41 protein-coding genes and 4 tRNA genes (1 of these 45 only partly in view) are annotated in these 47,661 nt (G+C 60.5%); 28 read left to right on the top strand and 17 right to left on the bottom strand.

All coding sequences use genetic code 11. From position 1 onward, the window contains the following. Positions 1-339: the 5' portion of an Lrp/AsnC family transcriptional regulator gene (locus tag BZL41_RS18470; RefSeq protein WP_095600657.1), read on the bottom strand. 99 nt of this gene lie to the left of the window's left edge; the window shows 339 of its 438 coding nt (coding positions 1-339); it begins with the start codon at positions 337-339; its stop codon lies off the left edge, out of view. Positions 340-471: 132 nt separating this feature from the next. Between BZL41_RS18470 and BZL41_RS18475 the strand changes: the two genes are divergently transcribed. After that, positions 472-1,377 (top strand): DMT family transporter, encoded by a 906-nt coding sequence (locus tag BZL41_RS18475; RefSeq protein WP_095600658.1) that lies wholly within the window; start codon positions 472-474, stop codon positions 1,375-1,377. Positions 1,378-1,384: 7 nt separating this feature from the next. On the opposite strand, the gene BZL41_RS18480 is transcribed toward BZL41_RS18475, so the two are convergent. After that, positions 1,385-3,229, bottom strand: coding sequence for a sigma-54-dependent Fis family transcriptional regulator (locus BZL41_RS18480; RefSeq protein WP_095600659.1), 1,845 nt, complete (start codon positions 3,227-3,229; stop codon positions 1,385-1,387). A 297-nt stretch (positions 3,230-3,526) separates the two neighbouring features. On the opposite strand from BZL41_RS18480, the gene BZL41_RS18485 reads away from it, so the two are divergent. The 6 genes from BZL41_RS18485 to BZL41_RS18510 are packed head-to-tail and all read left to right on the top strand — an operon-like array spanning position 3,527 to position 9,459. Further along, the gene (locus BZL41_RS18485) at positions 3,527-4,621 is read left to right on the top strand and encodes an ABC transporter ATP-binding protein (RefSeq protein WP_095600660.1); all 1,095 of its coding nucleotides are present in this window, start codon (positions 3,527-3,529) and stop codon (positions 4,619-4,621) included. After that, positions 4,622-5,719, top strand: a complete 1,098-nt coding sequence (locus BZL41_RS18490) for an ABC transporter ATP-binding protein (protein WP_095600661.1) — start codon at positions 4,622-4,624, stop codon at positions 5,717-5,719. Next, positions 5,716-6,582, top strand: coding sequence for a carbohydrate ABC transporter permease (locus BZL41_RS18495; protein ID WP_084333678.1), 867 nt, complete (start codon positions 5,716-5,718; stop codon positions 6,580-6,582). Before BZL41_RS18490 ends, BZL41_RS18495 begins: the two co-directional genes overlap by 4 nt. A 9-nt stretch (positions 6,583-6,591) precedes the next feature. Then, positions 6,592-7,392 (top strand): carbohydrate ABC transporter permease, encoded by an 801-nt coding sequence (locus BZL41_RS18500; protein WP_084333677.1) that lies wholly within the window; start codon positions 6,592-6,594, stop codon positions 7,390-7,392. A gap of 10 nt (positions 7,393-7,402) precedes the next feature. Beyond that, a complete protein-coding gene (locus BZL41_RS18505; RefSeq protein ID WP_095600662.1) occupies positions 7,403-7,675 on the top strand; it encodes a DUF2160 domain-containing protein in 273 nt (90 codons plus the stop codon). A gap of 41 nt (positions 7,676-7,716) precedes the next feature. Next, positions 7,717-9,459, top strand: coding sequence for an ABC transporter substrate-binding protein (locus tag BZL41_RS18510; protein WP_095600663.1), 1,743 nt, complete (start codon positions 7,717-7,719; stop codon positions 9,457-9,459). Between the two features lie 60 nt (positions 9,460-9,519). On the opposite strand, the gene folD is transcribed toward BZL41_RS18510, so the two are convergent. Next, positions 9,520-10,374, bottom strand: a complete 855-nt coding sequence (gene folD / locus BZL41_RS18515; protein WP_095600664.1) for a bifunctional methylenetetrahydrofolate dehydrogenase/methenyltetrahydrofolate cyclohydrolase FolD — start codon at positions 10,372-10,374, stop codon at positions 9,520-9,522. A 275-nt stretch (positions 10,375-10,649) separates the two neighbouring features. Here folD and BZL41_RS18520 point away from each other — a divergent pair. From BZL41_RS18520 to BZL41_RS18530, 3 genes are all read left to right on the top strand, one after another. Beyond that, positions 10,650-10,726, top strand: a tRNA-Arg gene (locus BZL41_RS18520). 31 nt (positions 10,727-10,757) lie between these two features. Then, positions 10,758-10,833, top strand: a tRNA-His gene (locus BZL41_RS18525). Positions 10,834-10,885: 52 nt separating this feature from the next. After that, positions 10,886-10,970: transfer RNA gene (locus BZL41_RS18530), tRNA-Leu, on the top strand. A gap of 179 nt (positions 10,971-11,149) precedes the next feature. Here BZL41_RS18530 and BZL41_RS28625 read toward each other — a convergent pair. Next, entirely contained in the window at positions 11,150-11,326 is a 177-nt protein-coding gene (locus BZL41_RS28625; RefSeq protein WP_168191035.1) for a hypothetical protein, read from the bottom strand. Between the two features lie 292 nt (positions 11,327-11,618). Between BZL41_RS28625 and tig the strand changes: the two genes are divergently transcribed. The 7 genes from tig to BZL41_RS18565 all read left to right on the top strand — a co-directional run bounded on the left by tig (position 11,619) and on the right by BZL41_RS18565 (position 20,087). Then, positions 11,619-12,929: a trigger factor gene (tig, locus tag BZL41_RS18535; RefSeq protein ID WP_095600665.1), complete on the top strand. Its 1,311-nt coding sequence runs from the start codon at positions 11,619-11,621 to the stop codon at positions 12,927-12,929. 90 nt (positions 12,930-13,019) lie between these two features. Next, positions 13,020-13,658 (top strand): ATP-dependent Clp endopeptidase proteolytic subunit ClpP, encoded by a 639-nt coding sequence (gene clpP, locus BZL41_RS18540; protein ID WP_084333671.1) that lies wholly within the window; start codon positions 13,020-13,022, stop codon positions 13,656-13,658. Between the two features lie 108 nt (positions 13,659-13,766). After that, complete coding sequence (gene clpX / locus BZL41_RS18545) at positions 13,767-15,047, top strand: ATP-dependent Clp protease ATP-binding subunit ClpX (protein ID WP_084333670.1); 1,281 nt, start codon at positions 13,767-13,769, stop codon at positions 15,045-15,047. Between the two features lie 143 nt (positions 15,048-15,190). Next, positions 15,191-17,587, top strand: a complete 2,397-nt coding sequence (lon, locus tag BZL41_RS18550) for an endopeptidase La (RefSeq protein ID WP_095600666.1) — start codon at positions 15,191-15,193, stop codon at positions 17,585-17,587. 135 nt (positions 17,588-17,722) lie between these two features. Beyond that, entirely contained in the window at positions 17,723-17,995 is a 273-nt protein-coding gene (gene hupB, locus BZL41_RS18555; RefSeq protein ID WP_084333668.1) for a nucleoid-associated protein HU-beta, read from the top strand. 50 nt (positions 17,996-18,045) lie between these two features. Next, positions 18,046-18,122, top strand: a tRNA-Asp gene (locus BZL41_RS18560). Positions 18,123-18,218: 96 nt separating this feature from the next. Next, on the top strand, positions 18,219-20,087 hold the full coding sequence (locus BZL41_RS18565) for a SurA N-terminal domain-containing protein (protein WP_095600667.1): 1,869 nt from the start codon (positions 18,219-18,221) through the stop codon (positions 20,085-20,087). Positions 20,088-20,300: 213 nt separating this feature from the next. Here BZL41_RS18565 and fabI read toward each other — a convergent pair whose 3' ends face one another. The 6 genes from fabI to BZL41_RS18595 are packed head-to-tail and all read right to left on the bottom strand — an operon-like array spanning position 20,301 to position 28,505. Then, positions 20,301-21,098: an enoyl-ACP reductase FabI gene (fabI, locus tag BZL41_RS18570; protein WP_095600668.1), complete on the bottom strand. Its 798-nt coding sequence runs from the start codon at positions 21,096-21,098 to the stop codon at positions 20,301-20,303. 19 nt (positions 21,099-21,117) lie between these two features. Beyond that, positions 21,118-22,725, bottom strand: a complete 1,608-nt coding sequence (locus tag BZL41_RS18575; RefSeq protein WP_095600669.1) for an ABC transporter ATP-binding protein — start codon at positions 22,723-22,725, stop codon at positions 21,118-21,120. 1 nt (position 22,726) lies between these two features. Further along, positions 22,727-23,746: an ABC transporter permease gene (locus BZL41_RS18580; protein WP_095600670.1), complete on the bottom strand. Its 1,020-nt coding sequence runs from the start codon at positions 23,744-23,746 to the stop codon at positions 22,727-22,729. 1 nt (position 23,747) lies between these two features. Further along, complete coding sequence (locus BZL41_RS18585; RefSeq protein WP_095600671.1) at positions 23,748-24,821, bottom strand: microcin C ABC transporter permease YejB; 1,074 nt, start codon at positions 24,819-24,821, stop codon at positions 23,748-23,750. A gap of 1 nt (position 24,822) precedes the next feature. Further along, a complete protein-coding gene (locus BZL41_RS18590; RefSeq protein WP_095600672.1) occupies positions 24,823-26,679 on the bottom strand; it encodes an extracellular solute-binding protein in 1,857 nt (618 codons plus the stop codon). After that, positions 26,676-28,505 carry an extracellular solute-binding protein gene (locus tag BZL41_RS18595; protein ID WP_084333964.1) on the bottom strand — a complete coding sequence of 610 codons (1,830 nt, stop codon included), beginning with the start codon at positions 28,503-28,505 and terminating at the stop codon, positions 26,676-26,678. Before BZL41_RS18595 ends, BZL41_RS18590 begins: the two co-directional genes overlap by 4 nt. Positions 28,506-28,668: 163 nt before the next feature. Here BZL41_RS18595 and BZL41_RS18600 point away from each other — a divergent pair, with 163 nt between their 5' ends. After that, a complete protein-coding gene (locus BZL41_RS18600; RefSeq protein WP_371916552.1) occupies positions 28,669-30,090 on the top strand; it encodes an HDOD domain-containing protein in 1,422 nt (473 codons plus the stop codon). Here BZL41_RS18600 and BZL41_RS18605 read toward each other — a convergent pair whose 3' ends face one another. Together BZL41_RS18605 and gloB are read right to left on the bottom strand one after the other, a co-directional pair. Further along, positions 30,091-31,665 (bottom strand): LysM peptidoglycan-binding domain-containing protein, encoded by a 1,575-nt coding sequence (locus BZL41_RS18605; RefSeq protein WP_095600674.1) that lies wholly within the window; start codon positions 31,663-31,665, stop codon positions 30,091-30,093. It lies immediately after the preceding gene. A gap of 99 nt (positions 31,666-31,764) precedes the next feature. Further along, positions 31,765-32,544 carry a hydroxyacylglutathione hydrolase gene (gene gloB / locus BZL41_RS18610; RefSeq protein WP_095600675.1) on the bottom strand — a complete coding sequence of 260 codons (780 nt, stop codon included), beginning with the start codon at positions 32,542-32,544 and terminating at the stop codon, positions 31,765-31,767. 79 nt (positions 32,545-32,623) lie between these two features. On the opposite strand from gloB, the gene BZL41_RS18615 reads away from it, so the two are divergent. The 7 genes from BZL41_RS18615 (at position 32,624) to nudC (ending at position 40,567) form a co-directional block, all read left to right on the top strand. Continuing rightward, entirely contained in the window at positions 32,624-33,379 is a 756-nt protein-coding gene (locus BZL41_RS18615; RefSeq protein ID WP_095600676.1) for a class I SAM-dependent methyltransferase, read from the top strand. A 15-nt stretch (positions 33,380-33,394) separates the two neighbouring features. Beyond that, the gene (gene rnhA / locus BZL41_RS18620; RefSeq protein ID WP_084333657.1) at positions 33,395-33,847 is read left to right on the top strand and encodes a ribonuclease HI; all 453 of its coding nucleotides are present in this window, start codon (positions 33,395-33,397) and stop codon (positions 33,845-33,847) included. Positions 33,848-33,861: 14 nt separating this feature from the next. Further along, positions 33,862-34,605, top strand: coding sequence for a DNA polymerase III subunit epsilon (dnaQ, locus tag BZL41_RS18625; RefSeq protein WP_095600677.1), 744 nt, complete (start codon positions 33,862-33,864; stop codon positions 34,603-34,605). A gap of 84 nt (positions 34,606-34,689) precedes the next feature. Next, the gene (locus BZL41_RS18630; RefSeq protein WP_095600678.1) at positions 34,690-36,945 is read left to right on the top strand and encodes an arginine/lysine/ornithine decarboxylase; all 2,256 of its coding nucleotides are present in this window, start codon (positions 34,690-34,692) and stop codon (positions 36,943-36,945) included. 263 nt (positions 36,946-37,208) lie between these two features. Next, positions 37,209-38,021, top strand: coding sequence for a crotonase/enoyl-CoA hydratase family protein (locus BZL41_RS18635; protein ID WP_095600679.1), 813 nt, complete (start codon positions 37,209-37,211; stop codon positions 38,019-38,021). A 39-nt stretch (positions 38,022-38,060) separates the two neighbouring features. Then, positions 38,061-39,737, top strand: coding sequence for a ferrous iron transporter B (locus BZL41_RS18640; RefSeq protein ID WP_095600680.1), 1,677 nt, complete (start codon positions 38,061-38,063; stop codon positions 39,735-39,737). Then, positions 39,734-40,567 carry an NAD(+) diphosphatase gene (nudC, locus tag BZL41_RS18645; RefSeq protein ID WP_095600681.1) on the top strand — a complete coding sequence of 278 codons (834 nt, stop codon included), beginning with the start codon at positions 39,734-39,736 and terminating at the stop codon, positions 40,565-40,567. Before BZL41_RS18640 ends, nudC begins: the two co-directional genes overlap by 4 nt. Here the strand turns inward: nudC and BZL41_RS18650 are convergent. After that, a complete protein-coding gene (locus BZL41_RS18650) occupies positions 40,535-41,320 on the bottom strand; it encodes a TSUP family transporter (protein WP_095600682.1) in 786 nt (261 codons plus the stop codon). The genes nudC and BZL41_RS18650 overlap by 33 nt on opposite strands. A gap of 98 nt (positions 41,321-41,418) precedes the next feature. On the opposite strand from BZL41_RS18650, the gene BZL41_RS18655 reads away from it, so the two are divergent. Beyond that, on the top strand, positions 41,419-42,069 hold the full coding sequence (locus BZL41_RS18655) for a hypothetical protein (protein ID WP_095600683.1): 651 nt from the start codon (positions 41,419-41,421) through the stop codon (positions 42,067-42,069). Between the two features lie 61 nt (positions 42,070-42,130). On the opposite strand, the gene BZL41_RS18660 is transcribed toward BZL41_RS18655, so the two are convergent. The 4 genes from BZL41_RS18660 to BZL41_RS18675 form a co-directional block, all read right to left on the bottom strand. Beyond that, on the bottom strand, positions 42,131-42,898 hold the full coding sequence (locus BZL41_RS18660) for an SDR family oxidoreductase (protein WP_095600684.1): 768 nt from the start codon (positions 42,896-42,898) through the stop codon (positions 42,131-42,133). Positions 42,899-42,934: 36 nt separating this feature from the next. Beyond that, the gene (locus BZL41_RS18665; protein WP_095600685.1) at positions 42,935-44,002 is read right to left on the bottom strand and encodes a phosphotransferase family protein; all 1,068 of its coding nucleotides are present in this window, start codon (positions 44,000-44,002) and stop codon (positions 42,935-42,937) included. A 202-nt stretch (positions 44,003-44,204) separates the two neighbouring features. Then, the gene (locus BZL41_RS18670) at positions 44,205-44,519 is read right to left on the bottom strand and encodes an SCP2 sterol-binding domain-containing protein (RefSeq protein WP_095600686.1); all 315 of its coding nucleotides are present in this window, start codon (positions 44,517-44,519) and stop codon (positions 44,205-44,207) included. 61 nt (positions 44,520-44,580) lie between these two features. After that, positions 44,581-45,291, bottom strand: a complete 711-nt coding sequence (locus BZL41_RS18675; protein ID WP_095600687.1) for a histidine phosphatase family protein — start codon at positions 45,289-45,291, stop codon at positions 44,581-44,583. A gap of 213 nt (positions 45,292-45,504) precedes the next feature. Between BZL41_RS18675 and sohB the strand changes: the two genes are divergently transcribed. Next, positions 45,505-46,530 (top strand): protease SohB, encoded by a 1,026-nt coding sequence (gene sohB / locus BZL41_RS18680; RefSeq protein ID WP_095600688.1) that lies wholly within the window; start codon positions 45,505-45,507, stop codon positions 46,528-46,530. Positions 46,531-46,539: 9 nt separating this feature from the next. Beyond that, a complete protein-coding gene (locus BZL41_RS18685; RefSeq protein ID WP_095600689.1) occupies positions 46,540-47,532 on the top strand; it encodes a YhdH/YhfP family quinone oxidoreductase in 993 nt (330 codons plus the stop codon). Positions 47,533-47,661 lie beyond the last annotated feature (129 nt).

Genomic DNA, 47,661 nt, shown 5'->3' on the forward strand with positions numbered 1-47,661 from the left:
TTGTTCCATGGAGCGCACGTGCAGGCGGGCGATAAAGCAGTCTTCGCCGGTGACCTTGTCGCATTCGGTGAATTCGGGGGTGGCCTGGATCAGCCGTTCCACCTCGTGCAGCTTGCCCGGTAGCGGGCGTACCCGGACGATAGCTTGCAACTGGTAGCCGAAGTGGCGCGGGTCGATTTCCACGGTGTAGCCCTTGAGCACGCCGCGCTCTTCCAGGCGGCGCAGGCGTTCGGCGACGCTGGGGGAGGAGAGGCCGCTGATCTGCGCCAGCGCCTTGAGGGAGCGGCGGGAGTCTTCCATCAGGGCGGCGATCAGGGTTTGGTCGATTTCGTCGGTCATATGGAGCCTGTTAGGTAATCGATTGAAAATGCCTCTGTAATAAAGGCGTTTTCCTGTTTCGCCTCAGATTAGCGCTGGAAGCGGAGATGCGCACATCTGAATAATGAAGGCTCCTGTATCGGAGCTGAAATCATGGATAAAGCACTCAAACGCGGATCGCTGGAGATGGTTGCAGCGATGCTGATCTCCGGAACTATCGGCTGGTTCGTGCTGGTCTCGGGGCAGGCGGTGGTGGACGTAGTGTTCTGGCGCTGCTTGATCGGCGGCGCCATGCTGCTGCTGGTGTGCCAAGCGCTCGGTATGCTGCGTGCCGATCTGCTGGGGCGTCGGGTGCTGGCTCTTGCAGTGCTCAGCGGGGTGGCCATCGTCGGCAACTGGCTGCTGCTCTTCGCTTCCTATTCCGGCGCATCGATTGCCATCAGTACGGCGGTATACAACGTCCAGCCATTCATGCTGGTCGGGTTGGCAGCGCTGTTCCTGGGTGAGCGCATTACATCCGTGAAGCTGGCCTGGCTGGGGCTGGCCTTTCTCGGCATGTTGGCAATCGTCAGTGCCCATGGTGGTTCGGCAGAGGGAGGCGGCAATTATCTGGTGGGCATTGCCTTGGCGCTCGGCGCTGCATTTCTGTACGCCGTTGCGGCGTTGATCGTGAAACAACTGAGCGGCACGCCACCCCACCTGATCGCACTGATCCAGCTCATTACCGGCAGCCTGATGCTGGCGCCACTGGCCAGCTTCGAGCTGCCGCAGCAGTCTGCCGCCTGGGCCAGCCTGCTCACGCTGGGTATTCTGCATACCGGCGTGATGTACCTGCTGCTCTACGACGCGATCCAGAAACTGCCGACTGCACTGACGGGCGCACTGTCGTTCGTCTATCCGATCGCGGCGATCTTCGTCGACTGGCTGGCCTTCGGTCACCGATTGAGCCTGCTGCAGTGGCTGGGCGTGGCGGCCATCCTGCTGGCGGTAGCCGGCATGCAACAAGGCTGGAAAATCACCGGCTGGTTTTCGCCGAAGCCCGGTCAGGCTGGGTTATAAGATGTGATCAGACCTTCAGTCCCTGCTCCCGGAGCCGCTTGTACAGCGTGTTGCGGCTCACACCAAGGCTGCGGGCCAGATAGGAAACATTGCCGCCGCAGGCATGGTATTGACTGATCAGATCGGTGCCGGCTGAGCTGGGACATTCGTTCGTCGGCAATGCCGTGACCTGGTTTACTTCCAAGTCGGCGAAAAAGTCGTCTGGCAAGTGCTCGGGGCGGATCGGTTGGTCATCGGCCATGGCCAGCGCCACCTGGATCACGCTGCTCAACTGGCGGAGGTTGCCAGGCCAGGGGTGGCGCTGGAACAGCTCGAGCACTTCGCGGCTCAGGCCCGCCCATTGCTGGGGTTCGCGATAGTAGTCCCAGACCCGCTGGAACAGCGCCGCCTTGTCGCTGCGTTCGCGTAGGGGGGGCAATTCGAGGTTGAGGCCGCTGACGCGGTAGTAGAGGTCCTGGCGGAACAGTCCCGCCTCCACGTCCTGGCGGAGAAGACGGTTGGTGGCGGACATCAGGCGGATATTCACCGGATAGGGCTCGCCGCCACCCAGCGGCTGCACGCTGCGTTCCTGCAGGACCCGCAGTAGCCGGGCCTGTACGTTCAGTGGCATGTCGCCAATCTCGTCGAGGAACAGGGTGCCTTTGTCGGCCTTGCGGATCAGCCCGGTGCTGCCTTTTTGATTGGCCCCCGTGAATGCTCCCTTTTCGTAGCCGAACAGCTCCGACTCCACCAGCTCCGCTGGAATGGCTGCGCAGTTCACTGCGATGAAGGGCTGTTCCGCTCGCGAGCTGGCCTGGTGTAGTGCCTTGACAAAGACCTCCTTTCCGACTCCCGTTTCGCCATGGACGAGGATGGGAATGTCCTTTTCCAGGATTCGTTGGGCTTGCCGGACGGCCTTGTCCACCCGTGGATCGCCGAGGTTGATCGAGTCGAGGGTAAAGCCTTCCTGCTTCTTCGTGCCAATAGGCTGGAGACGGAAGTCGCGTGCCTGGATGCGTGGTTTCTGCGGGCGCTTGAGCAGGCCTTGGAATCGGTAGCGGCCGGCGGCGCGCAGAGGGAAGGGCTGACCTTCCGGTTGGTCGAGGAGCTGTTGCAGCGGTATGTCGAACAGGCTTTCCAACCTTACGCGTGCCAGCCCTACGCCAAGCAGGCTGTCCGCCCGGCGGTTGGCGGAAACCACGAGGCCATCCTCATCGAACATCAGCAGGCCGGACCACTGGCTGTCCAGGTTGTCGTGGCTGGTGTTGAAGGTGAGCTGGAAATACTGGTCCCGGAACAGGTTGAGGATCAGCCGGTTCTCCACCGACTGGCTCATCATCTTGACCATTCCCAGGGTATGGGTGGGCGGCAGATAGCTGTCGCTGGAGACATCGAGCACGCCGATCATCTGGCGCTGCGCATCGAAGATCGGCGAGGCGGAGCCGGTCATGAACCGATTGGCCTTGAGGAAGTGCTCGTCACGCTGGATATGCACGGCCTGTCCGCACGCCAGGGCGGTGCCGATGGCATTGGTGCCGGTCTGGCGCTCGAGCCAGCCGGCGCCGGCCTCGAAGCCGGGCGCGTAGGCAGGCTCGACGAAGCGCCGGTCGCCCCAGGATTGCAGCAGCTGCCCCTGGTTGTCGGCCAGGAGGATGAGGCAGTTGGAGTTGGCGAGGATGTTTTCGTAGTAGGGCAGGACTTCCTGGTGAGTGGTCTGCACCAGGGCGCGATGGCTTTCCTGCAGCGCCGATACCTCCCCTTGGGGAGGGCGCCCGAAGCTCGGGGGCGTCTGGTGGGTCAGGCCGTAGTCGCGACAGCGATTCCAGGAGTCGCGAATGATGGTGTCATGCAGCAGCTGGGCAGGTTCGGCCATGTGGGTCAGTCCCGTCGGCGTTTCTTGTTTTTATGGGCGCTCGAGCACCTCGGCTGGGTTAGACAGTGTTGTTCATGACTGTTCAATGTCAATGATCAAAGTGTTCAGTTGTTCACGCGAAAATGTTCATTCCCGCTATATCGCCTCGGCATCGAACCCCTTTATCTGCTTGTTAACCCTTTTAAATTCAATCATTTAGTTTCTATTTTCGAAAGCGAACAAGCCTTGGCACGAAAGTCGCCTTATCGACTGAACAGCCCAAGCGCTGTGCAGGCTAAACAATGATAAGGACAGGCCATGTCGTTAACGCTGGAGCATGTCAGCCGCATCGTCGATAACCAGATCTATATCGAGGATGCCTGCCTGAGCTTCGAGCCGGGCTCTTTCAATGTGCTGGTCGGGCGCACCCTGGCCGGCAAGACTTCCCTGATGCGCCTCATGGCCGGACTGGACAAGCCCACCAGCGGACGCATCCTGATGAACGGTGCGGACGTTACCGGTGTGCCGGTGCGGCACCGCAACGTCTCCATGGTCTACCAGCAGTTCATCAACTATCCGACCATGACGGTGTTCGAGAACATCGCCTCGCCGCTGCGTCAGGCTGGGATGGATAAGGCGACGATCGAGCGCAAGGTGCGTGAAACCGCCGAGATGCTGCATATCGAGTCCTTCCTGGGTCGCTACCCGCTGGAACTGTCCGGGGGCCAGCAGCAACGCACGGCGATGGCGCGTGCATTGGTCAAGGATGCCGATCTGATTCTTTTCGACGAGCCGCTGGTCAATCTGGATTACAAGCTGCGCGAAGAGCTTCGCCAGGAGATGCGTGAGCTGTTCAAGGCGCGTCGGACCATTGCGGTGTATGCCACCACCGAGCCCAACGAGGCGCTGGCCCTGGGCGGGACCACGACCATTCTTCACGAGGGACGGGTGATCCAGAGTGGCAAGACCGCCGATGTCTACCACCGGCCCCAGCAGATACTGGCGGCGGAGCTGTTCTCCGAGCCCCCGATCAACCTGATGCACGGGCGCATCGCCGACAACGAAGTCAGTTTCGAGGACTGCCTGCACTTTCCGCTGAACCCGGATCTGCGAGGCATCGGCGAAGGGGAATACCGCTTCGGCCTGAGGCCCAGCCACATTGGCCTGGTGCCGTCCAACGATGACGATCTGGAGCTGGCGGTTACGGTGGAGCTGGCCGAAATCAGCGGATCGGAGACTTTTCTTCACGTGCGCAACGAGCACTTCACGCTGGTCCTGCACCTGCAGGGAGTTCATGAATACGACGTGGATGCGCCGATCCGCATCTACATCCCGACTCACAAGTTATTCGTTTTCGAGCCGGCCGGCCGGCTGGTGCAGGCGCCGAGTCGACGCGTCCTGGGGGGGATCTGAATGGCCGAGATTCGATTGCAGAACCTGGCGCACAGCTACAGCGCCCGGCCTTCCGGCCCGGAAGACTATGCGATCCGCGCGATGACGCATATCTGGGAGCAGGGTGGCGCCTATGCGCTGCTGGGGCCCTCGGGCTGCGGAAAATCGACGTTGCTGAACATCATTTCGGGGCTGCTCAGCCCGTCCGAAGGGCAGGTGCTGTTCGATGGGAAGGAGGTCAATCACCTCACTCCGGAGAAGCGCAACATCGCCCAGGTTTTCCAGTTCCCGGTGATCTACGACACCATGACGGTATACGACAACCTGGCCTTCCCGCTGCGTAACCAAGGGCTTCCCGAGGGGCGGATACAGAGCAAGGTGCATGAGATCGCCGAGGTACTCGACCTTCATCCTTTGCTGAAGAGAAAAGCGCGCAACCTCACCGCGGACGAAAAGCAGAAGGTCTCCATGGGGCGCGGGCTGGTTCGTGACGACGTATCGGCGATTCTGTTCGACGAGCCGCTGACGGTGATCGACCCGCACCTGAAGTGGAAGCTGCGGCGCAAGCTCAAGCAAATCCACGAGCAGTTCAACATCACCATGGTCTATGTCACCCACGATCAGTTGGAGGCCTCTACCTTCGCCGACAAGATCGCGGTGATGTACGGCGGCCAGATCGTCCAGTTCGGTACACCGCGGGAGCTGTTCGAACGACCCACCCATACCTTCGTCGGCTTCTTCATCGGCAGTCCGGGGATGAACCTGTTCGAGGTGCGTCGAGAGGCGGACGGCGTGCGTTTCGGCGCCATTCATCTGCCTTTGCCGGAGGCGCTTCAGCGCCGCCTGGACGGTATGCAGTACGAAAATCTCAAGGTGGGTATCCGGCCGGAGTTCGTACATGTCTGGGACGCGCCCTATGCCGAGGCGATGCAGGCTGAGGTCATGCACGTCGAGGATCTCGGTACCTACAAGATTCTGACCCTGCGCCTGGAAGGCCAGACGCTCAAGGCGCGCCTGCAGGAGGACCGCCCCGTTCCGCAGGGGCAGGCCTACATCAGTTTCCCGTCGCAGTGGCTGATGCTCTATGCCGATGAATTCCTGGTGGAGGCGGGCGCATGAACAAGATCGTCAACAACAAGGCTTGGTGGCTGGTCCTGCCGGTATTCCTGCTCGTGGCGTTCAGCGCCATCCTGCCAATGATGACCGTGGTGAACTACTCGGTGCAGGACATCTTCGATCAGTCGACGCGCTTTTTCGTCGGCACCGACTGGTACAAGCAGGTGCTGCGCGATCCCCGGTTGCACGATTCCCTGGGTCGCCAATTCATTTTTTCGGCCTGCGTGCTGCTGATCGAGATTCCGCTGGGTATCGCCATCGCCCTGACCATGCCGACCAAGGGTCGCTGGGCGTCGTTCTGCCTGATCGTCATGGCGATTCCGCTGCTGATTCCGTGGAACGTGGTCGGCACCATCTGGCAGATCTTCGGGCGCGCCGACATCGGCCTGCTGGGCTGGACGCTGAACAAACTGGGGCTGAGCTACAACTATGCCTCGAACACCATGGACGCCTGGGTCACGGTGCTGGTGATGGACGTCTGGCATTGGACCTCGCTGGTGGCGCTGCTCTGCTATTCCGGGCTGCGGGCGATTCCCGACGTGTATTACCAGGCGGCGCGCATCGACCGGGCATCCTCTTGGGCGGTGTTCCGCTACATCCAACTGCCCAAGATGAAGAGCGTGCTGCTGATCGCCGTGATGCTGCGCTTCATGGACAGCTTCATGATCTATACCGAGCCGTTCGTGCTCACCGGTGGAGGGCCGGGCAACGCGACGACCTTCCTCAGCCAGACGCTGACCAAGATGGCGGTGGGCCAGTTCGACCTGGGGCCGGCCGCGGCGTTCTCGCTGGTGTATTTCCTCATCATCCTGTTGGTGTCTTGGGTGTTCTACACCGCCATGACCCACTCCGATAAGAACCGCTGAGGACCGACCATGAATCTGCGCAAGCTTGTCGTGCTGGTGCTCTATGTGGTGTTTCTGCTCGTGCCGATCTACTGGCTGCTGAACATGTCGTTCAAGAGCAACACCGAAATCCTCGGTGGGCTGAGCCTCTGGCCGCACGAATTCACCCTGCGCAACTACCGGGTGATCTTCACGGACCCGAGCTGGTACGAGGGGTATCTCAACTCGCTCTATTACGTCTGCCTGAATACGTTGATCTCGCTGACGGTGGCGCTGCCGGCGGCGTATGCGTTCTCGCGCTATCGTTTCCTCGGCGACAAGCACCTGTTCTTCTGGTTGCTGACCAATCGCATGGCGCCGCCGGCGGTATTCCTGCTGCCGTTCTTCCAGTTGTATTCGTCGATCGGCCTGTTCGATACCCATATCGCGGTCGCCCTGGCGCACTGCCTGTTCAACGTGCCGTTGGCGGTATGGATTCTCGAAGGGTTCATGTCCGGCGTGCCGAAGGAGATCGACGAGACGGCATACATCGACGGGTACAGCTTTCCGAAGTTCTTCGTGAAGATTTTCATTCCTCTGATTGGTTCGGGGATCGGCGTCACCGCGTTCTTCTGCTTCATGTTCAGTTGGGTTGAGCTATTGCTGGCGCGCACCCTGACCTCGGTGAACGCAAAGCCGATCGTCGCGGTGATGACCCGTACCGTTTCCGCATCCGGCATCGACTGGGGCGTGCTGGCGGCCGCGGGGGTGTTGACCATCCTGCCGGGCATGCTGGTGATCTGGTTCGTACGCAACCATGTGGCCAAGGGCTTCGCCCTGGGTCGCGTCTGAGGAGGTACAGATGGATTGGATGGCCTGGACTCTGCCCACCGCCGCGTTCTTTGGAAGCATCGCGCTGGTGCTGGCGAGCATGACGGTTTGGGAGCTGCGCTTGCCCTGTGTGGAGCGCAAGGGATTTTTGCCGATCAGCACGACTCGTGGCGATCGGTTGTTCATCGGCCTTCTCGGTAGCGCCTATCTCCACCTGCTGGTGGTGGGCGTGACCGACTGGAGCACCTGGATCGCCTCCGTGCTGTCTCTGGTGTGGTTGTTCGCAGTGATGCGCTGGGGTTAGCCGATTGGCCTGCCCATCCCCTAAAAACGAAGGAGGTGTCTATGTTCGACAATAACAACAAGACCCGACATGGCATGGCACTGGCGGCCCTGCTCGCGATGTCCGGTCTGAGTGGCGCGGCCTGGGCCGACGCTTATGAAGACGCGGCGAAAAAATGGATCGAGTCCGAGTTCAACCCCTCGACCCTGTCCAAGGAAGAACAGCTCAAGGAGTTGCAATGGTTCATCAAGGCGGCCGAACCCTTCCGTGGCATGGAGATCAACGTCGCATCGGAAACTATCGCTACTCACGAATACGAATCCAAGGTGCTGGCCAAGGCGTTCAGCGAGATCACTGGAATCAAGCTCAAGCATGACCTGATCCAGGAAGGCGACGTCGTGGAAAAGCTGCAGACTCAGATGCAGTCCGACAAGAACATTTATGACGGTTACGTCAACGACTCCGACCTGATTGGTACCCACTTCCGTTACGGGAAGGTGGTGCCCATCAGCGACATGATGGCGGGCGACGGCAAGGACTACACGCTGCCGACTCTGGATATCAAGGATTTCATCGGCATCTCCTTCACCACTGGCCCGGACGGCAAGATTTATCAGTTGCCCGACCAGCAGTTTGCCAACCTCTATTGGTTCCGTGCCGACTGGTTCGAGCGCCCGGAGCTGAAGGCGAAGTTCAAGGAAATCTATGGCTACGAGCTGGGCGTGCCGGTGAACTGGTCCGCCTATGAGGACATCGCCGAGTTCTTTTCCAAGCATGTCAAGGAGATCGATGGCCAGCGTGTGTACGGCCACATGGATTACGGCAAGAAGGACCCGTCGCTGGGGTGGCGCTTCACCGACGCTTGGTTCTCCATGGCGGGCGCGGGCGACAAGGGCCTGCCCAATGGCCTGCCGGTGGACGAGTGGGGAATTCGCGTGGAAGGCTGCCGTCCGGTGGGTTCCAGTGTGGAGCGCGGTGGCGATACCAATGGCCCGGCGGCAGTCTTCGCCACTACCAAGTATGTCGATTGGCTGCGTCAGTACGCGCCGCCGGAAGCGCAGGGCATGACGTTCTCCGAAGCCGGGCCGGTACCGGCGCAAGGCAACATCGCCCAGCAGATCTTCTGGTACACCGCGTTCACGGCGGACATGACCAAACCCGGCCTGCCCGTAGTGAATGCCGATGGCACACCCAAGTGGCGCATGGCGCCCTCGCCGAAGGGGCCATATTGGGAAGAGGGCATGAAGTTGGGCTATCAGGACACCGGTTCCTGGACCTTCCTCAAGTCCACGCCCGAGAAACGTCGCCTGGCCGCTTGGCTGTATGCGCAATTCACCGTGTCGAAAACCGTTTCGCTGAAGAAAACCCTGGTGGGGCTGACGCCGATCCGCGAGTCGGACATCAACTCCCAGGCGATGACCGAAGCGGCGCCGAAGTTGGGTGGCCTTGTGGAGTTCTATCGTAGCCCGGCCCGTGTGCAGTGGACGCCGACCGGCACCAACGTCCCGGACTATCCGCGCCTGGCGCAGCTCTGGTGGCAGTTCATCGCCGAAGCGGCCAGTGGCGACAAGACTCCCCAGGAAGCGCTGGATGGGCTGGCGGCGGCTCAGGACACCATGCTGGCCCGTCTGGAGCGCTCCGGTGTACAAGGTGAGTGCGGACCCAAGCTGAACGAGCCACGCGATCCGGAGTACTGGCTGAATCAGCCGGGGGCGCCGAAGCCGAAGCTGGAGAACGAAAAGCCCAAGGGCGAGACTGTGAGCTACGACGAACTGGTCAAGTCCTGGGAGAAGGCCAACAAATAAGCGATATCCCCACGATGAAAAACGGCACCCTTTGGGTGCCGTTTTCGTTTCCGTCTTGCCTTAAACGTGCAGATGCTCGGCAGCGTACAGCGTGTTTTCCAGCAAGCAGGCCCGCGTCATCGGGCCAACGCCACCCGGAACGGGAGTGATCCAGCCGGCGCGGGGCAGGGCGGTTTCATAAACCACATCGCCGACCAGTTTGCCATCATCCTGGCGATTAATGCCGACATCGATAACGATGGCGCCTTCCTTGATCCACTCGCCCTTGACCAAACCGGGTTTGCCGGCGGCGACCACGACCAGATCGGCGAGGCCGACATGGGTGGCGAGATCCTTGGTGAAACGGTGCGTGACGGTGACAGTGCAGCCGGCGAGCAGCAATTCCAGGGCCATCGGGCGACCGACGATATTGGAGGCGCCCACGACCACTGCATGCAATCCATAGAGGTCGACACCGGTGCTCTGCAGCAGGGTCATGATCCCTTTGGGAGTGCAGGGGCGCAGCAACGGCATACGCTGGGCCAGGCGGCCGATGTTGTAGGGGTGGAAACCATCCACGTCCTTGTCGGGGCGGATGCGTTCGAGCAATTGGGAGGCGTCGAGGTGCTCGGGAAGAGGCAGCTGAACCAGAATGCCATCGATGGTCGCATCGTCATTGAGACTGTCGATCAGGGAAAGCAGCTCGGCTTGGGTGGTGCTGGCTGGAAGATCGTAGGCGCGGGAAACGAAACCGACTTCCTCGCAATCCTTGCGTTTATGCGAGACATAGACCTGGGAGGCAGGATCGGTCCCTACCAGGATCACTGCCAGACCGGGCGCGCGGAGGTCTTGCTGGCGACGCTCGGCGACACGTTGGGCGATCTGCTGGCGGAGATTGGCGGCGATCGCTTTGCCGTCGATCAGTTTTGCGGTCATGACGCTTGGCTAACCATTGGAAATGATTGAAAAAGGACGCGCATTCTCGCATGGCGGGGCTGGCGGGCAAAGGCGGCTGGTCAGTAAATTCGTCTAACTCCTTTATCTCGCTGATTTTTTTAACTTTTACTGTTGACGAGGTGATGTCGCCTCTATAAGATTCGCCCCGCTTGTCGAGCACAGCCGGTTGCTGGGTAAGAGGCGCGGCGGAAGCGAAGTTTAATCCGCTCAGCCAAAGCTTTAATCTTCGCATCCATGCTGGATGCGAAAAATAAGCGCCCGTAGCTCAGCTGGATAGAGCATCCGCCTTCTAAGCGGATGGTCGCAGGTTCGAGTCCTGCCGGGTGCGCCATTTGGCAGCTTGGCACAAGCATAGCGATATGGTGGGCGTAGCTCAGTTGGTAGAGCACAGGATTGTGGCTCCTGGTGTCGTGGGTTCGATTCCCATCGTCCACCCCATATTCGAGAAGGCGCCAGGCTAATTGCCTGGCGTTTTCGTTTAGGCGTCATCGCGGACGTGGTGGAATTGGTAGACACACTGGATTTAGGTTCCAGCGCCGCAAGGCGTGAGAGTTCGAGTCTCTCCGTCCGCACCATCTCTTCTCGGTATTCCGATTCTCTTTTCTAAAAAGGCTTTCGGCTCGGCTGAATAATATTGGCTGGTTCGGCCTTTATTTTTCTTGTTTGTATGTAAAGTCCAGCTTCCACCCGAATATGGTCTGAAGTTCAGGCCATATTCGGAAGAAGCGGTAGTGGCTGGATTTTTTGCGAGCGCTCACCCCAATAAATAAACGGCGGTCGGTTGTGGGTTGTTGGCGATATAGCTGGCTGCTTTCGCGCGGATATGGTTGATCAGTTCGCTGTCGTCGAGATCCAAGTGGAGCTTTTGGGCTCTTTCCATGCTGCGTTGGGCCAGCGCATGGCGCCGGCGGTCAGATATTTTCTTAGCCATTTTCTGCCTCGCTTTTCGATTGATGGGCTCGCTGTGGGTTGCCTTGTGGGGAAACCCATAAAAGAACGCCGATGGGCGACCTTTGCGTTCTGAGTGGAGAGATGAGCTCTTTCGTTCCCGTTCGCAGGTTGAGCGGGTAAGGGCTGCGGTTGTCGGCATTTCATGGGCTGTCGGCTATCCCTTGCTGGTCTGCACCCAATAGGGTGACTTCTTCATTTCGAGCCACTAGAATGCATGCCCTTGATTCTGGGGCCGGAACGGCCGGCTTATGTCTGTGCAACGAGGAATATCCATGCAAGTTTCTGTTGAAAGCACCTCCGCTCTTGAGCGCCGCATGACTATCGGTGTCCCGGCCGAGCGCATCGAGACCGAAGTCAACAAGCGTCTGCAGCAGACTGCCCGTCGTGCCAAGATCCCTGGCTTCCGTCCTGGCAAGGTGCCGATGAGTGTCATTCGTCAGCGCTATGAGGATGCCGCTCGTCAGGAAGCGCTGGGCGATGTGATCCAGGCAACCTTCTATGAGGCTGTCGTGGAGCAGAAGCTGAACCCGGCGGGCGCTCCTGCCGTTGAGCCCAAAGTGTTCGAAAAAGGCAAGGACCTCGAGTACGTAGCCATTTTTGAGGTTTTCCCGGAGTTTCAGGTTTCCGGTCTGGAAGGCATCGAGGTTGAGCGCCTGCAAGCCGACGTTGCGGACTCCGACATCGACAACATGCTGGAAATCCTGCGTAAGCAGAACACTCGCTTCGAGAAGGTCGAGCGCGAAGCGCAGAACGGCGACCAACTGAATATCGATTTCGTCGGTAAGATCGACGGCGAAGCCTTCGCTGGCGGCTCTGCCAAGGGTACCTCCTTGGTGCTGGGTTCCGGTCGCATGATTCCTGGCTTCGAAGAGGCTCTGGTGGGTGTGAAGGCGGGTGAGGAGCGGGTGATCACCCCGACTTTTCCTGAGGACTACCAGAACCTTGATCTGGCCGGCAAAACTGCCGAATTCGCTGTCACTGTTAACAGTGTTTCCGAGCCCAAGCTGCCCGAAATGAACGACGAGTTCTTCTCGCTGTTCGGTATCAAGGAAGGCGGTCTTGAAGGTTTCCGTGCCGAAGTACGCAAGAACATGGAGCGTGAACTGCGCCAGGCTATCAAAGCCAAGGTCAAGAGCCAGGTTATGGATGGTCTACTGGCTGCTAATCCGATCGAAGTTCCGAAGGCGTTGCTATCCAACGAAGTGGATCGTCTGCGTGTGCAGGCTGTTCAGCAGTTCGGCGGCAACATCAAGCCGGATCAGCTGCCGGCCGAGCTGTTCGAAGAGCAGGCCAAGCGTCGTGTCGTGCTGGGCCTGATCGTGGCGGAAATGGTCAAACAGTTCGAAATCAAGCCTGACGAGGCGCGTGTTCGTGAGCTGATCCAGGAAATGGCTTCCGCTTACCAAGAGCCCGAGCAGGTTGTGGCTTGGTACTACAAGAACGAGCAGCAGATGAACGAAGTGCGTTCGGTTGTGCTGGAAGAGCAAGTTGTAGATACTGTTCTGCAGAAGGCTAAAGTGACCGATAAAGCGGTCTCCTACGAAGAAGCTGTCAAGCCGGCGGAAGCTCCGCAAGCCGCCTGATTCTTCCCCTCGTTCGAGCACACCATAAGCCAGCCTTCGTGCTGGCTTATGCGTCTTTGAAGACCACCATCTAGGGAGTGATCGCAGGACATGTCCCGCAATTCTTTTATGCAAATGCCTGACATCCAAGCCGCTGGCGGCCTGGTGCCGATGGTTATCGAGCAGTCCGCCCGTGGCGAACGTGCCTATGACATCTATTCGCGCCTGTTGAAGGAGCGGGTGATCTTCATGGTTGGCCAAGTCGAGGACTACATGGCCAACCTGATCGTGGCGCAGCTTTTGTTCCTCGAGGCGGAGAATCCGGACAAGGATATTCACCTCTACATCAACTCTCCGGGCGGCTCGGTGACGGCTGGCATGTCGATCTACGACACCATGCAGTTCATCAAGCCGGATGTTTCCACCATCTGCATCGGTCAGGCCTGTAGCATGGGGGCCCTGCTGCTGGCGGGTGGGGCTGCCGGCAAGCGTTATTGCCTGCCGCATTCGCGGATGATGATTCACCAGCCGCTGGGTGGGTTCCAGGGGCAGGCCTCGGACATCGAGATTCATGCTCGCGAAATTCTCACCATTCGCGAGCGCCTGAATAAAATCCTGGCCGACCATACAGGTCAGCCGATCGATGTTATTGCCCGCGACACTGATCGTGACAATTTCATGAGCGGCGACGATGCCGTCAAATATGGCCTTATCGATCAGGTGCTTAGTCAGCGCCAGATGGCCAGCTAAACACCTCCGCTCCACAGCGGCTGGTCAAAGCCGGCCGCTGTGCGGACTTGAAAATGCCCGCATTTGCCTTCATCTTGTGTTGCAAGCCTACCGGATTGGATTGATCGAATGACTGACACCCGTAACGGTGAGGACAACGGCAAACTGCTTTATTGCTCCTTCTGCGGCAAAAGCCAGCATGAAGTGCGCAAGTTGATTGCCGGGCCCTCGGTTTTCATCTGCGACGAGTGCGTCGACCTGTGCAATGACATCATCCGAGAGGAGGTGCAAGAGGCCCAGGCCGAGAGTAGCGCGCATAAGCTCCCGGCGCCGAAAGAAATCAGCACCATCCTGGATCAGTACGTGATCGGTCAGGAGCGTGCGAAGAAGGTGCTTTCCGTCGCGGTCTACAACCACTACAAGCGCCTCAACCAGCGCGACAAGAAAGACGATGTTGAGCTGGGCAAGAGCAATATCCTGCTGATCGGGCCGACCGGATCGGGCAAGACGCTGCTTGCCGAGACGCTGGCGCGCCTGCTCAATGTGCCGTTCACCATTGCCGATGCCACGACCCTGACCGAGGCCGGTTATGTGGGCGAGGACGTCGAGAACATCATTCAGAAGCTGTTGCAGAAGTGCGATTACGATGTGGAAAAGGCCCAGATGGGCATCGTCTATATCGATGAAATCGATAAGATTTCCCGTAAATCGGACAATCCATCGATTACTCGCGACGTTTCGGGTGAGGGCGTCCAGCAGGCCTTACTGAAACTGATCGAGGGCACTGTTGCCTCCGTTCCTCCGCAGGGTGGCCGCAAGCATCCGCAGCAGGAGTTCCTCCAGGTCGATACGCGCAACATTCTCTTCATCTGCGGTGGTGCATTCTCTGGATTGGAGAAGGTTATCCAGAACCGTTCGACCAAGGGCGGTATCGGATTTAATGCCGAGGTGCGCAGCAAGGATCTTGGCAAGCGTGTCGGTGAGGCTTTACGCGAAGTGGAGCCGGACGATCTGGTCAAGTTCGGCCTGATTCCCGAATTCGTCGGTCGTCTACCTGTCATCGCCACGCTGGATGAGCTGGACGAAGCGGCGCTCATGCAGATTCTCACCGAGCCGAAGAATGCGCTGACCAAGCAGTACGGCAAGCTCTTCGAAATGGAAGGGGTGGATTTGGAGTTCCGTCCGGACGCGCTTCGCGCAGTCGCTCATCGCGCGCTCGAACGCAAGACGGGAGCCCGCGGCTTGCGTTCCATCCTCGAGGGTATTCTGCTCGACACCATGTATGAGATTCCTTCGCAGACAGATGTCAGCAAGGTGGTGATCGACGAGAGTGTCATCGAGGGTACTTCCAAGCCCTTGCTCATCTATGAGAACAGCGAGCCTCCAGCCAAGGCTGCACCTGAGGCGTAAGCGCTTCACGATCGACAAGGGGCCTGCGGGCCCCTTTGCATTTTCAGCCTCAGCGCTTGTTTTTTCCCGAACCTACCCCCATCTTAGGTTGCAAGGGTAATCCCATCCGTTTACGGCCATATGGCCGCCGTAGAGCCGATATCATGAAGACAACCATCGAATTGCCTCTCCTGCCGCTCCGCGATGTCGTGGTGTATCCGCACATGGTGATTCCGCTCTTCGTTGGGCGTGAAAAGTCCATCGAGGCCTTGGAAGCTGCAATGACCGGGGACAAGCAGATTCTCCTGCTGGCCCAGAAGAATCCGGCGGATGACGATCCCGGTGAAGATGCGCTTTATCGGATGGGAACCGTCGCGACCGTGTTACAGCTGCTCAAGCTTCCGGATGGCACTGTCAAGGTGTTGGTGGAAGGGGAGCAGCGCGGTGCGATCGAACGCTTCATCGAGGTGGATGGCCATTGCCGCGCCGAAGTGAAATTGATCGAAGAGGCGAGCACGGCCGAGCGCGAATCCGAAGTGTTCACCCGTAGCCTGCTTAGCCAGTTCGAGCAATATGTTCAGTTGGGCAAGAAGGTTCCTGCCGAGGTGCTGTCATCGCTGAACAGCATCGATGAGCCGAGCCGCCTGGTCGACACCATGGCCGCACACATGGCGCTGAAGATCGAGCAGAAGCAGGAAATCCTGGAAATCACGGAATTGTCGGCACGTGTCGAGCATGTGCTGGCCCTGCTTGATGCCGAAATCGATCTTCTTCAGGTCGAGAAACGCATCCGCGGGCGTGTGAAGAAGCAGATGGAGCGCAGCCAACGCGAGTACTACCTGAATGAGCAGATGAAGGCCATTCAGAAAGAGCTGGGCGACATCGATGAAGGCCATAACGAAATCGATGAGCTGAAGAAGCGGATCGAGAATGCCGGACTCACCAAAGAGGCCTATTCCAAGGCCCAGGCTGAGCTGAACAAGTTGAAACAGATGTCGCCGATGTCCGCCGAGGCGACAGTAGTACGCTCCTACATCGACTGGCTGGTTAACGTGCCCTGGAAAGCGGAAAGCAAGGTGCGTCTGGATCTGGCCAAGGCCGAGGATATTCTCGATGCGGATCACTACGGTCTCGAAGAGGTCAAGGAGCGCATTCTTGAGTACCTCGCCGTACAGAAGCGCGTGAAGAAGCTGAAAGGGCCTGTGCTTTGCCTAGTCGGGCCACCGGGGGTCGGTAAGACGTCTCTTGCGGAGTCCATCGCTCGTGCAACCAATCGCAAGTTCGTTCGAATGGCGTTGGGTGGTGTGCGTGATGAAGCGGAGATTCGTGGCCACCGTCGGACCTACATTGGCTCCATGCCGGGGCGCCTGATTCAGAAAATGACCAAGGTCGCAGTGCGTAACCCGTTGTTCCTGCTCGATGAGATCGACAAAATGGGCAGCGATATGCGCGGTGATCCGGCATCCGCGCTGCTGGAAGTGCTCGATCCCGAGCAAAATCACAATTTCAACGATCATTACCTGGAGGTGGATTACGACCTCTCCGATGTGATGTTCCTCTGTACCGCCAACTCGATGAACATTCCGGCGCCCTTGCTGGATCGGATGGAGGTCATACGCCTGCCGGGCTACACCGAGGACGAAAAGATCAATATCGCAGTGAAATACCTCGCTCCCAAGCAGACCCAGGCGAACGGGTTGAAGAGAGGGGAGTTGGAATTCGAAGAAGCGGCCATTCGCGACATCATTCGTTATTACACGCGCGAGGCTGGCGTGCGTAGTCTCGAGCGGCAGATCGCCAAGGTGTGCCGGAAGGCGGTGAAAGAACACGCGCAGGAAAAGCGTTTCAAGGTGTTGGTGACTGCCGACGATCTGGAGCATTTCCTCGGAGTACGCAAATACCGTTACGGGCTGGCTGGCCAGCAGGACCAGATCGGTCAGGTCACTGGCTTGGCCTGGACTCAAGTAGGAGGTGAGTTGCTGACCATCGAGGCGGCTGTCGTTCCTGGCAAAGGACAATTGACCAAGACCGGTTCGTTGGGTGACGTAATGGTCGAATCCATTACGGCAGCGCTGACCGTGGTTCGTAGCCGTGCGAAAAGCCTGGGAATTCCATTGGATTTCCATGAAAAACGAGACGTTCACATCCACATGCCGGAAGGGGCGACGCCCAAGGATGGTCCCAGCGCTGGTGTCGGCATGTGCACAGCGTTGGTATCCGCGCTGACTCAGATTCCAGTGAAAGCGGATGTCGCGATGACTGGAGAGATCACTTTGCGTGGTCAAGTTTTGGCCATCGGCGGTTTAAAAGAGAAATTGCTCGCGGCGCATCGTGGTGGAATCAAGACTGTGATCATTCCGGAAGAAAATGTTCGTGATTTGAAGGAAATTCCGGAAAATATTAAGCAAGACCTGCAGATTAAACCGGTTAAATGGATTGACGAGGTCCTGCAAATTGCGCTGCAATACGCCCCGGAGCCCTTGCCCGATGCGGCTCCGGAGATGGTTGCAAAGGATGACGCGCGCGAGTCTGATTCCAAGGAGCGAATTAGCACGCATTAGCCGGGGGGCTTCCTTGACACAATTTTCGAGCCCTTGATATAAAGCGGCTCTTTGTGTGTCGGCAGGCCATCCAGCACCCGCTTTGCTTACACCAAAAATTAAGAAACATACTCAACAGAAATAAGGGGACTTAGAGTGAACAAGTCGGAACTGGTTGATCGTATCGCCGCATCTGCTGATATTCCTAAAGCTGTTGCCGGCCGCGCGCTGGACGCAGTGATCGAGTCCGTCACTGGCGCTCTGAAGGCTGGTGATTCCGTCGTGCTGGTTGGTTTCGGCACTTTTGCCGTCAAAGAGCGCGCTGCTCGTACCGGCCGTAACCCGCAGACCGGCAAGCCGATCAAGATCGAAGCGGCCAAGATCCCTGGCTTCAAAGCAGGTAAGGCACTGAAAGACGCTGTCAACTAAGCGTCTTCGGGCATTGCCCTTCCAGGCCGGACTTGATTCGGCCTGGCAGCGGAGCGGTAGTTCAGTCGGTTAGAATACCGGCCTGTCACGCCGGGGGTCGCGGGTTCGAGTCCCGTCCGCTCCGCCAGTTACGAGGAGGCGCATCCACGGATGCGCCTTTCTTCTATCCGGAATCTACCCATGCTGCGCGGCTGTATTTTCTACAGTCGATTCTGGGGGACGCATGCTGCAGAACATCAGGGACAATTCACAGGGCTGGATTGCCAAAACCATCATCGGTGTCATCGTCGTGTTGTTGGCGCTGACAGGCTTCGACGCGATTTTCAATGCCACCAGCAACCGCCAGAACGCCGCCGACGTGAATGGTGAAAAAATCACCATCAACGAGCTGAGCCAGGCGGTGGATATGCAACGCCGTCAGTTGTTGCAACAGCTCGGCAAGGATTTCGATGCCTCGCAGCTCAACGATAATCTGCTGCGGGAAGCCGCGTTGAAAGGATTGATCGAGCGCAGGTTGCTACTCCAAGGGGCCAAGGAGGCTGATTTCGCCTTCTCCCAGGCGGCTCTCGACCAGCTCATTCTGCAGACTCCGGAATTCCAGGTGGATGGCAAGTTCAGTGCCGATCGCTTCGATCAGGTTATCCGCCAAATGGGATATGGGCGCCTGCAGTTCCGCCGGATGCTCGAAGAGGAAATGCTGATCAGCCAGCTGCGGGCAGGGCTTGCGGGTAGCGGCTTTGTGACTGATGAAGAAGCCCAGGCTTTTGCCCGGCTGGAAAAACAGACGCGTGATTTCGCCATGCTCACGATCAAGGCGGATGCTGCCTCCGCCCAGGTCAGCGATGATGAGGTCAAGGCTTATTACGATGAGCATACCAGCGAATTCATGAGCCCCGAGCAAGTGGTTCTTGAGTACGTTGAACTGAAGAAGGATGCCTTCTTCGATCAGGTCGAGGCGAAGGATGCCGACCTGCAGGAGTTGTACAAAAAGGAAATCGCCAATCTGGCCGAGCAGCGTCGTGCGGCACACATTCTGGTCGAGGTAAATGACCAGATGAATGACGATCAGGCCAAGGCGAAGATTTCGGAGATCAAGAAGCGCCTGGATGCCGGTGAAGATTTCGCGGCATTGGCGAAGGAATTCTCTGATGACTCGGGTTCCGCTACCGAGGGCGGTGATCTCGGCTATGCTGGCCCTGGCGTTTACGACCCGGCATTCGAAGAAGCGCTGTATGCGCTGCAGAAGGATCAGATCTCGGAGCCGGTTCGCAGTGAGTTCGGCTGGCATTTAATCAAGCTGCTGGGTGTCCAGGCTCCGGAAGTACCGAGCTTCGATAACCTGAAGGACAAGCTGGAGCGCGAGGTCAAGGCTCAGTTGGTCGAGCAGCGTTTCGTCGAAGCGACCAAAGAGCTTGAAGACGCCGCGTTCGAAGCGTCCGATCTGGCCCAGCCGGCTCAGGAGCTTGGCCTGGAGGTCAAGACCACTGCGGCGTTCGGTCGGGAAGGGGGAGAGGGCATCGCTGCCAATCGTCAAGTATTGCAGGCGGCTTTCAGTCCGGAAGTCTTGGAAGAGGCAGCCAACAGCGGGGCAATCGAACTGGACCCAGATACGGTCGTTGTGGTTCGTGTCAAGGAACACAAGCAGCCGGAGCAGCTTCCGCTCGATCAGGTGGCTGGTACTGTTCGCAAACATCTGTTGCAGCAGCATGCCAGCGAAGCGGCTAAGCAGAAGGGCGAGGCGCTGTTGGCCGATCTGCGCGAAGGTAAGGCACCGGCCAATGAGGCGGGGCAGGAGTGGAAAGTCACCGAAGCCGCAACTCGCTCGCAGGAAGGTGTTGATCCTCAGGTGCTGCAGACCCTGTTCCGCATGCCCAAGCCGGAGTCCGGCGACAAGCCGAGCTTTGCATCGGTCACGCTGAGAAACGGCGACTATGTGCTGATTCGCTTGAACGGCGTGAGCGAGCCGGAAGGAGCGCTGTCGGATGAAGAGAAGGCCATGTATCGGCGCTTCCTCGCGTCTCGCAGTGGCCAGCAGGACTTCGCGGCCTACCGCCGCCAGTTGGAAGCCAAGGCAGATATTGAGCGTTTCTAATTGCTGTGGATGTCTAGTCCTGAAATAGGTTTACACTGCTTCGGCTAGATTTGAAGTACTCAGAACGCCCGGTGCACCGCATCGGGCGTTTTGTATTTCAGGAACAGATGCGGAGGGTTCCCCAGAGGCTCGGGGAAAGGATGTAAACCTTATTCAGGAGCACACGGCAAAAGAAAAGGCCGCAAGCGGCCTTTTCTTATCGCAGGAGCGCGATCAATCGTCTTCCAGAGTACCCATAGCGGTGGTGTTGAAGCCGCCGTCGACGTACAGGATTTCGCCGCTGATGCCCGAGGCGAGGTCGGAGCATAGGAACGCGCCAGCGTTACCGACTTCCTCGATGGTCACATTGCGGCGCAAGGGGGTCTGTTTTTCGTTCGCGGCGAGCATCTTGCGGAAGCTCTTGATGCCCGAGGCTGCCAGTGTGCGGATAGGGCCGGCGGAAACCGCGTTGACGCGAGTTCCTTCCGGGCCGAGGCTGCCGGCGAGATAGCGGACACCGGCTTCCAGGCTTGCCTTGGCCATGCCCATTACGTTGTAGTTGGGCATGGTTCGTTCGGCGCCCAGGTAGGAGAGGGTGAGCAGGCTGCCGTTGCGGCCTTTCATCATCTCGCGACCTGCCTTGGCAAGTGCCACGAAGCTGTAGGCGCTGATGTCATGTGCAATGCGGAAGCCTTCGCGGGTGGTGACAGCGGTGAAATCGCCGTCGAGTTGATCGCCCGGAGCATAGCCAACGGAGTGGACGATGATATCCAGGCCGTCCCATTTCTTGCTGAGTGCTTCGAACACGGCGGCGATTTCTTCGTCGTTGGCGACATCGCAGGGGAAGCACATTTCGGGGCTGGAGCCCCAGCCGGTGGCGAACTCTTCTACACGTCCCTTGAGCTTTTCGTTCTGGTAGGTGAAGGCCAGTTCGGCGCCTTCGCGGTGCATCGCTGCGGCGATACCGGAGGCGATGGACAGTTTGCTGGCGACGCCGACGATCAGCGCGCGCTTACCGGCGAGAAATCCCATGTACTTGTTCCTCTTCTGGTTAATCGACAGTCCCTGGGGCCATGAAGGCGGCCTCCAGCAATTGCCGTGTATAAATGTGCTGCGGCGCGGCGAAGACGGCCTCCGCCGGGCCTTGTTCCACCACCTGGCCTTGCTTCACCACCATCAACTGGTGGCTGAGCGCCCGAACCACCGCCAGGTCATGGCTGATGAACAGGTAGGTCAGGTTGTACTTGGCCTGCAACCCGCGCAGGAGCTCCACTACTTGACGCTGGACCGTGCGGTCGAGCGCCGAAGTGGGCTCGTCCAGCAGGATCAGCGCCGGTTTCAGCACCAATGCTCGGGCAATGGCGATCCGCTGCCGTTGCCCACCGGAAAACTCGTGGGGGTAGCGGTGCCGGGTTTCCGGATCCAGTCCTACCTCCAGGAGCGCGTCGATGATGGCTTGCTCCTGCTCATCCGGCGTACCGATGCGATGGATTCGTAATCCTTCGCCAACGATCTGCCCGACCGACATGCGTGGGCTCAGGCTGCCGAAGGGGTCCTGAAAGACCACCTGCATCTGCCGCCGCAAAGGACGGACCTGCCGCTGTGTCAGGCCACTCAAGGCCTGTCCCTGGAAGCGAATGGCCCCCTGACTGCTCAAAAGCCTGAGGATCGCCATTCCCAACGTGGATTTGCCGGAACCGCTTTCACCTACGATCCCCAAGGTATGTCCCTGAGGTAGGCTGAAATTGATTCCATCTACCGCCTTCACGTAGTCGACGGTATGGCGCAATACCCCCTTTTTGATCGGGAACCACACGCGCAAGTCTTCCACTTCCAGCAACGGCTCCCCGGCAACAGTGGCCGCGGGGTCGCCGCTGGGCTCCGCACCGAGCAGTTCCTGGGTATAGGAATGCTTCGGTGCGTGGAACAATTCATCACACGACGCCTGTTCGACGATCTTTCCGCGCTGCATGACACATACACGGTGTGCAATTCTCCGGACCAGGTTGAGGTCATGGGTGATCAGCAGCAGCGACATACCCAGGCGGGCCTGCAATTCCTTGAGCAATTGCAGGATTTTCAACTGGACGGTGACGTCCAGGGCTGTGGTCGGTTCGTCGGCGATCAGCAGTTCGGGTTCGTTCGCCAGCGCCATGGCGATCATGACGCGTTGGCGCTGGCCGCCAGAGAGTTCATGAGGGAAGGCTTTCAGCCGCTTGCGCGGCTCAGGGATGCCGACGAGTTCGAGCAGCTCTAGCGTTCTTGCCGTGGCGGCCTTGCCACGGAGCCCCTTGTGTAGCGCAAGCACTTCGTTGATCTGCTTTTCCACGCTGTGCAAGGGGTTGAGTGAGGTCATCGGCTCCTGGAACACCATGGCAATACGGTTGCCACGGATACCGCGCAGCTTTTTCTCGTCGAGCTTGAGCAGGTCCTGGCCGGTGTAGTGGATGTTGCCGCTGGGGTGTCGGGCCAGCGGGTAGGGCAGTAGCCGCAGAATTGAGTGGGCGGTAACCGACTTGCCGGAGCCACTTTCGCCGACCAACGCCAGGGTTTCGCCTTTGCGGATATCGAAGCTGACGCCTTCGACGACACGTTGTGCCTGATCGCCGGTCACGAATTCGACGGCGAGGTCACGTACTTCTATCAGGTTCTCGCTCATCTCACTTCCTCGGATCGAAGGCATCGCGGGCGGCTTCGCCGATGAAAACCAGCAGGCTGAGCATCAGTGCCAACACCATGAAAGCGCTGATACCCAGCCACGGTGCTTGCAGGTTGGCCTTGCCTTGGGCAACCAATTCGCCCAACGAGGGTGCACCTGGTGGCAGACCGAAACCGAGGAAGTCCAAAGCAGTGAGGGTGCCGATGGCGCCGGTCAGAATGAACGGCATGAAGGTCATGGTCGAAACCATGGCATTGGGCATGATGTGGCGGAACATGATGGCGCCGTTCTGCATACCCAAGGCACGAGCGGCTCGCACGTATTCCAGATTGCGCCCACGAAGGAATTCGGCGCGCACCACATCCACCAGACTCATCCAGGAAAACAGCAGCATGATACCGAGCAGCCACCAGAAGTTCGGCTGGACGAAGCTGGCCAGGATGATCAGCAGATAAAGCACCGGCAGGCCCGACCAGATTTCCAGGAAGCGCTGTCCCAGCAGGTCCACCCAGCCACCGTAGAAGCCTTGCAGGGCACCGGCGAAAACGCCAATGACCGAACTGAGCAAAGTCAGGACCAGGGCAAACAGCACGGATATCCGGAATCCATAAATGACCCGCGCCAGCACGTCGCGACCCTGGTCATCGGTGCCCAGCCAGTTGTCGGTAGACGGTGGAGCGGGGGCGGGAACCTTCAATTCGTAGTTGATGCTGGAGTAACTGTAGGGGATGGGCGGCCAGAGCATCCAGCCATCCTTCTGTGCTATTAGCTCCCGGATATAGGGGCTTTTGTAGTTGGCCTGCAGCGGGAATTCGCCGCCGAAGGTGGTTTCGGGATAGCGCTTGAATACCGGGAAATACCATGCGCCGTCATAGCGCACGACCAATGGCTTGTCGTTGGCGATCATTTCAGCGCCGAGGCTGAGCACGAACAGACCCAGGAAAATCCAAAGCGACCACCAGCCGCGTTTGTGCGCCTTGAATCGTTCGAAGCGGCGTCGGTTGAGAGGAGAGAGCTTCATCTCAACCCTCCCGACTTTCGAAGTCGATACGCGGATCGACCAGGGTGTAGGTGAGGTCGCCGATCAATTTCACGACAAGTCCCAGCAAGGTGAAGATGAAAAGTGTGCCGAACACGACCGGGTAATCCCGGTTGATCGCCGCTTCGAAACTCATGAGACCCAGGCCGTCGAGGGAAAAGATCACCTCGATCAGCAGCGACCCGGTGAAGAACAGCCCGATGAATGCCGAGGGGAACCCGGCGATGATGATCAGCATGGCATTACGAAAGACGTGGCCGTACAGCACGCGGTTCTTGGAGAGCCCTTTGGCACGGGCGGTAACCACGTATTGCTTGTTGATCTCATCCAGGAAGCTGTTCTTGGTCAGCAACGTCAGGGTCGCGAAGTTACCGATGACCAAGGCAGTGATCGGTAGGGCCAGGTGCCAGAAGTAATCGATGATCTTCCCGCCCAGGCTGAGTTCGTCGAAATTGTTGGAGGTCAGTCCACGGAGGGGAAACCAGTCGAAATAGCTGCCGCCGGCGAACAGAACGATCAGCAGGATGGCGAAGAGGAAAGCCGGGATGGCGTAGCCGATGATGATCGCGGAGCTGGTCCAGACGTCGAAGGCGCTGCCGTGGCGCACGGCCTTGGCGATCCCCAGGGGAATGGAGACCAGATACATGATCAAGGTACTCCACAACCCCAGCGAGATGGAGACCGGCATTTTCTCAGCAATCAAGTCGATGACCTTGGCATCGCGGAAAAAGCTTTCACCGAAGTCCAGATGGACATAGTTGGTGAGCATGATCCAGAAGCGCTCGGGAGCGGGCTTGTCGAAGCCATACATACGCTCGATTTCGGCGATCAGATCCGGATCGAGACCCTGGGCGCCCCGGTAGTTGGAGCCTGCCACGGAAACCTCGGCACCGCCCCCGGCGATACGGCTGGTGGCCCCTTCGAAGCCTTCCAGTTTGGCGATCATCTGTTCGACGGGGCCACCTGGTGCTGCCTGGATGATGAGAAAGTTGATCAGCAGAATGCCGAACAGGGTAGGGACGATGAGCAGCAGGCGACGGACAAGATAAGCCAGCATGTCATTGCTCCGCTGCCGCTGGGGCTTCTTCGGAGGTGGCAGCCGGTCCCGGTTGCGCCGATGCGCCCGGCTTGACCCACCAGGTGGTCAGGCCGATATCGTAGAGCGGCGTGACCTTCGGATGCTCGAAGCGATTCCAGTAGGCGACCCGCCAGGTCTTGATGTGCCAGTTGGGAACCACATAGTTACCCCATAGCAGCACACGGTCCAGGGCGCGGGTATGTGCGATCAGGCTTTTCCGCGAGTCCGCGTTGATCAGGCTGTCGACCAGGCTGTCGATGGCCGGGTCTTTCAGGCCAATGAAATTCCGGCTTCCCGGGTTGTCGGCACTGCTGGAATGCCAGTATTCACGCTGCTCGTTGCCCGGGGAGTTGGACTGACCGAAGCCACCCACGATCATGTCGAAGTCTCGTGAGCGTAGACGGTTGATGTACTGGGAGACATCGACCCGGCGAATCACCAGGTCGATGCCCAGATCGGACAGGTTGCGCTTGTACGGAAGCAGGATGCGCTCGAATTCGGTTTGGGCTAGCAGGAATTCGATGCTGACGGGTTGGCCTTTGCCATCCACCATGCGGTCGCCTTCGATTCGCCAGCCGGCTTCTTGCAGCAACTGGTAGGCGCGGCGTTGTTGTTCACGGATGATGCCGCTGCCGTCAGTGACCGGTACGCGGTATTCGTCGGTAAATACCTGGGGTGGGATCTGGGCGCGCAGCGGTTCGAGAATCTTCAGTTCGGCTTCGTCGGGCAGGCCGCTGGAGGCCAGCTCCGAGTTGTCGAAATAGCTGCGGGTGCGAGTGTAGGCGCCATTGAACAATTGCTTGTTGGTCCATTCGAAATCGAACAGCAATCCCAGCGCTTCGCGCACGCGACGATCCTGGAACAGCGGGCGACGAATATTGAAGATGAAACCCTGCATCCCCGTGGGGTTGCGGTTGGCGATCTCTTCCTTGATCAACTGGCCGTTCTGCACGGCGGGAACGTCATAGGCAGTCGCCCAGTTCTTCGCGCTGGTTTCCAGCCAGTAATCGAACTGGCCAGCCTTCAGAGCCTCGAGGGCGACGGTATTGTCGCGGTAATAATCGGTGACCATCGTGTCGAAGTTGTAGAATCCCCGGTTGACCGGCAGGTCCTTACCCCACCAGTCCTTGACGCGCTCGTAGCGGATCGAGCGTCCGGCCTTGACGTCCGCGATGCGGTACGGGCCGCTGCCCAGGGGAATTTCGAGATTTCCCTTCTTGAAGTTTCGCTCTGCCCACCAGTGCTTGGGCAGGACGGCCAATTGGCCGAGGATCAGCGGTAGCTCCCGGTTGCCGGGATGCTTGAAGACGAAGCGGACCTTCCGGGCATCTTCCGCGACGACTTCGGCGACATCGGCGTAATAAGCCTTGTAGAGCGGGGCGCCGTCTTTCATCAGGGTTTCGAAGGTGAACACCACGTCTTCCGCGGTGACCGGATGCCCGTCATGGAAGCGGGCCTCAGGGCGTAGGTAGAAGCGTACCCAGCTGTTATCCGGTGCTTTCTCGATCTTCTCCGCGAGCAAGCCGTACTCGGTGAACGGCTCGTCCAGGCTGTGGCGCGTCAGCGTGTCGTAGATCAGGCCGATATCGTCAGCCGACACCCCTTTGTTGATAAACGGATTCAGGCTGTCGAAACCGCCGAACCCCGCCTGGCGGAACACGCCGCCTTTTGGGGCATCGGGGTTTGCATAGTCGAAGTGCTTGTAGTTGGCCGGGTATTTCGGCGGCTCGTCATACAGGGTCAGCGCATGCTTCGGTGCCGCCTGGGCGAGGCTGGCCAGGCCCAGGAGAAGGGCGCTGCTGCCGAACAGAAAGAGGGAGCGCAGAGGGCGCGTCATTGGATGTTCTCCTTAGGCTTCAACCACCAGGCGCGCAGCCCGAGGGTGTAGGGCGGCGTCGTGACGAACGCGAAGCGGTTGCGATACGCCAGGCGGTGATAGTCCAGGTACCAGTTGGGAATGCTGTAGTGCTGCCAGAGCAAGACCCGGTCCAGCGCTCGGGTGGCGGCAACCTGCTCGTCCCGGGTGCGGGCGGCGAGCAGGCTGTCCAGCAGTGTGTCGACCACGGGATGGGCGACACCGGCGTAATTCTTGCCGCCCTTCACCTTGGCCTGGCTGGAATGGAAGTACAGCCATTGCTCCAGGCCGGGGCTCAAGGTCTGCGGCAATGTCAGCATGATCATGTCGAAATCGAAATGATCGAGGCGCTGTTTGTATTGGGCACGGTCGACCGTACGCAGGCTCACGTCGATTCCAATGCTCGCCAGGTTCTCGCTGTAGGGCTGGAGGATGCGCTCGAGGCTGGGGTTGACCAGCAGGATTTCGAACCGGAAAGGTTGTCCCTTGCTATTCAGCAGCCGCTCCCCGGAGGGTTTCCAGCCGGCTTCGGCCAATAGGCCCAGGGCTCGGCGGAGCGTTTCGCGTGGGATGCCGCGCCCGTCGGTTTCCGGCACGCTGAACGGCTCGTTGAACAGTCGTGCGGGCAACTGCTTGCGGTATGGGGACAGCAATAGCCATTCCTGGCCTTCCGGTTTGCCGAACGCAGAGAACTCGCTATTGGGGTAATAGCTCTTGGCGCGTACGTAGGCGTTATTGAACAGTGTACGGTTGGTCCATTCGAAGTCGAACATCAAGCCCATGGCCTCGCGTACCTTGCGGTCCGCGAAAACGCTTCGACGGGTGTTCATGAACAACGCCTGGGTCTGGGTGGGGATTTTATGGGGAATCTCTGCGCGGATCACATCGCCGCGGGCCACGGCGGGAAAGCGGTAGCCATTCGCCCAGTTCTTCGCCTGGTGCTCGATATAGAAATCGAATTCCCCGGCCTTGAATGCTTCGAAGGCCACGTTGCTGTCGCGGTAGAACTCCACCTCGACGCGGTCGAAGTTGTACTTGCCGCGGTTGACCGGCAGTTTCTCGCCCCACCAGTCTTTCACGTGTTCGAACACCAGTTGGCGCCCTGGCAGTACCTGGGTGATCCGATAGGGCCCGCTGCCCAGCGGCGGTTCGAAGGTGGTGCTCTTGAAGTCGCGGTCTTTCCAATAGTGTTGCGGCAGGACCGGCAATTCGCCGAGCCGTAGGATCAGGAGCGGGTTGCCGGCGCGCTTGAGTACGAAGCGAATGCGGTGCCGGCCGAGAATATCGACACGTTTGACTTCCTGCAGGTAGGTCCGGTATTGCGGATGGCCATCCTTGATCAGCAGACGATAGGAAAAGGCCACGTCGTAAGCGGTAATGGGGTGTCCGTCATGGAAGCGGGCTTCCTCGCGCAGGTTGAACACCACCCAACTGCGATCTTCGCTGTATTCGACGGAGCGGGCGATAAGCCCGTAGCTGGAAGCCGGCTCATCGCCGGAAGGGTCGTATTGCCCGGTGCCCACCATCAGTGGTTCGTTCAGTTCGGTGACGCCATACTGCAGGAAGTTCGCCGTGGAAACGGGGCTGGTACCCTTGAATGTATAGGGATTGAGCGTGTCGAAGGTACCGAAGGCCATGACTCGCAACGTACCGCCCTTGGGCGCCTCCGGATTGACCCAGTCGAAGTGGGTGAAGCTGGCGGGATATTTGAGGGCGCCGAATTGGGCGTAACCGTGGCTTTCGATGATGGCCGCACAGAGGGGAAAGCTCGGGGCCAGACTTAGGAACAACAGGAGGATATGACGCATCAGGCGGAAAATCCGGTCCATGGCGGCTTTTGGGCTTCTGGGCGGTACAGTAACAGCTTGTATCCGACGTAAAAAGAGCGCTTCCCCCTTCGGGGTGTGCCATCATTTCGCTACACTGCGCTAAAACAAGTAGAGGCTCATATTGGAAGAACGCTGCCATGGTTTGCAGTCATGGATCGATCGCCTGAACCAAGCTGAGTTACCGGCCCTTGCCGCTGTCGTGCAGGACTTGCATCGTCTGGCCGGGGAAGAAAAAGCCTCGGTGCAACAGTTGGCCGATGTGCTGTTACGTGATGCCTCCCTGACCTCCAAGGTCCTGCGCGTTGCCAACAGCGCCTATTACAACCCCTCGCAGGAGCCTATCCGTACCATCTCCCGGGCCATCGTCCTGATCGGTTTCGACAATGTGCGTCTGATTGGTCTTTCCGTCAGTCTGATCGACGGACTGCTGACGCGAGCCCCGCGCGAACAATTGCAGGAGCTGCTGGCCCGATCCTTCCATGCGGCGGTCCAGGCACGGAATATCGCCGGTTATGTGCTTTCCAGGCATGAGGAGGAGGTGTTCATCGCCGCCTTGCTCTACAACCTCGGTGAGTTGGCGTTCTGGGGCTGCGGTGGTGTACAGGCCGACGAGCTGGATACCGCCTTGGCCCAGCCGGGTGTGATCGCCGAGGAAGCGGTGCGCGCCGTGCTCGGTACCAGCTTCCGGCAATTGACCCTGGGTCTGGTGAAAAGCTGGAATCTGAGCGAAATCGCCAGCCTGGCACAGGGGATCAGTCAGAACGATCCGGCGGTGCAAGCGGTGACCCTCGGTATTCGGATCAGCGAGGCCGCTTTGGACGGCTGGGATTCGCCGGCCATCGAAAAGCTGGTCGAGCAACTGGCCCGCTTCACCGGCGTGACGCCGGAGGATGCGATGCAGCAGGTGCTGGCCAGTGCCGATGAGGCCGTCAAGGTCGCCGTGACCTTCGGTGCCGGCAAGCTGTGCAACCTCATCCCAAATACCGATCCGGAGCAAATCCGGCTGCAGCAGGAGCAGCGTCGGGCGCGTTTACTGCAACCTAATCTCCTATCGATGCAGCAGGCATTGCAGGACCTCGGCCTGATGGTTTCTGCCCGGGGAGATATCGGTCTGATCCTCGATACGCTGTTCAAGGGACTGCACCAGGGGGCCGGACTGGAGCGGGTCATGCTCGCGGTGCTGGCGGATGGGCAGACCCGCTTCCGGGTCAAGCGCGTGGCGGGCGAGGGGACCCAGAGTTGGCTGAGCGATTTCGTCCTGCCTGCCGAGCAGCCGGAGCAGCCGCATATCTTCAGTTATGTCCTACGTCACAAGGAGGCGATCTGGATGGGGGTTCCGGCAAGCTACAACCTGAGCGAGCTGGTGACCGGGCCGATGCGGCAGTGGCTCGGGCAGGGCATGTTCTTCATCGCGCCGTTGATGGCGGGTGCTCGCGAGATCGGCGTGCTGTATGCCGACAACCGGTTGTCCGGGCGGGCGTTGAAGCATGAGCAGTTCGTTGCCTTCCAGCGTTTCACTCAGTTGACCGGACGGTGCCTGGAGGCTCTCAGCAAGGGACGCTGATCAGCGGGGGAGGTAGAGCGTAAGCGTTTGCCCAGGGGTGAGGGCGTGACCGCTACGGGGATTCCAGCGCTGAAGATTCTGCAGGTCCACCTTGAAGCGCTTGGCGATCAGGTAAAGCGAGTCACCTTTCTGCACGCGGTAATAGGTTACCGACTGGCGATCGTTCCGCGCGGCGACGGTGACGGGGGCGGCGCTGCTTTGCAGGGTGAGCACCTGGCCGGTCTTCAGGCTGTTGCCGGAGAGTCGGTTCCAACGCTTCAGGTCCTCGACCTTGACGTTGTGCGCCTTGGCAATCTGCCAGAGATTGTCACCACTCTTCACCCGGTAACTGCGCAGTACCTTGGGCTGCTCGACGGTGGAGGCCAGCCGCTCCTGGAACAACGGCTGCGAGGGTTTGAGACCCGGCTGGACCGGGATGCTCAGGGTTTGCCCGATACGCAGATCGTTACCTTTGAGCTGGTTGATCTCCTTGAGCGTATTTACCGTCAGGTGGTAGCGGTTGGCGATGGCGTGGAGGCTATCGCCGGCGCGTACGCGGTATTCCTGCCAGTCCACCAGCTCCTGCGGTTGCATCAGCGACAGGTTGGCGGCGAACAGCTCGGCTTTTTCTGTCGGCACCAGCAGGTGTTGTGGGCCGTCCATGGTGATGCGCTTCTTATAGGCGGGGTTGAGCATGTACAGCTCGTCTTCGTCGATTTCCGCCATGGCGGCGACACGCGACAGATCCAGGCGCTGCTTGACCTCCACTACCTCAAAGTACGGTTCGTTGGCGATCGGATTGAGCGTCACGCCATAGGCCTCGGGGGCCATCACTACCTGGGAAAGCGCAAGCAGCTTGGGAACGTAGTCCTGGGTTTCCTGGGGTAGCGGCAGGTTCCAGTAGTCGGTTGGCAGCCCCAGTTTCTGGTTGCGTTCGATGGCCCGGCTGACTGTGCCTTCGCCCGCGTTATAGGCGGCCAGCGCCAGCAGCCAGTCGCCGTTGAACATCTCATGCAGGCGCGAGAGGTAGTTCATCGCGGCATTGGTCGAGGCGGTGATGTCGCGGCGGCCGTCATACCAACTGGTTTGGCGCAGATTGAAATGGCGTCCGGTCGACGGGATGAACTGCCAGATGCCGACCGCATGGGCGCGGGAATAGGCCAGGGGGTTGTAGGCGCTCTCGATGACGGGCAGCAGTGCCAGTTCCAGCGGCATGTCGCGCTCTTCGAGTCGTTCCACCACGTAATGGATATAGAGGGCACCGCGTTCGCAGGCATTCTCGAGGAAGGACGGGTTACTGACGAACCACAGGCGCTGGCGCTCGATCCGCGGGTTCACATCAATCTGGTCTTGCAGCTTGAAGCCGCTGCGCATGCGCTCCCAGATATCCTGCGGAGCTTCGGGCGTCGGGGTTTCAGTCAGCCATTCCGGTTGTTGCTCGAGGCCGACGGCCCTGTCGGTGTCGCGGCCTGGCTGGTCATGCGAGGGTCCCAGGCTCTGGCAGCCCGCCAGAGCCGCGGCACATACCGCTACCAGCACCCGAGAGGATCGTGCCAATGCGTCTAGATCAAGGGTCCTGCGCGGCTTGGACGTCATTGGCTGGTTGGCTGTTCCGGGTAAAAAGATCGGGCGATTCTAGGAACGAGGCCGGGGGTGGTCAAGTTTTCGCCAGATTTCAGCCGGTTGCCCGCGCTTCTAGAAGTGATCCTTCCAACTGCGCAAGCCAGCAAAAACCGCGCTTGCGGAGCGTTGAGCGATACCGTTCCGTTCGTCGATTTTTTTTCGGACGGATGGCTGGTCACAGCGCAGGAAGGGGTTGGTTTCCCGCTCGATGGACAGGGTGGACGGCAGGCTGATTCGGCCTGCATCACGCCAGGCGCCGACTTCCGCAAGCCGTTGGGCGATGGCCGGGTTGTCCGGCTCGACGGCATGGGCGAAGCGCAGGTTGCTCAGGGTGTATTCGTGGGTGCAGTAGATCCGCGTGTCGTCCGGCAGCGCAGCCAGGCGGCTGAGCGAGTGGTACATCTGTTCTGGGGTTCCTTCGAACAATCGGCCGCACCCTGCGGCGAACAGGGTGTCGCCACAGAACAACAACGGACTCCGAGGCGATGCATGGTAATAGGCGATATGGCCCAGCGTGTGTCCCGGTACCTCCATCACATCGAACGTGAGTCCCAGCACATCAACCTTGTCGCCTTCGCCCAATGCCAGGTCCCGCTCGGGAATCCGCTCCTTGGCCGGGCCGAGTACGCGAGCACCGGTCGCCGACTTGAGCCTGGCCACGCCACCGACATGGTCGGGGTGGTGGTGAGTCACGATGATGTCGCTGAGTTGCCAGTCCGGATGGGCCGCAAGCCAGTCGAGGACCGGGCCGGCATCGCCGGGATCGACCACCGCACAGCGGCGCGTGGCAGCATTTTGCAACAACCAGAGGTAGTTGTCGGTGAAAGCGGGCAGGGCGTCGATCTGTATCATGGATGGGGCCTATCGCAGCTGAACGTAAAAAAGCGCATCTTAGGCCTGAAGACTACCCGCTGCCATGCAGGAGTTCCCTATGACTGACCAGGCTTTCGCTCAGGCCGACCCGGACTGGCTGGCGCTGATCGGCGTCGCCCGTGAATGGTTCGCCGGCCCACTCGGTCGCCAGTTGCTGGAAGAGGAGCGCCGAGTCCTGGAAGAGGAGCTGGCGCGTTTCTTCGGCGGTTACCTGGTTCACTATGGGCCGCCTGCCTCGCAATTGCCGAAGGCGCCGCAGATTCATTGCAGCGTGCGCCTGGGCGCACCGCCCGATGTGGAGATCGTTTGCGAGGAGCAATCCTGGCCGCTCGTCGAGCACGCGGCGGACCTGGTATTGCTGCAGCATGGGCTGGATTTCAGTCTGTCGCCCCATGGCTTGCTGCGTGAAGCGGCGCGGAGCGTCCGGCCCGGCGGGCATCTGCTGATCGTCGGAATCAACCCGTGGAGCGCTTGGGGTTTGCGGCACTACTTCGCTGGCGATGGGCTGCGCCAGGCGCGCTGCTTTGCCCCGGCGCGGGTCGGCGATTGGCTCAACCTGCTGGGATTCGCGCTGGAGAAACGCCGCTTCGGATGCTATCGTCCGCCGCTTGCTTCCGATGCCTGGCAGGCGCGTCTGGCGCGTCTGGAAACCTGGGGCGATACCTGGCAGCCCCCAGGAGCAGGCTTCTATTTATTAGTGGCACGCAAGCTGGTGGTCGGCCTTCGGCCGCTGCGCCAGGTCCGTCGAGAGCCGATGGGCAAGCTGGTGCCGTTGCCGGTGGCCAAGGTGAGCCGGCGCAATTCCGAGCCGTAAGAGAACAAGCTCCGCATGAGTGACATTGTCGAGATATACACCGACGGCGCCTGTAAAGGTAATCCCGGCCCCGGTGGCTGGGGCGCATTGCTCGTTTTCAAGGGCGTCGAGCGCGAACTCTGGGGCGGAGAGGCGGAAACCACCAACAACCGGATGGAGCTCACCGCGGCGATCCGTGCGCTGGCCGAACTGAAGCGGCCCTGCGCGGTGCGTCTGGTCACCGATTCCGAGTACGTCATGCGTGGCATGCAGGAATGGTTGCCGAACTGGAAGAAGCGGGGTTGGAAAACCGCGGCCAAGCAACCGGTGAAGAATGCCGATCTCTGGCAACAGCTCGACGAGCAGGTCAATCGCCACCAGGTCACCTGGGAATGGGTGCGCGGGCATACCGGCCATCCGGGCAATGAGCGCGCCGATCTGCTGGCCAACCGCGGCGTCGTCGAAGCGAAACGTCAACACATCGTTTAACAGCAGGGAATACCATGCGCAGCGTCGTACTGGATACTGAAACCACCGGCATGCCGGTGACCGATGGCCACCGCATCATCGAGATCGGTTGCGTCGAAGTGATGGGGCGCCGGCTCACCGGACGGCACTTCCATGTCTATCTCCAGCCCGACCGCGAAGTGGACGAAGGCGCCATTGCGGTCCACGGTATTACCAACGAATTCCTGGCTGACAAGCCACGCTTCAAGGACGTGGCCGAAGAGTTCTTCGAATTCATCAAGGGCGCCCAACTGATCATCCACAATGCGGCGTTCGACGTGGGCTTCATCAACGCCGAATTCGCCCGCCTCGGCCAGCATGACCGGGCCGATATCAGCGAGCACTGTTCGATTCTCGACACCCTGTTAATGGCGCGCGAGCGCCATCCAGGCCAGCGCAACAGCCTGGATGCCTTGTGCAAGCGCTATGGTGTCGACAACTCCGGTCGCGACCTGCACGGCGCCTTGCTCGACGCCGAGATTCTCGCTGACGTCTATCTGACCATGACCGGTGGCCAGACTCACCTGTCGCTGGCGGGCGAGGGCAGCGACGGCAATGCCAGCGGCCGCCCCCAGGCCAGCCCCATCCGACGGCTGCCTGCCGATCGGACTCAGACCCGGGTGATTCGCGCCAGCGAGGCGGAACTGGCTGCCCATGCCGCGCGTTTGGCGGCCATCGAGAAGTCGGCCGGCTCTGCGCCGCTCTGGGTGCAGTTGGAACAGCCTGCCGCCGAGGTCTGAAACGCTGCGGGAAGCGAATCCCGCAGCGGGCGGTCTACCCTGAGAATATGACCGGGCTTCGGCCCGGTCTCTCCGGGAGGCCTCATGTACAAAGACCTGAAATTTCCCGTGCTCATCGTTCACCGTGACATCAAGGCGGACACGGTGGCGGGTGAGCGTGTCCGAGCCATCGCCCGCGAGCTGGAGCAGGAAGGGTTCAATATCCTTTCCACCGCCAGTTCCGCCGAGGGGCGGATAGTCGCTTCCACCCACCATGGACTGGCTTGCGTGCTGGTCGCGGCGGAAGGCGCGGGGGAGAACCAGCGGCTGCTCCAGGATGTGGTCGAGCTGATTCGCGTGGCCCGGATTCGGGCGCCACAGCTACCGATCTTCGCCCTCGGCGAACAGGTGACCATCGAGAATGCACCCGCTGAGGCCATGGCCGATCTCAATCAGTTGCGCGGGCTGCTCTACCTGTTCGAGGACACCGTGCCTTTTCTCGCCCGCCAGGTCGCCCGTGCGGCGCGCAACTATCTCTCCGGGTTGCTGCCGCCATTTTTCCGGGCGCTGGTGGAGCATACCGCGCAGTCCAATTATTCCTGGCACACCCCGGGACACGGTGGGGGTGTGGCTTACCGGAAGAGCCCGGTGGGGCAGGCGTTCCACCAGTTCTTCGGCGAGAACACCTTGCGCTCCGATCTTTCGGTCTCGGTACCCGAACTGGGGTCGCTGCTCGATCACACCGGGCCGCTGGCCGAAGCCGAGGCCCGTGCGGCGCGCAACTTCGGCGCCGACCATACCTTCTTCGTGATCAACGGCACCTCGACGGCGAACAAGATCGTCTGGCATTCCATGGTCGGTCGCGACGACCTGGTGCTGGTCGATCGCAACTGCCACAAGTCGGTGCTGCACGCGATCATCATGACCGGCGCCATTCCGCTCTACCTGAGCCCGGAGCGCAACGAGCTGGGCATCATCGGGCCGATTCCGCTGAGCGAGTTCAGTGCCGAGTCGATTCGGGAAAAGATCGCCGCCAACCCCCTGGCCGCCGGGCGGGAGCCCAGGGTGAGGCTGGCAGTCGTGACCAACTCCACCTACGACGGCCTTTGCTACAACGCGGAACTGATCAAGCAGACGCTGGACGATAGCGTGGATGTGCTGCATTTCGACGAAGCCTGGTACGCCTATGCGGCCTTTCATGAGTTCTATGCCGGCCGTTATGGCATGGGCACTCGTCGTGACGACCGCAGTCCGCTGGTATTCAGCACCCATTCGACGCACAAGTTGCTGGCCGCTTTCAGTCAGGCCTCGATGATCCATGTCCAGGATGGCGGTACTCGCCCATTGGATCGCGACCGTTTCAACGAAGCGTTCATGATGCATATCTCCACCTCGCCACAGTACGGCATCATCGCCTCACTGGACGTGGCCTCGGCCATGATGGAGGGGCCGGCTGGCCGTTCGTTGATCCAGGAAACCTTCGACGAGGCGCTGAGCTTTCGCCGGGCCTTGGCCAACCTGCGGCAGAACCTGACGGCGGATGATTGGTGGTTCAGCATCTGGCAGCCGCCGCAAGCGGAAGGAGTCGATGCGGTGGTCGTGAACGACTGGCTGCTGGAGCCGGGCGCCGACTGGCATGGTTTTGGCGATCTGGCGGCCGACTACGTGCTGCTCGATCCGATCAAGGTGACCTTGACGACACCGGGCCTGACGGCCGGCGGCCGGCTGGACGAGCGGGGAATCCCGGCGGCGGTGGTCGGCAGGTTCCTCTGGGAGCGCGGGCTGGTGGTGGAGAAGACCGGCCTGTATTCCTTTCTCGTGCTGTTTTCCATGGGCATCACCAAGGGTAAGTGGAGCACGCTGCTCACCGAGCTGCTGGAGTTCAAGCGGCACTATGATGCCAATGCCTCCTTGAATGACGTCCTGCCTTCGGTGGCGCAGGCAGATTGCCTGCGTTACCAGGGCATGGGGCTGCGTGACCTGTGTGACCAACTGCATGCCTGCTACCGGGAAAACGCCACGGCGAAAGCCCTCAAGAGCATGTACACGACCCTGCCGGAAATCGCCCTGAAACCGGCCGACGCTTACGACAACCTAGTGCGCGGCGAGGTCGAGGCGGTGCCTATCGAGCGGTTGCAGGGGCGTGTCGCCGCCGTGATGCTGGTGCCTTATCCGCCCGGCATTCCGCTGATCATGCCGGGCGAGCGCTTCACGCCGGCGACGCAGGCGATCATCGATTACCTGCTGTTCGCACGGAGTTTCGATCGGAGCTTTCCGGGGTTCGATGCGGAGGTACACGGCCTTCAGCACCAGGACAGTGCGGATGGGCGTTGCTACACCGTGGATTGCATCCGCGAATGAGGCGGATGTGCGGGCAGCGATCGGGCGCTCTCGCTCCGCTGGGTTGTAGCGGTAACGGCATTTCTGGAAATTACCTGAGCAATTCGTCGATACCCTTAAAAAGATCAAGCGCTTAGTCGCCATATCCGCACGATTCCTTAAGTCGGATGGCGTGCCCTGGTTCACAAAGCCCGGCATCGACTTTTGTGGTGCGCTTGTTATAGTTGCCCGGTTTTATATTTCATCATTTTTCGACTCGCCTGATGTTGCCGAGGATCGCTGCCGTGACTGATTACAAGGCTTTTCGTATCGAACTGGCAGACAAGATCGCCCATGTCCAGATCAACCGTCCGGAAAAGATCAACGCGATGAATGCGGACTTCTGGACCGAGATCATCGACGTCTTCCGCTGGGTCGACGAGACCGACGAAGTACGTGTCGTCGTTCTATCCGGTGCCGGCAAGCATTTCTCTTCGGGTATCGATCTGATGCTCCTGGCCCAGGCGGGCAGCCAGCTCGGCAAGGACACCGGGCGCAATGCCGAGGCGTTGCGCCGTACCATTCTCAAGTTGCAGGCTTCCTTCAATGCGGTGGACAACTGCCGCAAGCCGGTTCTGGCGGCGATCCAGGGTTACTGCCTCGGTGGTGCAATCGACCTGATTTCCGCCTGCGACATGCGCTATTCCACCGTGGATGCGCAGTTCTCGATCAAGGAAATCGACATGGGCATGGCTGCCGATGTCGGCACCCTGCAGCGTCTGCCGCGAATCATTGGCGACGGCATGATGCGCGAACTGGCTTATACCGGCCGCACTGTCGATGGCGGAGAAGCGCTCCGCATCGGGCTGGTCAACCGCACCTATGCCGATCAATCCGAGCTGCTCGATGGCGTGTTCGGCATCGCCCGCGAGATCGCCGCGAAATCCCCCATCGCCATTCGCGGTACCAAGGAAATGATTCGCTACATGCGCGACCATCGTGTCGACGATGGCCTGAACTACATCGCCACCTGGAATGCCGCCATGCTTCAATCCGCCGATCTGCGGGTCGCCATGGCAGCCCACATGAGCAAGCAGAAACCGGAATTCGCCGACTGATGCTGTCCGAGAACTACGCGCGGGAGGCGCAATAGACCTATGGTCACCGGAGCCACGTCCCTCAGCATGGTGCGCGACGAGTTGTTCGTCACCATGGAAGAGGCCGAGCAGAGCCTCGAGCATTTCATCGCCGAACGGAACAACGGCAGCCTGCTGCAGCAGGCCGTGGAAAGCCTTCACCAGGTGCGCGGTACGCTCAACCTGATCGAACTGGCTGGTGCCGAACTGCTGGCCCAGGAAATTCTGCAACAGGCCACCGACATTCCAGCCGGGGCGGGGGCCGAGCGCGACGGTCAGCTATCGGCGCTCAGCAACGCGCTGCATGTGCTGCGCCGCTACCTGGAGAACGTCGAGGCTAGCCGCCAGGAAATGCCCGAACTGCTGCTCCCGGCGATCAACGACCTGCGACAGGCTGGCGCCCAGCCGCCGTTGCCGGAAAGCTTCTTCTTCAGTGCCCGCCTGGATCAGCCACGTCCTCGTATCGCCGCGTCCACGCTGGATTCCGCCGCCCGCGTCGAAGAGGGCCGACGGTTGCGCCATATGTATCAGGTCGGTCTGCTCGGCTTCATCCGCGAGCAGAGCATCCAGGCCAGCCTGAAACTGATGGCGCGGGCCGTGGCCCGCCTGGACAGCCTGTTCGCCAACGATCCGCGCGGACGGCTTTGCTGGGTCGCGGCGGCTGCCCTGGAAGCCCAGGTGGAAGGGCAACTGCTGGCGCGCAAATCCCGCAAGCAGCTGTTCTCCCGGGTCGACCGCGAACTCAAGCAGCTTCTCGCCAATCCTCAATACGAGGTCCCGCGCAGCCTGCTCAAGGAACTGCTCTATCTGGTGGCCCTGGCCGACAGCCGTGGGCCGTTGGCCAGCGAAGTTCGCAACGTGTTCGGCCTGACACCGCTGCCGTTCACCGACCAGATGCTGGAGGACGAATACCAGCGCCTGTCCGGTCCCGGCCAAGCCGTGATGCGCTCGCTGTCCACCGCCATCCGCGAAGAGCTGGCCAGTGTGAAGGACTCCCTCGACCTGCTCGGCCGAGGTACTGCGCAGCCGGAAAGTCTCGTCACCCTGCATGCGCAACTGGGCAAGCTGGCCAAGACACTGGGCATGGTTGGCCTAAGCTCGGCAGGCAATGCATTGCAGGTCCAGTTGCCCATCGTCGTTTCCTGGAGCGAAGGGGCTTCGGCCGATGGCGATGCTCTCAACAAGCTGGCGGATGCGGTGCTGTACGTGGAAGGCATGGTGGCGAGCCTCGAGCGTGGCGGGCGCCATGAGCCGCGGCCGCAAACCCAGCCTGGGCAGGAGGCGGAATCCTTCGCCAGTCACCAGCTCACCGAGGCGCGTATCGTGGTCATCGATGAGGCCAAGGCGGGTCTGGCGCTCGCCAAGCGGGCCATTACGGCTTACCTGGAGTCGAACGGCGACAAGATGCACCTAGCCAACGTGCCTTTCAGCCTCCAGGCGGTGCGCGGCGGCTTGTGGTTCCTCGGTCAGGAGCGTGCCGCGCTACTGGTCGGTTCCTGTGCCGACTATATCCAGACACAGATGCTGGAAAGCCAGCAGATGCCGTCCGAGCAGATGCTGGAAACCCTGGCGGATGCACTGACCAGTCTTGAATATTTCCTCGAGGGCGGAGCCATGTTACGGCGTGACAGTGAATCGAGCGTGCTCGACCTCGCAGCCGAGAGCGTGCGTGCCCTGGGGCTGCCGGTGGCGGCATGAGCGATTCGCGTTGGCAACCCGGCCTGATCGACGGTGCGCCAGCCGGCGGCTGGGCGTTGGCGCATTGCCGCCAGCAATTCCTCTGCGACAGCAACGGCCTGCTGTTTCCTCGCGAGTGGTTGAAGCGCCAGGACCTGCCGGTTCTCTGTGAGCACGGTATCGGCCATTTCGATGGCGATCCTATCCATGTCCTCGAAGTGGAGCAGCCGATCCACCTGCCGGATTGCAATTGGCAAGGGCTGCGTCAGTTCATGCTGCAGGCGGACGCGGATACCTTCCGGATGCTCGGTTATGCCACTCAGATCGGAACCTGGGCGCGTCAGCATCGCTTCTGCGGAAGCTGTGGCACGCCCATGCTGCAGGTGGCCGGCGAGCGCGCCATGCACTGTCCGCAGTGCGAAGTCCACCATTACCCGCGCCTCTCTCCGAGCATGATCGTGCTGGTGACGCGCGGCGATGAAATACTGCTTGCGCGTTCGCCACGCTTCGTTCCGGGCGTCTACAGCACTCTGGCTGGCTTCGTCGAACCGGGCGAGTCGGTGGAGGAATGCGTCGCTCGCGAAGTGCTTGAAGAAGTGGGGGTGGAGGTGCGTAATCTTCAATACATCGGCAGCCAGGCCTGGCCGTTTCCGCATTCGCTGATGCTTGGCTTCCATGCCGAATACGCGGGCGGGGATATCGTGCCTCAGCCCGGTGAAATCGAGGATGCGCGCTGGTTCGGCCTCGATGACCTGCCGCCTTTGCCAGCCTCGCGCTCCATCGCGCGCTACCTGATCGAGCTGTACCTGGCGCGGCGCTCAGGCCGCCCCGAACCAGTGTTGCCAGGCTAGCCGCGCCGTCAGCGCCAACACCACCAGAATGAACACCGGGCGGATGAAGCGCGAGCCGCCCCGGATCGCCGTGCGTGCGCCGAGAAACGCGCCGACCATCAGCGACAGGCCCATGCTGATACCCAGCAACCAGGCGACCTGTCCGGACAGCATGAACACCACCAGAGCCGCGGCATTGCTGACGAAGTTCATGCTGCGCGCTACGCCGCTGGCCCTAACCAGATCGAGCGGGTAGAGCAGCAGGCTGCTGACAGTCCAGAAGGCACCGGTGCCCGGGCCGGCGATGCCATCGTAGAAGCCCAGCCCCAGGCCCTGGGGCCATTGGCGCCCTCGTGGGATCGGTGCTTCGGCGTTCAATGGTGCTTCCGGTGTGCGGCCGAACAACAGGTAGAGCCCACAGCCGAACACCACCGCCGGCAGCATCTGGTTCAGCCAGGAGGCCGGCAGCCAATGCGCGATCACCGCGCCCGAGAGCGCACCGATGGCGGTGGCGATGAGTGCGTTGCGCCATTGTCCGGGAGAGAACAGCTTGCGTCGGTAGAAGGTGTAGCTGGCGGTGGCGGAGCCGAATGTCGCGCTGAGTTTGTTGGTACCCAGGACCAGATGGGGCGGCAACCCTGCGGTGAGCAGTGCTGGAATGGTCAGCAGGCCACCACCTCCGGCGATGGCATCGATGAAGCCGGCAAGGAAAGCGACGAAAGCGAGGATGGCCAAAGTGCCGGGTTCGACGGCGAGTTCGAAGGGGAAGGGCATAAAAAGTCGACTTGTGTCCGATTGTGTGGCGTTCCGGCTGGCCGGAAGCAGAGCAGCTGCGCATAATGCCGCCATTTTTATGCAGAAGGAATGGCTCCATGCAGTATGACGGTCTGGCTTGGGCGACGGCGCTGCTGGCGCTGCTGGTGACATTGGTCGCCGCCCGCATTCTGTTCAATCGTCATTGGTTCCTCGGTTGGCTACGCGGCACTTGTGGCCTGGCCTTTCTCGGCCTGGCGGTGCTCCTTGGTCTGGTGGCCAAGGACCTGACGGCCTATTCACCGCTGCCGGATGGCAAGCCGGTGGTGACGATCAGTTTCAAGGCGGAATCCGAGCAGCGCTATCGGGTGACCTTGCTGGAAAGCGGCGAAGAGCGACAGGTCACGCTCGAGGGCGATCTCTGGCAACTGGATGTCCGTCTGCTGCGCTGGATGGGGCTCGCCGATCTGATCGGGTTGCAGCCCGGGTATCGGCTTGAGCGCCTCTCCGGCCGTTTCCTGGCCATCGAGCAGCAGGAGCTGGCGCAGCACACTCAGGTGGAGCTGGCGCAGAGCCCGTATGGCGTCGATCTCTGGCGCTGGCTGCGGCTGAATCAGCGTGATCTGTTCCTGTTCAAGCCCGAAGCGCAGCGGGTGACCTACCTGCCGGTGGCCGACGGTGCGGCCTTCACCGTGAGCCTGTCGCCCACCGGCTTGCTCGCTCAACCGATGAACCAGGCGGCCACCCAGGCACTGAAAGACTGGCAGTGAGCCGTCCGCCGAAATGAAAAAGGGAGCCGTGAGGCTCCCTTTTTTCGTTCATACCTAGCAGTTACGAGAGGAACCCGCCATCCACGTTCAGGGCCACGCCAGTGGTGTAGCTGGAGGCTTCGCTGGCGAGGTAGAGCACGGCGCCGGCCATTTCGCTCGGGTCGGCTACGCGCTTGAGCGGGATGCGCTGCAGCGCCATGTTGCGGATGCTGTCGTTCTTCACCAGGGCCGAGGCGAACTTGGTGTCGGTCAGGCCCGGCAGCAGGGCGTTGCAGCGGATGCCGAACTGCGCGCACTCCTTGGCGAACACCTTGGTCATGTTGATCACCGCGGCCTTGGTCACCGAGTAGATGCCCTGGAATTCGCCCGGCGATACGCCGTTGATGGAGGCCACGTTGATGATGCTGCCGCCGCCGTGCTCGCGCATCAGCTTGCCGGCCTCGACGGACATGAAGAAATAGCCGCGGATGTTCACGTCCACGGTCTTCTGGAAAGCCCCCAGGTCGGTGTCCAGCACGTTGCAGAACTGCGGGTTGGTGGCGGCGTTGTTGACCAGGATGTCGAGGCGGCCGAACTGCTCGCGAATCTGCGCGAAGACCTGCTGAATCTGCTCCATCTCGCCGATGTGGCAGGCTACCGCAGTGGCCTTGCCGCCTTCGGCGACGATGGCTTCGGCGACGGCCTGGCAGCCCTCGATCTTGCGACTGGAGACGATTACATGGGCGCCTTGCTGGGCCAGCAGTCTGGCGATGGCTTCGCCGATGCCGCGGCTGGCGCCGGAGACGAAAGCGATCTTGCCGTCGAGGTCGAACAGATGGGTCTTGGACATGGGGTTCCCCTTCTTATGAAACCGTGATGAGCCGGATTACAGCGTCGATTTGTCGATGACCTGCAGGGACATGGCCTCCAGCAGCTTGTTCATTTGAACGAACTGCGCGAAGCGCTTGTCCTGGGTCTGGCCATGGAAGTAGCGGTAGTAGATCTGCTGCACGATGCCGGCCAGGCGGAACAGGCCGTAGGTGTAGTAGAAGTCGATGCTCTTGATCTCGATGCCGGCGCGCTCGGCGTAGTAATCGACGAACTCCTGGCGGGTCAGCATGCCGGGGGCATTGCTCGGCTGGCGCCGCATCAGTTGCATGGGGGCCGGGTCGGCGGCCTCGATCCAGTAGGCCAGGGTGTTGCCCAGGTCCATCAGCGGATCGCCGATGGTGGTCATCTCCCAGTCGAGCACGCCGATGATCTGCATCGGGTTGTGCGGATCGAGAATGACGTTATCGAAGCGGTAGTCGTTATGGACGATGCCGGGCTTGTGGTGATCGGCGGGCATCTTTTCCTTCAGCCAGGCCTTGACCGGCTCCCAGGCGGGGGCATCCGGGGTCATGGCCTTCTCGTAGCGATCGCTCCAGCCGGCGATCTGGCGTTGCACATAGCCTTCCGGCTTACCCAGGTCGCCCAGGCCGCAGGCGTTGTAATCGACGTTGTGCAGCTCGACGAACTTATCGATGAAGCTCTTGCACAGGGCGCGGGTCTGGTCGGCATCGAAGTTGAGTTCCTTCGGCAGGTCGGCGCGAAGGATGATGCCGTTGACCCGTTCCATCACGTAGAACTCGGCCCCGATCACCGACTCGTCGGTGCAGTGCACATAGGCTTTCGGGCAGTAGGGGAAGCCGGTATTGAGTTGGTTGAGGATACGGAACTCGCGGCCCATGTCATGGGCGGATTTGGCCTTGTGGCCGAACGGCGGACGGCGCAAGACCAATTCGCGGCCGGGATATTCCAGTAGATAGGTCAGGTTGGAGGCTCCGCCAGGGAACTGGCTGATGCGGGGCGTGCCTTCCAGGCCCGGGATATGGGCCTTGAGGTACCGATCAATGGCATTCGCGTCGAGCTCTTCGCCTTCGCGGATACGGGTGGTTTGATCTGCAAGCGTCATTCTTATCCCTTCTACTTATGATGGAGCCCCGAGACTATTGGCTAATCTAATGTGCCGGCCTTGAGCCTCACAAGCTGCCCGGGCTGTTATAGGCGGCCGTGTTGCCGCTCGATCACGAGACCTGATTAGACTCGGATGGCTGGCAGGGTCAAAAAAAAACCGGAGTCATCGACTCCGGTTTTCTTGGTGGTGCTTGCCCAGCTTAGACCGGGAACAGCTCGCCGAGCTTCATCGCCAGCATCATGTCGCCTTCGGCGCGCAGCTTGCCGGCCATGAAGGCTTGCATGCCGTCGGTTTCGCCGCTGGTGATGCCTTTCAGGGTCTCGCTGTCCATGATCAGGGTGACGTTCGGGTTCGGTGCGTCGCCCTGGTGGACGTCGCAGGTACCGTCCTTGACCACCAGATAGTGGTTCTCGCCGTCTTCGATGTTGAATTGGAATACCAGGTCCAGGCCAGCAGCGGCACCGGCGTTGAACTTGGCTTTCATGTTTTGGACGATGTCAGCAACGGTGGTCATGGTTTTCTATCCTTTGTTTTCGGGTTTTTCTCGCGACCTTGCGGGCCGCTGGGGGCCGGACTCAGCGGAAAGTGATGAGTTCCGGGGCCTTCAACAGCTCCAGGTGCACATGACTGTTGAAGGAAGCCAGGGTCACCTCGTTGCCGCGGAACTTCAGCAGGCTCAGCGAGGTGTTGACGATCTGCCAGTTGAGCTCGAATGCCTTGATTGCGGGCACGCCGATGATTGATTGGAGCAGGGCGGTGATGGTGCCGCCGGAGGTGAAGATGGCGATCCGGTCTTTCTTCTCGGCCTGCGCCAGAATCCGGGCAAGGCCGCCTTCCACTCGCGCGCGGAACGACTGCCAGCTTTCCAGGCCGTCCTTCTCATACTCACCGGAAACCCAGCGACTGATGATCAAGGAGAACAGGCGCTGGAATTCGGCGCGGTGGTGCGCTGCATTCTGCAGGATGTGCAAGGCGTCGGGTTCCAGGCTCAGGAGGTCAGGCAGATGGGCGCGGATCACCTCGTCGGCTTCGAACTCGTTGAAGGCGGAATCGACTTCGATGTCGGGGATGGAATGGCCGGCTTCGCGAAGCTGGCCGATCACACCCTGGCCGGTGTGCTGCTGGCGGCGCAGGTCGCCGCTCAGACAGCGATCGAAACGGATACCCAGGTCGGCGAGGTGGCGGCCGAGTATTTCGGCCTGGCGGATGCCGAGGGGGGACAGCACGTCATAGTCGTCGGCACCGAACGAAGCCTGGCCATGTCGAATCAGGTAAATGCTGCCCACGTTCGCTGCTGTCCCGGTCTGAGAAAGTTTCGCGAGGGTATGAGGATAGGCAGGGCCTGTCAACGAAAAAACATACGCTTGTTTGAATTGCCGGTCGAACGGTGGGTAACCACCGTGCTTCGTTCGCTGGCCGGGTGCGGGTGGCGTCGGTATGCTTGCCCGGATACGGACCCGCCCCGTCTGGGGCGTGACAGAGCAACGAGGGGGGATGCAGTGGAGTTCTTTTCCGAATATGCGGGTTTTCTGGCCAGGACGGTGACCCTGGTGGTCGCCATCCTGGTGATCCTCGCGGCGTTCGCCGCCTTGCGCAGCCGGCACCGCAGCAAAGGTGCCGGCCACCTGGACGTGAGCAAGCTGAACGATTTCTACAAAGGCCTGCGCGAGCGCCTCGAACAGAGCGTGCTGGACAAGGACCGCCTCAAGGCGGCGCGCAAGGCCGAAGCCAAGGCGGCCAAGCAGGCGAAGAAGTCCGGCGAGCACAAGCCGCGGGTTTTCGTGCTGGATTTCGACGGCGATCTGCGTGCCTCGGCGGTGGAAAACCTGCGTCACGAGGTCACGGCTCTACTCACCATGGCCACCCCCCAGGACGAAGTGGTGCTACGCCTGGAAAGTGGCGGCGGCATGGTCCATGGCTACGGGCTGGCTGCGTCGCAACTGGTGCGCATCCGTCAGGCCGGAGTGCCCCTCACGGTCTGCGTCGACAAGGTGGCGGCCAGCGGCGGCTACATGATGGCCTGCATCGGCGAAAAGATTCTCAGCGCTCCCTTTGCCATCCTGGGGTCCATCGGCGTGGTGGCCCAGTTGCCGAACGTACATCGCTTGTTGAAGAAGCACGATATCGATTTCGAAGTGCTGACGGCGGGCGAGTACAAGCGCACCCTGACCGTCTTTGGCGAGAACACCGAGAAGGGGCGGGAGAAGTTCCAGGAGGACTTGGAAACCACCCACGAGTTATTCAAGAACTTCGTGGCCCGCTATCGCCCGCAACTGGCCATCGATGAGATCGCCACCGGCGAGGTCTGGCTGGGCCAGGCGGCACTGGGCAAGCAACTGGTCGACGAGTTGAAGACCAGCGACGAATACCTGGCCGAGCGGGCGCGCGATGCCGAACTGTTCCAGCTTCACTTCGTGGAGAAGAAGAGCCTGCAGGAGCGTGTCGGGCTGGCTGCGAGCGTCGTGCTGGACCGGGTCGTCCTGACCTGGTGGGGCCGACTCAACCAACAACGTTTCTGGCAATAGGAGGTGGCGATGAGCAAGTTCAAGGCACTGCTGGTCAGTGAAGGGGCGGATGGCGCCTTCGAGCAGCACGTGGTCGAGCGCGATACCGCCGACCTGCCGGCCGGCGACGTGCTGATCCGCGTTCAGTATTCCTCGTTGAATTACAAGGACGCACTGTCCGCCAGTGGTAGCCGCGCGGTGACCCGGCGCTACCCGCATACGCCGGGCATCGACGCGGCCGGGGTGGTGGCCGAATCCAGTGTCGGCGAGTTCGCCACCGGCGATGAGGTCATCGTCACCGGCTATGACCTGGGTATGAACACCTCCGGGGGCTTTGGCCAATACATCCGCGTCCCGGCGGGCTGGGTGATCAAACGGCCGAAAGGGCTCAGCCTGCGTGAATCCATGCTGCTGGGGACCGCCGGCCTCACCGCCGCGCTCTGTGTCGACAAGCTGGAGCAGGTGGGCCTCAACCCGGCGGCCGGTCCGGTGTTGGTCACGGGGGCAACCGGGGGCGTCGGCAGCATCGCGGTGTCGTTGCTGGCCAGCCTGGGCTACGACGTGGCTGCATCGACCGGCAAAGAAGAGCAGGGCGATTTCCTCCGCAAACTGGGAGCCCGCCAGATCGTGCCACGCAGCGCATTGCAGGAAGGAACCGAGAAACCCTTGCTCAAGGAGCAATGGGCCGGTGCGGTGGATACGGTGGGCGGGGAGATTCTATTCAATGTGGTCAAATCGTTGCAGCGCGGCGCGAGTGCCGCCTGCTGTGGCCTGACCGCCGGCGCGAATTTCCAGGCCAGCGTGCTGCCGTTCATCCTGCGAGGTGTGAACTTGCTGGGTGTCGATTCGGTGGAGCTGCCACTGGTGGTCAAGGCTTCCATGTGGGATCGCCTGTCCGTGCAGTGGAAGCTGAACGACCTGGAGCGGCTCGTCCATGAGGTCGGTCTGGACGATCTGCCCCAGGCGATCGAGCGGATACTGGCCGGCAAGCTGGTGGGCCGGGTGCTGGTCAACCTGGGCTGAGTCGGCGGAGAAACAGAAAGCCCGGCCTGGCGCCGTAATGCTGTTCACTTAAGCATTTGAGCCCCGGCGGGGCTTCCCCGAAAATCCGATGCCAGGTCTCTGGCATCGGATTTTTTATGTCTCTCCAAC

The sequence above is a fragment of the Pseudomonas sp. PIC25 genome, from assembly GCF_002286785.1.
In the GTDB taxonomy this organism is placed as follows: Bacteria; Pseudomonadota; Gammaproteobacteria; order Pseudomonadales; family Pseudomonadaceae; genus Pseudomonas_M.

Excerpts from the sequence above, each read along its gene's own strand:
- BZL41_RS18475 (WP_095600658.1), top strand. The coding sequence starts at position 472 with ATGGATAAAGCACTCAAACGCGGATCGCTGGAGATGGTTGCAGCGATG.
- BZL41_RS18480 (WP_095600659.1), bottom strand. The coding sequence starts at position 3,229 with ATGGCCGAACCTGCCCAGCTGCTGCATGACACCATCATTCGCGACTCC.
- BZL41_RS18485 (WP_095600660.1), top strand. The coding sequence starts at position 3,527 with ATGTCGTTAACGCTGGAGCATGTCAGCCGCATCGTCGATAACCAGATC.
- BZL41_RS18490 (WP_095600661.1), top strand. The coding sequence starts at position 4,622 with ATGGCCGAGATTCGATTGCAGAACCTGGCGCACAGCTACAGCGCCCGG.
- BZL41_RS18495 (WP_084333678.1), top strand. The coding sequence starts at position 5,716 with ATGAACAAGATCGTCAACAACAAGGCTTGGTGGCTGGTCCTGCCGGTA.
- BZL41_RS18500 (WP_084333677.1), top strand. The coding sequence starts at position 6,592 with ATGAATCTGCGCAAGCTTGTCGTGCTGGTGCTCTATGTGGTGTTTCTG.
- BZL41_RS18505 (WP_095600662.1), top strand. The coding sequence starts at position 7,403 with ATGGATTGGATGGCCTGGACTCTGCCCACCGCCGCGTTCTTTGGAAGC.
- BZL41_RS18510 (WP_095600663.1), top strand. The coding sequence starts at position 7,717 with ATGTTCGACAATAACAACAAGACCCGACATGGCATGGCACTGGCGGCC.
- folD (WP_095600664.1), bottom strand. The coding sequence starts at position 10,374 with ATGACCGCAAAACTGATCGACGGCAAAGCGATCGCCGCCAATCTCCGC.
- BZL41_RS28625 (WP_168191035.1), bottom strand. The coding sequence starts at position 11,326 with ATGGCTAAGAAAATATCTGACCGCCGGCGCCATGCGCTGGCCCAACGC.
- tig (WP_095600665.1), top strand. The coding sequence starts at position 11,619 with ATGCAAGTTTCTGTTGAAAGCACCTCCGCTCTTGAGCGCCGCATGACT.
- clpP (WP_084333671.1), top strand. The coding sequence starts at position 13,020 with ATGTCCCGCAATTCTTTTATGCAAATGCCTGACATCCAAGCCGCTGGC.
- clpX (WP_084333670.1), top strand. The coding sequence starts at position 13,767 with ATGACTGACACCCGTAACGGTGAGGACAACGGCAAACTGCTTTATTGC.
- lon (WP_095600666.1), top strand. The coding sequence starts at position 15,191 with ATGAAGACAACCATCGAATTGCCTCTCCTGCCGCTCCGCGATGTCGTG.
- BZL41_RS18565 (WP_095600667.1), top strand. The coding sequence starts at position 18,219 with ATGCTGCAGAACATCAGGGACAATTCACAGGGCTGGATTGCCAAAACC.
- fabI (WP_095600668.1), bottom strand. The coding sequence starts at position 21,098 with ATGGGATTTCTCGCCGGTAAGCGCGCGCTGATCGTCGGCGTCGCCAGC.
- BZL41_RS18575 (WP_095600669.1), bottom strand. The coding sequence starts at position 22,725 with ATGAGCGAGAACCTGATAGAAGTACGTGACCTCGCCGTCGAATTCGTG.
- BZL41_RS18580 (WP_095600670.1), bottom strand. The coding sequence starts at position 23,746 with ATGAAGCTCTCTCCTCTCAACCGACGCCGCTTCGAACGATTCAAGGCG.
- BZL41_RS18585 (WP_095600671.1), bottom strand. The coding sequence starts at position 24,821 with ATGCTGGCTTATCTTGTCCGTCGCCTGCTGCTCATCGTCCCTACCCTG.
- BZL41_RS18590 (WP_095600672.1), bottom strand. The coding sequence starts at position 26,679 with ATGACGCGCCCTCTGCGCTCCCTCTTTCTGTTCGGCAGCAGCGCCCTT.
- BZL41_RS18595 (WP_084333964.1), bottom strand. The coding sequence starts at position 28,505 with ATGCGTCATATCCTCCTGTTGTTCCTAAGTCTGGCCCCGAGCTTTCCC.
- BZL41_RS18605 (WP_095600674.1), bottom strand. The coding sequence starts at position 31,665 with ATGACGTCCAAGCCGCGCAGGACCCTTGATCTAGACGCATTGGCACGA.
- gloB (WP_095600675.1), bottom strand. The coding sequence starts at position 32,544 with ATGATACAGATCGACGCCCTGCCCGCTTTCACCGACAACTACCTCTGG.
- BZL41_RS18615 (WP_095600676.1), top strand. The coding sequence starts at position 32,624 with ATGACTGACCAGGCTTTCGCTCAGGCCGACCCGGACTGGCTGGCGCTG.
- rnhA (WP_084333657.1), top strand. The coding sequence starts at position 33,395 with ATGAGTGACATTGTCGAGATATACACCGACGGCGCCTGTAAAGGTAAT.
- dnaQ (WP_095600677.1), top strand. The coding sequence starts at position 33,862 with ATGCGCAGCGTCGTACTGGATACTGAAACCACCGGCATGCCGGTGACC.
- BZL41_RS18630 (WP_095600678.1), top strand. The coding sequence starts at position 34,690 with ATGTACAAAGACCTGAAATTTCCCGTGCTCATCGTTCACCGTGACATC.
- BZL41_RS18640 (WP_095600680.1), top strand. The coding sequence starts at position 38,061 with ATGGTCACCGGAGCCACGTCCCTCAGCATGGTGCGCGACGAGTTGTTC.
- nudC (WP_095600681.1), top strand. The coding sequence starts at position 39,734 with ATGAGCGATTCGCGTTGGCAACCCGGCCTGATCGACGGTGCGCCAGCC.
- BZL41_RS18650 (WP_095600682.1), bottom strand. The coding sequence starts at position 41,320 with ATGCCCTTCCCCTTCGAACTCGCCGTCGAACCCGGCACTTTGGCCATC.
- BZL41_RS18655 (WP_095600683.1), top strand. The coding sequence starts at position 41,419 with ATGCAGTATGACGGTCTGGCTTGGGCGACGGCGCTGCTGGCGCTGCTG.
- BZL41_RS18660 (WP_095600684.1), bottom strand. The coding sequence starts at position 42,898 with ATGTCCAAGACCCATCTGTTCGACCTCGACGGCAAGATCGCTTTCGTC.
- BZL41_RS18665 (WP_095600685.1), bottom strand. The coding sequence starts at position 44,002 with ATGACGCTTGCAGATCAAACCACCCGTATCCGCGAAGGCGAAGAGCTC.
- BZL41_RS18670 (WP_095600686.1), bottom strand. The coding sequence starts at position 44,519 with ATGACCACCGTTGCTGACATCGTCCAAAACATGAAAGCCAAGTTCAAC.
- BZL41_RS18685 (WP_095600689.1), top strand. The coding sequence starts at position 46,540 with ATGAGCAAGTTCAAGGCACTGCTGGTCAGTGAAGGGGCGGATGGCGCC.